Origin of the sequence: Streptomyces qinglanensis, from assembly GCF_900111245.1 — a bacterium.
Classification (GTDB): domain Bacteria; phylum Actinomycetota; class Actinomycetes; order Streptomycetales; family Streptomycetaceae; genus Streptomyces; species Streptomyces qinglanensis.
Genome location: NZ_FOGO01000011.1, coordinates 55,383 through 113,053 on the forward strand (window position 1 = coordinate 55,383; position 57,671 = coordinate 113,053).

The window sequence follows — 57,671 nt, forward strand, 5'->3', positions numbered from 1 at the left end:
CCTCGGCCGCCTGTTCGACCGCGGCCAGGGCGCGTTCCGCGGAGGCCAGGAAGGTGCGGCCGGCCGGGGTGAGGGAGAGCGCGCGGCCGTGCCGGGCGAACAGGGCGACGCCCAGGTCCTCCTCCAGCCGGGCCAGGGCGCGGCTGAGGGAGGACTGCGGAATGCCCAGCTCCTGCGCGGCACGGGTGACGTGTTCGTGCCGGGCCACCGCGGCGAACTGCGCCAGCCGCGGGGTGAGGGCGAGCGCCGAGGGCGGAGCGGCCTGGCGCGGCGCCGGGACCGGGGTGTCTTTCTTGTTGCGCGGCGGTGACACAGGGCGCTCCCGCTGTCGGCTAGCTGCGATGATGCGCGAGGGGATTGATTGTCGCACTTTCATGCATTGGACGGATGAAAGGCCGGGTCGTACGTTCGGGGCATGCCTGCTCTCGATACCGAGGCGTCCTCCGGCCCGGTGGACGCCTCCCCCGCCGGTCCCGCCTCTCCTGTCGCGGACTCCTCCTCCGCTCCCGCCGCCGCTCCCGTTGCCGCTCCCGCTCCCGTCGCCGCTCCCGCCGCGGACACCGCTCCGGTCCCAGGCGCCGGCCCGGCCACCGGCACCGTCCCTGTCACGGACACCTCCTCCGCCGCCGCGCCACCCGCCGAGCCCGCCGCCCCCGGCGAGCGCTCCGAGCGCTCCGAGCGCTCCGACGCGACCAAGCTGAGCCCCGGCGACCCCGGGCACGGACGGATGCGGCTCGCGCTCTTCGCCGCCGGGCTGTCCACCTTCGCGCTGCTCTACTCCACCCAGGCGCTCCTCCCCGAGATCTCGCAGGCGCTGCACGCCGCTCCCGAGCAGGCGAGTTGGACCGTCTCCGGTGCGACCGTCGGGCTCGCCGTCGCCGTCCTGCCGCTGGCGGCGCTCTCCGAGCGGTTCGGGCGCCGCCGGATGCTGACCGTCTCACTGGCGGTCGCGGTCGCCCTCGCCCTGGTGATCCCCTTCGCGCCCAGCCTTCCGATGCTGATCGCGCTGCGGACGCTCCAGGGCGCCGCGGTCGCCGGGGTGCCCGCCTCGGCCATGGCGTTCCTGTCGGACGAGGTGCGGGCGCGGCATCTGGTGGGCGCCGTCGGGCTGTTCGTCGCGGGCAACAGCGTCGGGGGGATGAGCGGGCGGATCCTCACCGGATGGGTCACCGAGGCGTGGGGCTGGCGCGCCGGGCTGGGCGCCGTCGCCGTCACCTCGCTGCTGTGCGCGGTCGCCTTCCGGCTCCTCGTCCCGCCCGCCCGGCACTTCACCCCCGCTCCGCTGCACCCGCGCCGGGTCGCGGCGACCGTGCGCGCGCACCTGGGCAATCCGCTGCTGCTGCGGCTGTACGCGATCGGGCTGCTGTTCATGGTGGTCTTCGGCGCGGTCTACACCGTCATCGGCTACCGGCTGGTGGCCGAACCGTTCGGGCTCTCGCAGGGACTGGTCGGCTCCGTCTTCGCCATCTACCTGGTGGGCACGGCCGCCTCCGCCACCGCCGGGCGGCTCAACGCGCGGCTCGGCCGGCGCGGCACCCTCTACCTGGGCATCGGTACCGCGTCCGCGGGGCTGCTGATCAGCCTCGCGGACAGCCTCGCTGCCGTCGTCGCGGGCCTCGTGCTGATCACCGCCGGGTTCTTCGCCGGGCATGCGGTGGCCTCCGGCTCGGTCAGCCGCACCGCGGCACACGGAGCCGCCCAGGCGTCCGCGCTGTACCAGATGAGCTACTACGTGGGCAGTTCCCTGGGCGGCGCACTGGGCGCCGTGGCGTTCGCCGCGGCCGGCTGGGCCGCCACGGTCGCCCTGGCCCTGGGCGCCATGGTCCTCGCGGCCGGCATCACGCTGTACGCGAGCCGCCGCGCGGCGGTTCCGGCCCGCGCCTGACCCGGTTCCGCCGCGCGCCGTACCGGTTCCGGACGGCACCCGCCGGAGAACGGCGCGGCGCGCGGCGGGGTACAGCACGGCGCGCGGCGGAGATCGAGCGCTGCGCGCTGCGGAGGGCGCCGCGAGTCGCCGAAGTGCGCCGGAGGAACGTCACCCGAACGGCCCTGCCCGGCGGCTGCCGCATCGTGTTCGAAACACCTGTCCCCGAAAGGTGCCCTCTCCCCTGTCCGTCTCGTTGTGCTCCCAGACGTGAGGCTGCGATCGGGAGTTGGTACGGATGGCCAGGTTCGACATCGGTGAGGGTCTGCCGTTGACGGCGGCGCAGTCGGGGATGTGGTTCACCCAGCAGCTCGCGCCGGACAGCCCCTGCCTCCGGCCCGCCGAGGTGATCGAGATCCGGGGCGCCGTCGACGTGGAGTTGCTGGAGCGGGCCCTGCGCCGCACCGTCGCGGAGACGGAGGCCCTGCGCGTCCGGTTCGTCCCCGAGGGGCCCGAAGGGGACAGCGGCGTCCGGCAGATCGTCGAGCCCTGCGAGGACTGGCCGCTGCACCGCCTCGATCTGCGGCACGAGGCCGACCCCTGGGCCGCGGCACACTCCTGGATGCGCGCGGATCTGGAGTCGCCGCTGGACATGCGCAGCGCCGGGCTGTTCTCGTTCGGACTGCTGCGCACGGGCGACGCCTGCTGTCTCCTCTACATCAGCAGCCACCACATCCTGATGGACGGCTACGCCACCAGCCTGTTCCTGCCGCGCGTCGCCGAGATCTACACCGCGCTGGAGAGCGGTGCCCCCGTACCGCCCACCCGGCTGGCACCGCTGCGCCAGGCGCTGGAGGAAGAGGCCGCCTACGCGGGCTCCGAGCGGATGCGGCGGGACCGCGACTACTGGTCCGGCGAGCTGGAGAGGTGCGCGGCCGCCACGCTCCAGGCCCCGGGCCGGCTGACCAGGCCGGCGCCCTCCTTCGTACGGGAGACCGGCCATCTGGACCCGGACACGGCCGGGAAGCTGCGCACGCTGGCCCGCAGCGCCCGCACCGGGCTCGCGACCGTGGCCATGGCGGCGCTGGCCCTCTACGTCCAGCGGCTCGCGGACGACCGGCGGGAGGACGCGGTCGTGGACGTGACCGTCGCGGCGCGCGGCCCGGCCAGCCGCGACGTCCCCTGCATGGTCGCCAACGTGCTGCCGCTGCGCGTCCCGCAGCCGTCCCGCGGAACCGTCGGCGAGCTGCTGCGCAAGACCGCCGCACAGGCCAAGACGCTGCTGCGGCACCAGCGCTACTCCTACGTCCATCTGGTGCGCGGCCCGCACGCACGGCGGCCGACGGCCGGAAGGATGGAGGACTGGGGCATCAACGTCATGCTGCACGACCCGCAGATCAGCTTCGGCCGCCACCCCGCCACGCTGCACAACCTCTCCAACGGCCCCGTCACCGGCATGGCCGTCAACGTCTACGACCGCCCCTCGGACGGCTCACTGCGGATCGACTTCCAGTCCGATCCGGAGATCTACCCCGCCGAGCGGATCGCCGCACACCACCGCCGCTTCCTCGCGCTGCTGCACACCCTCACCGGCGCCACCGAGGCGACACCGCTGGCGGACATCGAGCTGCTGACGCCGCAGGAGCGGACGCGCGTCCTGGAGTGGGGCCGCGGGCCCGAGGCGGACTTCGGCCAGGAGCTGCTGCACACGGCCTTCGAGGAGCGGGTGCGCGAGGAACCCGCGGCGACCGCGCTGGTGTGCGGGACGGGGACCGGCGCCGTCGCCCTCTCCCGCGGCGAACTCAACGCGCGCGCCAACCGGCTCGCCCACCTGCTGCTCGCCCGGGGTGCGGGCCCCGGCAGCACCGTCGCGATCGTGCTGCCCCGCACCGCCGACTACGCCGTGGCGCTGCTGGCCGTCCTCAAGTCCGGCTCCGCCTGCCTGACGCTGGACGCCGACCACCCGGCGGCCCGCACCCGGCAGATGCTCGCCGACACCGCACCCGTGTGCGTGCTGGCGGCCGGGGAGCCGCCCTGCGCCGACTCCCGTCCGCCGCACACGCTCCTCGACCTCGGCGCGGCGGCGACCGTACGGGCCCTGGAGCAGCAGCCCGCGACCGACCCCGGCGACCGCGACCGGCCCCGCGCGCTGCTGCCGGACGACGTGGCCTACCTCGCCTTCACCTCCGGCACGACGGGCCGCCCCAAGGGCGTACAGGTGGAGCACCGGCACCTGGCCAACCTGTACCACGACCACCGCACCGCGCTCCTGCCGGCCGCGGCGCCCGTGCCCGCGCCCTCGTCCGCACCCTCGTCCGCGCCCGCACCCTCGTCCGCCCCCGGACCCGGCCGTCGGCTGCGGGCCGCGCAGACCGCCTCGTTCTGCTTCGACGCCTCCTGGGAGGGGTGGCTGTGCCTGGCCGCCGGATACCGGCTCCACCTGGTCGAGGACGCCGTACGCCACGATCCGGCCGCGCTCGCCGCACAGGTCCGGGACCAGCGCATCGACCTGCTCGCCCTCACCCCGACCCACGTGCGCGCGCTGTTCGCCGCCGGACTCTTCGACTCCGCCGGGCACCGACCGGCGGCGCTGGTCGTCGGCGGGGAGGCACTGGACCCCGCCCTGTGGCAGCGGCTCCGCGCGCTCCCGGACACCACCGTGTACAACTGCTACGGCCCGGCCGAGTGCACGGTCGACGCCGTCTGGTGCCGCCTGGACGAACAGGGCCCGCACCCGGTCATCGGGCGCCCCGGCCACAACATGCGCGCCTACGTCCTCGACCGCCACGGGCACTTGGCCCCACCCGGCGTCGTCGGCGAACTCCACCTGGGCGGCGCCCAGGTCTCCCGCGGCTACCTGGACGCCTCCGGGCCGACGGCGGAGCGGTTCGGCCCGGACCCGCACGGCCCGGCGGGCGCCCGCCGGTACCGCACCGGAGACCTCGTGCGCTGGACGGAGGACGGCGTACTGGAGTACCTCGGCCGGACCGACACCCAACTGAAGGTGCACGGCGTACGCATCGAACCCCAGGAGATCGAGACGGTACTGGCCCGGCACCCGCACATCGCCCAGGTCGCCGTCGCCGCACAGCCCGCCGCCGAGGGCGCGACGACCGGCACCGTGCGGCTGGCCGCACACGTGGTGCCCGCACCCCGCGCGGGTCAGCGCCCTTCGGGCCCGGAGCCGGACCCGGACCCGGTCGGGGTTCCGGACCCGGACTCGGCCCCGGATCCGGCACGCGGCTCGGCCCCGGATCAGGCCCCGGCTCTCGATCCGGTCGAGTTGCGCGCCTGGGCCGCCTCCCGGCTGCCGTCCGCCATGGTGCCCGCCGCCTTCTACACCCATGAGGCGCTGCCCATGACACCGCAGGGCAAGCTGGACCGCGCCGCGCTGCACACGGCAGCGGCCCCGCTCCTCCCGGCCGCCCGCGCACCTCGCGAGCGGCAGGCGACCGGCCGGGAGCGAGTGCTGTGCGCCCTGTTCGCCGAAGTCCTCGACCTGCCGCCGAGGAACTCCGACGCACTGCCGCACGTCGGCCCCGACGACGACTTCTTCGCCCTGGGCGGCCACTCCCTCTCCGGCACCCGCCTGCTGGCCCGCGTCCGCACCGAACTGGGCGCGGAACTCTCCCTCGGCACCCTCTACGAGTCGCCCACCCCGGCCCAACTGGCCAAACGCCTGGACACCTCCGCCCAGCCGCACCCGTCCGGGGAAGGGGCCGACAGCGCCGACAGCGCCCCGGACGCCTACGAGATGCTGCTGCCCCTGCGCACACACGGCACGGAGGCGCCGCTGTTCTGCGTCCACCCGGCGGGCGGACTGGGCTGGTGCTACGCCACACTGCCCCCGCACCTGCCGCCGTCCGTGCCCGTCTACGCGTTGCAGGCGCAGGGGCTGCGCGCCGGGGACGCGTCCGCCGCCACCTTCCCCGAACTGATCTCGGCCTACACCGCCCGCATCCGCTCCGTACAGGAACACGGCCCCTACCGGCTGCTGGGCTGGTCACTGGGCGGCGCCCTGGCGCACGCCGTCGCCGCCCGGCTCCAGGACGAGGGCGAACACGTCGACGTCCTCGCCCTGCTGGACGCGGCACCGCTCGACCGCACCCCGCGCCTGGACCCGGACGCCGGACCAGCCGTGGTGCGGCGCCTGATCACCGAAGCCATGGGCCACGACCTGCCCGACGACACCCGGCTGACGGCCGTCACCCGCATGCTGGCGCACTACGCCTCGCTCCGCCCGACCTGGACCCCGGCCGTCCACCGGGGCGACGCCCACTACTTCCGCGCCACCGGCACCGCCCCGGACCTGGCACCCGCACCCGACGCCTGGCACCCCCACCTGACCGGCACCCTCACCGTCCACGACCTCCCCTGCACCCACAGCGCCATGGGCCAACCGGAAGCCATGGCCGAGGTGGGCCGCCTGCTGAGCCCCCTGCTGGCCCCACCGGAGTAGCGGCCCCGCGCGCGGAGAATCTCCACCCCGTCGGCAGCACGGATGCGCGAACATGTCTCCCGGCGTCCGCACGGTGACGCTGCGGAGGGGGAGAATCCGCGACGGGGCGGCAGGGGTGTTGCCAGCCGCGTCACCGCTCTCACCGCTCTCACTGAGGATTTCCCGGCATCCACGGAGGTGGTGGCGCACGGGCCAGGGCGAGGGCAGGAATGGCGACGCCGGCAACAGTCCTCGCGAGCGGGATCGCCTTAGTACCCTCCGGGAATGCGGATAGCCAACAGGCGGGGAGCATCTGCCTCCTGGGGCACAGCACAGCCGAGTTCGTATTGGATCTTCCGTAGCGCGTTCTGGTGGGCCTTTGCGGGGTCGCCGCGCTCGATCGCCTCCCGGTACCCGGTTATGTTGTCGAGTACGTCCGGCCGGATTCCGCTGTCGTACTGAGGAAGAAGGGGATCGAAAGAAGAGAGGATCTCCTCATCCTCTGCGTAGGATATCCAGGTGATTCCTGTTTCACTTTTCAGTGCGGAGAGAGCGACTGTACCCCGTGATACGGAGCGGATGATCTCCTGCTTGGCCAGGTAAGGCCCCTCCGACTCGATGACGAAGCACCAGTCATCGTGAGTACCGGCGCGCAACAACGGGCCGTCGGCGCAGATCATTCCGCTACTGCGCAGCTCATCGATATCCAGTTCAGGAACGTCCTCCTCTTCGAGATCCTCCCCAGCCATTTTGATGGCCTCGGCTTCCATTCGGTCCACAAGAGCGGCGCGATACCTGTCGCCCGATATCCGGGAGAGAGTGTCCGTGGGTGAAATCCTGCGCGCGAAGAGAGCACAGTATCCGGTGTCGTACAGCTCCGAGTTCGGCAAAAGTTTCATTTTCGCGATGCCGCCTCACTGGTCAGCTCATCACTGTGCGACCTGGTCCCCGGTCGGCGGACCAGGCCGTAGGGGAGCGGCGCTAGCCGTTTCCGGCACCGGCATCCACCCAGTAGGAATCATTCTCCAGCAGGCGCCACTGCACGGTCTTCCGGCCGAGGTCACCACCCACACCCGTATTCTGGCTCTTCGGCATGCTGGCGCGACCACACTTGGCGTCGGCGGGGGGATCGCCAACGTTGAACAGGATCAGGTACTCCTGACCGCCGATCACTCTGGCTTCGACCCAGTACTGCTGGCACTCAGCCCCAGTAGTGACCCCGAGCTGCCTACCACTCTCCTTCGAGCGCGCGAACGGGTATTCATCGCACGTCGGATCTGGGGTGTCCGGATCCGCTTTGAAGCTGCCGTCCTTGCAAATGACCCTGCGGTTCTCCTCCTCCTCGTCCGCGTCCGACTCGCGGTGCAGAGGCTGACCGTGTCCCTCCCACCCCGGATGTGTGGCCATGTTCTCCTGGACCGAGGCAATGAAATTGCGCGCTGCAGAGTACTTCTCGTTCACCACAAAGGTTGGGGTGAAATCCGGCTGGACACATCCCGCGTACGTGCCGACCTCGTTATCGCAGCGGACCCAGTACTGTCCGTCAGCTTGCTCCTCATCCCCACCCCATTCGGTGTTACCCCCAGTTGTACCCGAGATGTGAATGTACAGATCGTAGCTGAGTCGAAATTCCTTGTGACCCTGGTTTCCGGTCCAAGACCGTGTCCAAGTTCCGTCGATGGATCCGCCGACAGTGATCGGCCGAGGGTCGCCCCACGGTGATGAATCTTGGCGGCAACTGTTGTCGAGCGAGCAGGTTGCGTTCACGGATATGGTCATCGCGGAAGAGGTGATATCGGATTCCACGAGATGAAAATTCATGTACTCCGAGTATTCGACGGAGGTGTTCTTGGTGTCGATCTGTTGCTCTACCGTCGCGAGCGCCTCGCCCCAGATCGTACCATTCTGGGTATCGACCACGAGAATGACCAAATTGCGTCGCGAGCAAATGGAGTTCCGAGTCACGTAGACCCGATCCATTGGCACGCCAGCACACCATACGGTGCCTGGGACGGACGAAGATGACGAGCCTCTTCCGACTGCGCGCTCATCAGGCGCTCCCCACTTGAAGCACACGGCCCGCTTGTGGCCGGCCTTCCTCAGATTCGCCAAATTGCGTCGCATCTCAGCACAGTTGGACTGCGCCGAGCTCCCGCCCCGCAAGGGAAGGGACTGAAAGTCACGTGTGGGACTACTCCCTTTCTGGACAATGGTATTGCCGCTACGTGCCCTTACGGAAGCCGCTCCCGCTGACTCGTCGGAGCGTGCTGCGTCGGCTCTTGCGGCAACGGGAACAAATAAGGCAGTAATTGCTATTACGGCTACCGCTAGTGACCTTCGAGATCTGGTGCGCAAATGCGGTTCCCTCCCATACCCGTGCGGACACGGTCGTCCGTTTCGGCGACCGATACAATCACTGCCCAATCAGCCCGTCAACGATTATTTCCGGACAGCGATGGGGCATTCTCAGGGGGCGGTTCGCGAAGATTCGAGTGGCTCTGTCGTTGCCTGATGATGTGGGTGCAGGCGGAATCTTCCGGTCCGCAGCCAGCGGTCTGTTGGGGTGGCCGGTGAGTGAACGCAAGCCGTGCCCGAGCGACTTGGAGTCCTTGGAGAATGATCTTCGTTTGGCACGTGGGAGGGGCAGGTGATCTCATTCCTCGGGGGTGAGGGTGACCCGACCGAAGTCGTGGGAGGTCAGTGACGAGGTGTGGGCAGTGATCGAGCCGTTCCTGCCCAGGCGCGAACACCGCTTCCGGTACCCGAGCCGCAAGCGGATCGATGACCGCAAGACGCTGCAGCCGACGTGCGGCTCCTGCCCGTCGGATCACCTCGCCACCTGGCCGACGTACTGAACGGCACACTGAGCCAAGCGAAGCACCTGGTCTTCAGCTGCCATGGCGATGACCGGGGCATGATTCTGGACCGGCTTGCCCCCGAACTGGAGGGGCAGCAGCCCTTCAACGACGTACTCACCCCCGGCCTCGTGGCCGAGCTGGGTTGCTCGCCTCGGTCCACAGTTCTCAGCACCGGTTGCACGACCGGGACCGACGCCCTGGCACGCGCCTTCCTGGACGGAGGGTGCGCTGCCTACCTCGCGCCTCGGAGATCCCCAGGGGGGGGCAGCGGTTCTGGCCTTCGTCTCCGCTTTCTACTACCAGGTGCTGACTCTCGGTGCCTCGCTGGCCGACGCAGTCACCGGCGCCAGAGGGCTGGGCGGAGACACCGAACTGTTCCGCCTGTGGACCTGACGACCGGTCACGCCGGTCAGACGTGCCCGGGGGCGTCCACCTCCGCCCAGACCGTCTTGCCCGGACCCAGCCGTGCGCTCACGTCCCACCGGGAGGCCAGCGCGTCGACGAGCAGCAGACCGCGCCCCCAGTCCTGGTGCGTGGAGGGCGCCAGCGTTACGGGCAGTCCGGGGTAGGTATCGGAGACCTCGGCCCGTACCCGCCCGCTCTCCCGGTCGCGGAGGAGCCGCAGTTCGAAGTCACGGCCCGGAACGCGGCCGTGCAGCACCGCGTTGGAGCTGAGCTCCGCGACGATCAGCGTCACTGCCTCGGAGAGCGGGGCGCCGTACGGCACGCCCCACACATCGAGCTGCCACGCGGCCAGCCGGCGCGCGAGCCGCGCACCGCGCCGGGTCGCGGAGAACCGCTGTACGAACACATCGGTGGTGAGGGGCACTTCGGCCCGGGGAGCGTGCATGATCCTCAGCGTTCCGGGATGCCCCGGTCACTGACAGATACGGCGCCGGTACAGATGTCGCTGTACCAGTTCACGCACTGGACTGGGTGCACCACCGTCCGTGACCCTGAACAGGTTGAGCGGGGAACGGCACACGGCACGGAAGGCGCGCGACGATGACGTCGGACCAGGACGCGACTGCACCCAGCGAACCCGAAGTCTCGGACGGACTCAAGACCTTCGGCTCAGTACTGAAGGCCCTGCGCGACGAGGCGGGCCTGACCCAGGAGGAGTTCGCCCCGCGCATCCGCTACTCGACCCACTACGTCGCCAAGATCGAACAGGGCAAGCGGTTCCCTCCGGGAGACCTGCCGCAACGGTCCGAACCGGTACTGGGCCCCCTCGCGGCCAAGGTCCTCAAAGCCGCCGCCAAGAGCCTGCGGCGCAAGGCCGGACTGGCCTCCTGGTTCCAGCAGTGGGCGGGCATCGAAGAGGAAGCGATCACCCTGTACGCCTACGAGTGCCGGGCGATCCCGGGGCTGTTGCAGCCGGAGGCGTACATCAGGGGCCTGTCCGAACGCAGGCTGCCGCCCCTCACCCCGGAGCAGATCGACTGGCAGGTGGCGGCCCGGCTGGAGCGCCAGAACCTTCTGGCCGAGCGCCCCAACACCGCCTTCAGCTTCATCATCGAGCAGTACCTTCTCGAACGCGATCTGGGCGGCCCCGAGGTGACCGCCGCAGTGATCGACCACCTGCTGGAGATGGGACGCCGGATCAATGTCGAGATCCAGCTCATGCCGGTTCACCAGCCCGAGCACGTAGGTGCTGACGGCCAGATGTACCTGGCAGAAACGCAGACCAACGAGTGGGTCGGGTACGTGGAGGGGCACGAGAGCAGCGCTCTCCTCACCGACCCGAAAGCTGTCAGTGCAATGCTCCAGCGCTATGGCAAGATGCGCTCACAGGCCCTGAGCCACGAAGCCTCGGTGAGCCTGCTGAAGCAGATTCGAGGAGCGCTATGAGCACCGAACTGGACTGGCACAAGAGCAGCTACAGCGGCAGTAGTGGCGACAACTGCGTCGAGGTCGCTGTCGGGTCGGAGACGGTCCACGTCCGCGACTCGAAGGACACCGGGATCCGCCCGCTCGCCGTCTCGCCCACCGCATGGGCAGCCTTCACCACGCAGGCGGCGACCACCACCCCGTGAGCTGACCACCCGGCCACCGGCGGGGCGGAGCACCACCCCTCCGCCCCGCCACCGAGCGGCCACTCGCAGCCGGTACCAGTTCGCCCTGCTCGCCGGGGCCTTCATGCGCGGCTGAGCGGCCCGCCGCCCGCGCCCCTTCTTGGACCGGCCGCCACGCCATCAACTGGACTTCTGCGCACCCGTGCTGACGCAGCAACGCTTGGGGACAGCTCACTGACGGACAGTTCGTCCTGCCTCCGCACCGCCGGCACCGCCCGGGAACTGGCACCCGCACCCGACGCCTGGCACCCCCATCTGACCGACACCCTCACCGTCCACGACCTCCCCTGCACCCACGGCACCATGGGCCAACCGGAAGCCAGCCCAAGCAGGCAAGCTGCTGACCCCGCCGGAGTAACAGCCCCCGCGCCCGCGGAGAATCTCCGCCCCGCCTGCAGCACGGATGTGCGAACATATCTCCCGGTGTCCGTACGGTGACGCTGCGGGAGGGGAGAATCCGCAGCAGCTCGGCGAGGGCGGTCAGGGCCCCTCGCCCTCTTCTCTCCGCCCGGCTCCTCGTGCCGGAGGCGGCCGAGCTAGGCAGAAGCGTCTCGGACACGGCCGAACTCACGCGCGTCGGGCGGGGGGAAGGAAACGGGTATGTCAGGGGACGACAAGCCCCAGCACGGGCAGGACGGCCCGCAACCGGGTGACGGCTACGCGCTGGAGATCTCCTCGGTGCGCAAGGTCATGGAGCCGCTGCAGGAGTCCGTCCTCGCCGCCCACCGGATCAAGGACGACTGGAAGCCGATGGCTGCCGACATCCACCTCGCGGCCACCATCGAGATCGAGAAGCCCGCCAAGGAAGTGCTCTCCGAGTGGGGCTTCGGCATGGGCCGCCTCGCCGAGCACACGGAAGACATCCTCAAGACGCTGCAACAGGTCATCTCCGCCTACATCATGGCCGACCTGCTGCGAGTGAAGGACTTCTCCCCGACGGAAGACAACATGGCGAAACTTCCGACGGGCGACCACGGACTGCGGGCGTGGAATAACAAGGACCGGGGTGATTTCGACCCGGCACCGAAGAGTCTCCAGGAACAGTGGGAGGACGAGCCGCAGATGCCCTCGAAGCCCCGGGTCAAGGACGGCGAAGGTACCGGGAAGGGGTGGCTCGTCGACGGCGGGGGCCCCAAGGAGGAGGGGAAACCCAAGATCGCATGACCTCGAAGGACGCGACAGAGGGCAGCTCGCCGGGCAGCCCCACCGAGCGCATACCGCCGCACGCCAAGCCCGACGACGTCATACCCGGCGATCCGGACAAGGTCGATGATCTGGTCGTCAAGCTGCGTGCCTACGCGGGTGCGTTCAAGGACGGCAACGACAAACTGGCAGCCCTCTCTCGGATGGCATGGACCGGCGCGGCCTCCCAGAGTTTCACCGACGCCATCGAGGTCCTGCCGAAGGAACTGAAAAGGGCGCGCAAGCACTTCCTCTCGGCTGCTCACGCCCTCGACGCCTACGCGGACAAACTTCGCTCCGTCCACAAGCGGGTCAAGCCGATCATCACGGACGCGGACGCTGCTCGGGCGGCCTCCAAGAAGTACGTCACGCAGTCCCACGAGTACGACGCGGCCGTGGCCCGCAAGGACGAGGACCTGCCGGACAAGCCACCGGACGAAGATCCCGGCGTCTCCGCGCTCAGTGACTGCTACCGCCGCCTGGACATCCTGGAGAAGGAGCTTCAGGGCGTCGTCGACGTCTCGAAGCGAAAGCTGGAGCAGGCAGCGGAGAAGGCCCCCGATCCGCCCAAAGGCATGGCAGGCGTCCATGAGCGGGGCCAGGACTTCCTCAGCGGTGCGGCCGAGAGCATCCGCGGCATGTACAAGCAGGGCGAGTACTTCGTCGAGGACGGCTACGGCGGCGCCTCCATGCAGCTCGCCGGCATGGCGGACGGCGCGGCCTATGCGGCTCAGCATCCCAAGGAGTTCGCCAAGGCGGTCGTCAACTGGGAGGAGTGGCAGCGCAACCCCTCCCGCGCGGCGGGCCAGCTCACCCCGGACCTGCTGATGGGACTGGCGACCGGTGGGGTCGGCAGTGCCCTGCGCAAGGGCGGCTCGGCGGCCAAGAACGCCGCCCAGCGGCTGGTCAGCCGGGAGCGGGCGCTGCGCCGCGACGGCAGCGCGCGGGACCGGGCGGACGGGCCGGACCAGAGCGACGTGGGCAACGGCGAGCGGACCGGCGAGAGCGATCCGGTCGATGTGGTGAGCGGTGAGATGTTCACCTCCACGACGGATGTTGCTCTGCCTGGTGATCTGCCGTTGTTGCTGGAGCGGCATTATGTGTCGGGGCATCCGTGTGGGGGCTGGTTCGGGCCGACGTGGGCGGGGACGCTGGATCAGCGGGTGGAGCTGGATGAGCGGGGGATCGTCTTCGTCGCGGACGACGGGATGGTGCTGAGCTATCCGGTGCCCGAGGCGGAGGTGCCGGTGCTGCCGGTCAGTGGGCCGCGGTGGCCGCTGTGCTGGGACGGCAAGCCGGACGGCACGATGACGATCACCGCACCGGAGCGCAACCGCACCCTGCACTTCGCCCCGCTGCCCGCCGGTGGACGCGAGCTGGCGCTGCGGGCGATCAGCGACCGGGCGGGCAACCGCATCGACATCGCCTACGACCAGGCGGGCGCACCGCAGCGGGTGACCCACTCGGGCGGCTACCGGATCGCGGTGGACACCGATGCGGAGCTGATGCGGATCACCGCGCTGCGCATGCTGCACGGCCCGGACGAGGAGCGCAGCACCCTCCTGGTCTCCTACCGCTATGACCAGGCCGGGGACCTCGCCGAGATCGTCAACTCCACCGGGCAGCCGCTGCGCTATCGCTACGACGAGGCCCACCGCATCACCTCGTGGAAGGACCGCAACGGCACCGCCTTCGGCTACGTCTACGACCACCGCGGCCGCGTCCTGCGCACCATCGGACCCGACGGCACCTTCTCGGGCCGCTTCTTCTACGACGAGGCGGCCCGCACCACCCGCTACACCGACTCCCTGGGCCACCAGTCCGTCTACGTCTACAACGAGGCCCACCGCATCGTTGCCGAGACCGACACTCTCGGCCACACCACCCGCACCGAATGGGACGCGGCCAACCGCCACCCGGTGGCCGTCACCGACCCGCTGGGCCGCACCACCCGCTACACCTACGACGAGGCGGGCAACCTCACCCGCATCCAGCGCCCCGACGGCAGCACCACCACCGCCCTCTACGACGACGACTGCCTCCCGCTGGAGATCCGCGACCCCAACGACGGCCTGTGGCAGCACACCTACGACGACCAGGGCAACCGCACCTCCACCACCGACCCGGCCGGCAACACCACCCGCTACACCTACAACCAGGCCGGACACCTCACCTCCGTCACCGACCCCCTCGGCCACACCACCACGGTCACCCCCAACCCGGCCGGCCTCCCCACCACCCTCACCGACCCCCTCGGCAACACCACCCACATCCGCCGCGGCCCCCACGGCCGCATCACCACCCTCACCGACCCGATGGGCCACACCACCCGACACGGCTGGACCATCGAAGGCAAACCCGCCTGGCGGCAGGACCCGGACGGCAATATCGAGAAGTGGGACTGGGACGGGGAAGGGAATCTCGTCTCCCACACCGACGCCGCAGGCCACACCACGGAGTACACCCACACCCACTTCGACCTACCCGCCACCCGTACCGATCCGGACGGCGCGGAGTACGCCTTCGCGTACGACACCGAGCTGCGTCTGGTGGAGGTCACCAATCCCCAGGGCAGGACGTGGGGCTACGAGTACGACCCAGTGGGCCGCCTCGTCGCGGAGACCGACTTCAACGGGGCGACACAGACATACGAACTGGACGCGGCAGGCGGCCTCCTCGCGCAGACAAACGCGATGGGCGAGCGGCTGACCTATGTGCGGGACCAGCTCGGACGCCCCGTCGAACAGGCCGACGAGGCGACCGGCGAAGTGACGACGTACGCGTACGACACAGCAGGTGCGCTCGTTCGCACAGCGAACGCTGCGGCGGAGGTGACGCTGGAGCGGGACGCACTCGGCCGCGTCCTGTCGGAGACCGTCAACGGCCGCACGGTCTCGTACGCGTACGACGCGGCAGGCCGCCGCACCCGTCGCACGACGCCAGCCGGGCACATTTCCACCTGGACATACGACGCGGCGGACCGCCCGCTATCCCTCACGACCGACGGTGGCTCACTGTCCTTCACCCACAACGCGGCGGGCCGCGAAACACACCGCCAATTGACGGACACCGTGACACTGTCCCAGTGCTGGGACGCGACCGGCGCCCTCACTCGCCAAACGGTGGAGGCGGCACACGGAGAACTCCTCCAGCACCGCACGTACACCTACCGCCCCGACGGCTACGTCACCGAGATCCGCGAACTGACGTCCGGCACCCGTCGCTTCGACCTCGACAAGATGGGCCGCGTAACGAGTGTCCAAGCCCACGGCTGGACAGAGAAGTACGCCTACGACACGGCAGGCAACCAGTCCCACGCGGAAGCCCCCGCCCACCACTCCTCAGGCGAACGCAGCCACGACGGCACGCTGATCCGCCGTGCGGGTCGCACCACCTACGAACACGACGCCGCGGGCCGCCTCATCCGCAAGACCCGCAAACTCCTCAACGGCCAGACCCGCACCTGGACCTACACCTGGAACGCCGAGGACCGCCTCATATCGGCGACCAATCCCAGCGGGGAGGAGTGGCACTACACCTACGACCCGCTGGGCCGCCGCCTCACCAAAACCGGACCCGAAGAACGCTCCACCACCTTCACCTGGGACGGCACCCGGGTGGCGGAGCAGACAACCGAGGACAGCACGACCACCACCTGGGACTACGAACCGGGCACCCACCGCCCCCTGGCCCAGACCACCCGCGATCCCCTCGTGCAGGACCCCACATTCCATGCGATCGTCACGGACGTGGTGGGCACACCGACCGAGCTCCTCACCCCCGAGGGGGGCCTGGCATGGCAGTCCCGCACCACTCTCTGGGGCACCCCACTCCCCACCCCACCCGACGCCATCACCTGCCCCCTCCGCTTCCCCGGCCAGTACGCCGACCCCGAAACGGGCCTCAACTACAACTACTTCCGCTACTACGACCCCGAAACGGCGCGGTACCTGACACCCGACCCACTCGGCCTGGCGGCGGCATTTAACCAACACATCTATCTTGCCAACCCTCTCACTTGGGTGGATCCGCTCGGCCTGAAGGGTTGCCCAGTCAAAGCTAGCCACGTGGAACAACTAAAACGAGAAGGAGTCAAGTTCTCACCTGAGGACCTTGTGGCAACAGGCCGCGATGCATCCGGAAAGGTATTCTTCCTGGAGAAAGGCGGCCCGAAGGCAGGCTTGCAGCACATCACTGCAAAACACGGTGCGGAATTCGAAGAACACGGCATCTCCGCAGGGAATATTCCGGACATCGTAATGAAGGCCGTAACTGAAGGCAACGTTGTTGGACACCAAGGGAGAGGGACTGGACGCCCAATCTATGAAATCGAATTTGGAGGCGAGAAGCGGCGGGTCGCAGTAACATCCGGAAGCAACGGGTTCATCGTGGGAGCCAACCTCAGAAGCATTGAGTAGGAGCAGACTGTGACAAAGACCATCCGTTTGGCAGCAGAGTACGAATGCCACCCCTTGTGGACTTCCTCAGATTCTGGGGAGGAAAATTTTGCGCCATCAGACCTCCCCATTAGCGGGCAACTGTCCGAGGATATTGAACACTGGGCAGAAGACTACGAATCCACTTATGACAGGGATGACCCTGCACGATCAGGATTTTCCACCCCGGAGGCGGAAAAAGGGTTCACGGAAGAAGGTTTGAAACTTGCTCATCGCCTAAGTCGAGAATTGGCAGGTGAATGGGTAGTGAAGTATTTCAATCCGACAACTACGAGCTACGAAATCATTCATTCGAATACTGAAACCTAATCAAGGGAACCATGCAGATCCCCCCGGCCACGGCCTTCCTGGGCCTCCTCGCATGGCGCGTGGAACAAATGCGGGGCAGGAGTTCTCTGCGATCTGGAATCCGCAGAGACGGGCGGGCACGAAGGGATTGTCGAAAATGGCAAGACATCATTAGAATTCGCCTGCCGGACGAAAGAGGAGCGATATCCACCGCGGGAGGCAATTTTTCAGTTTTCCTGGGCTGATAGAGAGAGCACCTCATGCGAACAGTGAAGTTCGGCGACCCAGATATCGAAGTCATCAATTTTGATGATGTCACCTCAGGGGAGCGGGTTCTGGAATTCCATTACAGAGAACCCTCCACCCCACGAAACGCATTCGCCGCCATTATCATTCCGGACGGAGGAGACTGGTCACAGGCTCGCCTGAGCATCGACCCCAGCCTGAAAGAAGTTTCAGCAAATTTGGTGCGCGCCTTGATCAACTTCTCGGAAAATCTTGTATTGGAAGAGTCGGCCTTAGGCGAAACTAACGACATATACGACAATCCCCTGGATGGCACCCACTGACCATACGGACACTTCGAAAACCACGAACACCTGAGAGCGAGAAATCACGCGTGAACAATCACGCTCAACTCTCGGATTGACGAAAACCAGGAGCAGTCATGATCATACCCAACAGAGTGGGGAGAATTGCGTCGAGTGGCGATCAGGGAAAATTCGTCAAGGTCGAAGAAATTTCCGGCACTCCTATCAGCTATCTGATTTGCACTGCAACAGACCGTGATTTTCAGTTCGACGGGGGCGACGAGTGGGTGGAGGACTACGCTTCGCTTGAGAAGTTCTTCGAGGAAGCCCAGTGGGTGGTGGCATGGGAGGGCGATTCACCAACCTAACCCACCCAAGGCATCCGGGGAACGGAAGAAGGAATACCCTATCGCGCATTCTGGCGAGCAGGTGACAACTGGCACACGCACGTCGCGCGAGAGGCCGGCCGACGGTAGAGGACTCGCAGCTCGACTACGGAGATAGGCTGCATTTTCCCTTTTCGACAAGAGCAGTTAGCTCGCCCCGAAGATCATCGCAGAATCTCGCCGCACAATCCCGGGAGACGGGATCGGAAATCCTACGTTCCTCAATCTCATGTTCCCCGCCATGCCCCGAAGGGGAACAAGGTGCCGAACTGGGACTACGAGGTCGCCGAACAGAAGGGGATAGAGTGCGCGCCCGATTGTCAACTCCACAGAGGGCAAAATCCAAGACGCTTCAGGGTGTTGACGCCCTAAGGGAAGGGAAAGAATACACAGTACTCGAACTATTCGTCCCCCAGGGGAAAGACCCACTCTTCCGCGTTGAGTCTATCGGCGGGGAAGATCCGGCGCTTTTCGACAGCCGGGCTTTCACAGTGACGTCTCCCTCGTTGCCGTCAACATGGTGCTACTTCCCCTTCGACTCAGGGTCGTTCACTCTGCGCCCAGAGCCATGGAGTCGCCCGGGATTCTGGGAGGCGTACTATGACCGGTCCCCCTGGGCTGTCGAGGTGTATGAAGCTGAGAAGCGGAAGATCCTTGCGTCAGCCCACCGAGACTGAACTCGTGAGGCCGCAAGAGTTGACGGTCATCGTCTGTGCAGCCCCTGAGTATGGAGGCCGGGATTGCGGAGACCGAGAATCCGAGGCTCCGAGCAGCACCTGATTGTCAGGTCAGCATCGCCGCACGACGCTGCCTCTCCCAGACGGCGGGTCAGTATCGCCCGATACGCGGGGTCAGCGGGTCAGGGCGAAGCCCGCCAGGAGGACGGTGACGACCGAGGCGGCGAGGAAGAGCTGGTGGCGGGGTGGGGCCTTGAGGTGGTGGGTGGGTTCGCCTCGGCGCCAGCGGTCGAGGATCTCCCGGAACAGTGTGCGCTGCGGCAGCAGGCCGAGGGTCAGGCCGATGTGGGCGCAGGCGTACATGACGAGGGCTCCGCTCAGGCCGATGTCGTTCCACCGGCAGACGGCGACCAGGAGTGCGCCGCCCGCGGTCATGACCACCGGATAGGCGATGCGGAACTTTCGCAGCGGGATCCAGCTTCCCAGCAGCAGGCTCGACAGGGCGAGGGCCGCCGCGGCCAGCAGCCAGAGCCACCCCAGGGGTATGGACGTGAGCATGGGGCCGCCCTTCTGCTGCCGTTCCGCAGCACAGCGGGGAACCGGACCGGGCGGCGGGCTCGGGAACCGGTTCCCCGACTGATCGACTCGGTGCGGCCGAATCTAGCCGATGCGGCCCAGGATCAGCGGCGTCGGCTCGTGGGGGGTGCCGGGCGCCGCGATGTCCCAGGCGCCTTCCAGGGCGGCCTCCGCGTAGCCGAAGGCGTCCGGGGTGTCGGTGTGCAGGGTCAGCAGCGGGGCGCCGGCGGTGACGGTGTCGCCGGGGCGGGCGTGGAGTTCGATGCCGGCCCCGGCCTGGACGGGGTCCTCCTTGCGGGCGCGGCCCGCGCCCAGGCGCCAGGCGGAGAGGCCGACGGCGTAGGCGTCCAGCCGGGTCAGCACACCGGAGGCGGGGGCCGTGACGACGTGCTGCTCCCGCGCGCGCGGGAGTTCGGCGTCGGGATCGCCGCCCTGGGCGGCGACCATGCGGCGCCAGACGTCCATCGCGGAGCCGTCGGCGAGCGCCTTGGCCGGGTCGGCGTCCGGCAGTCCCGCCGCGTCGAGCATCTCGCGGGCCAGCGCGACGGTGAGTTCCACGACGTCGGCCGGGCCGCCGCCCGCCAGGACCTCGACGGACTCGCGGACCTCCAGCGCGTTCCCGGCGGTCAGGCCGAGCGGGGTGTTCATGTCGGTGAGCAGCGCGACGGTCCGCACGCCGTGGTCGGTGCCCAGTTCCACCATCGCGGTGGCCAGCTCGCGGGCGTCCTCGACGTTCTTCATGAACGCTCCGGACCCGGCCTTGACGTCCAGGACCAGTGCGCCGGTGCCCTCGGCGATCTTCTTGGACATGATGGACGACGCGATCAGCGGAAGGGACTCCACGGTCGCCGTCACGTCGCGCAGGGCGTAGAGGCGCTTGTCCGCGGGCGCGAGCCCGTCGCCCGCGGCGCAGATGACGGAGCCGACCTCGTCCAGTACCCGCATCATCTCGGGGTTGGTCAGCGACGCACGCCAGCCGGGGACGGACTCCAGCTTGTCCAGGGTGCCGCCGGTGTGCCCGAGACCGCGGCCCGAGAGCTGCGGGACGGCCGCGCCGCAGGCCGCCACCAGGGGCGCCAGCGGCAGGGTGATCTTGTCGCCCACGCCGCCGGTCGAGTGCTTGTCGGCGGTGGGGCGGGCCAGCGCGGCGAAGTCCATCCGCTCGCCGGAGGCGATCATCGCGGCGGTCCACCGGGAGATCTCGGCGCGGGTCATGCCGTTCAGGTACACGGCCATCGCCAGGGCCGACATCTGCTCGTCGGCCACCGCTCCGCGCGTGTAGGCGTCGATGACCCAGTCGATCTGCTCGCCGGTCAGCTCCTGGCGGTCGCGCTTGGCGCGGATGACGGAGATGGCGTCCATGCTGTGGTTCCTCTTTCGTTCCGACGGTTTCGTCCCGACGGGTTCGTTCCGACGGCCCGCGCACGGGCCCGGCTCAGCGGGCCAGTTGCTCGGGGCCGAATGCGTCGGCGAGCAGTTCCGAGAGGGGGCGGACCCCCGAGGGTGCCTCCACCAGGAGGGTGCCGCCGCCGTGTTCCCACAGCAGTTGGCGGCAGCGGCCGCAGGGGGCGATGACGTTCCCGTCGTCGCCGCCCACGCAGGTGAAGGCGAGGAGGCGGCCGCCGCCGGTGGCGCAGAGTTCGGAGACCAGTCCGCACTCGGCGCACAGTCCGATCCCGTAGGAGGCGTTCTCCACGTTGCAGCCGGTCACGGTGCGGCCGTCGTCCACCAGCGCCGCGGCGCCGACGGGGAAGCCGGAGTAGGGCGCGTAGGCCCGGGCCTTGGCGGCCCGGGCGCGGGCGCGCAGTTCCTGCCAGTCGATGTCGGTGCCGGGTGCGGTCGCGGCGGCCTCGTGCACGGCTATGTTCCCTCGCCTCGTCGGTACGACTTGCCGATCGCGCGTGGCGCACGGAGGCGTTGGGCCGCGAGGGAGAGCACCAGCAGCGTCGTGACGTACGGCGTCATCTCGACGAACTCCAGCGCCACGGTGTCGGTCAGCGCGTACCACAGCACGAGCAGCACGGCGATAACGAGGCTGACGGCGGCCTGGATACGGGCGCCCCGCAGGCCGGTGCGCAGCTTCCAGACGGCGAGTCCCACCAGCAGCACGGCCATCAGGAGCAGCATGGCGTGCACGGTGGTGCCGCCGCCGACGACGCGCAGGGCGTCCATGAAGCCGAACAGCCCCGCGCCCATGGCGACGCCGCCGGGCCGCCAGTTGCCGAAGATCATGGTGGCGAGGCCGATGTAGCCGCGGCCGCCGGTCTGGTTCTCCTGGTAGATGTGCACGCCCACGGCGAGGAACGCGCCGCCGAGCCCGGCCAGCGCGCCAGAGATGGTGAGCGCCGCGTACTTGTAGAAGTAGACGTTCACCCCCAGCGACTCGGCCGCCACCGGGTTCTCGCCGCAGGAGCGCAGCCGCAGTCCGAACGAGGAGCGCCACAGGACGAAGAAGCTGCCGACGAAGAGCAGCGCGGTGAGGACCGTGAGCCAGGAGACGTCGTCGACCAGGGCGCGCAGGATGCCCGCCAGGTCGGAGACGAAGAACCAGTGGTGCTTCTCGATGCTGCCCAGTCCGTCGGCGAGGCCGGGTACGGAGAAGGTGGACATGCTGTCCATGGGCGGCGACTGCTTGTCGTTGCCCCCGGCCTGGGCCGCGGCACTGCCGGTGGCACCGAACCACAGCTTGGCCAGGTAGCGGACCAGGCCCAGCGCGAGGATGTTGAGGGCGACACCGGAGACGATGTGGTCGACGCCGAAGGTGACGGTGGCCAGCGCGTGCAGCAGCCCGCCCAGCGCGCCGCCGATGATCCCGGCGAGGACGGCGGCCCACGGGCCGTACTGCCAGCCCATCCACCCGGCCGCGAAGGTGCCGAGCATCATCATGCCTTCGAGGCCGATGTTGATGACGCCGGCGCGTTCGGCCCACAGCCCGCCGAGACCGGCCAGTCCGATGGGGACGGCGGCGCCGAGCGCGGAGGAGAACTGCTGGCTGTTGCTGAGCTGCACGTCCCCGGTGATGACGCGGACGAGCGAGAGCAGCAGCAGCCCGCCGGCGACGAGCAGCAGGACGACCGGGTAGGAGAGCTTGCGCTTGGCGCGCGGGGGTGCGGACGCCGGGGCTTTCTTCGGCGCGGACGTGGTGGTGCTCATGCGGTGGTCCCCGCCTTCTCTGCCTGGGTGCTCTCCGTACTCGGGGCGTTCTGGGCGCTCAGCTCGGCACCCACCGCGCTCTGCTGCCTGCGCAGCACCACACGCCGGACGATCTCGTAGGCGATCACGACGCACAGCACGATGACGCCCTGCATGACGCCGACGATCTCCTGCTCATAACCCTCGAACTCCAGTTGGATGCCGGTGCGTTCGAGGAAGCCCCAGAGCAGTGCGGCCAGCGCCATGCCGATGGGGTGGTTGCGGCCCAGCAGGGCGATGGCGATGCCGGTGAAGCCGACGCCGGTGGGGAAGTCGGTGCCGTAGCTGAAGGACTTGTTCAGCAGCGTCGGCATACCGACCAGGCCCGCGACCGCACCGGAGAGCAGCATGCTGGTGACGACCATCCGGCGGACGCTGACCCCGCTGGCGGAGGCCGCCGATTCGCTGCGGCCCACGGCGCGCAGGTCGAAGCCGAAGCGGGTGCGGCCGAGCACGAACCAGTACGCCAGGCCGATGACGGCGGCGATGATCACCGTGCCGTAGATCGGGTCGGGCGAGGTCGGGAGGAGGAAGAACCGGCCCGAGTCGGGGATGGTCGGGGTGTGGAAGAGGTTGCCGTCCTTCACACCCAGCTTGTTCTCGGAGAGGAAGTAGCCGATCAGCGAACCCGCGATGGAGTTCAGCATGATCGTGGTGATGACCTCGCTGACCCCGCGGGTGGTCTTGAGCACGCCCGCGATGCCCGCCCACAGTGCGCCGACCGCCATCGCGGTGATGATGATCACCGGGATCTGCAGCACACCGGGCAGCGCCAGCGCCCCGCCGACGACCGCGGCGAAGAATGCCGCCACCCGGTACTGCCCGTCCACACCGATGTTGAACAGGTTCATCCGGAAGCCGATGGCCACGGCGGCCGCCGACAGGTAGTACGGGATCGCCTTGTTGATGATCCAGACCTGGCTGTCGCTCTTGAAGCCGAAGTCGACCATCACGTAGAAGGCGTGGAACGGGTCCTTGCCGGTCGCCATGATCACGGCGGAGGAGAGCGCGAACGCCGCGAGAAGCGCGAGTGCGGGCGCGGCCAGCGCCTGCAGCACGGCCTGGGCGCTGAATTTGTCCTTGAGGCGGCTCACTTGTCGCCTCCCCTCTCCGGGTCGTTCTCCGAGTCGTTCTGCGGGGCGTCGGCCGCGGCGTTCCGCGGGGCGTCCGCCGGAGCGCTCGCCGGCGCGTCCGCGGAGTCCGCGCCGCCGGTGTCCCGCGACGGACGGGCGTCCTCCGGCCCGCCTGCGGCGTCCTCCTGGTGTTCCAGGTGGCCGGTGGCCGCGCCGGTCATCGCCGAGCCCAGCTCCTCCGGGGTGACGGTCGCCGGATCGGCGTCCGCCACCAGGCGGCCCCGGTACATCACCCGCAGGCAGTCCGAGAGGCCGATCAGCTCGTCCAGGTCGGCGGAGATCAGCAGGACGGCGAGGCCCTCGCGGCGGGCCGTGCGTATCTGGTCCCAGATCTGCGCCTGGGCGCCGACGTCCACGCCCCGGGTGGGATGCGCGGCGATCAGCAGCTTGGGGTCGTGGCTCATCTCGCGGCCGACGATGAACTTCTGCTGGTTGCCGCCCGAGAGGCTGGCGGCGGTCACCTCGATACCGGGCGTCCGCACGTCGTACTCGCCGACGATCCGCTCGGCGTCGGCCCGCGCCTGGCCCAGGGCCAGCAGCTGGGGCGCGCCGGGGATACCGAGGGCCGGTCCCTTGGAGTTGGGCTTCTCGGTGACGTGCCCGAGGATGCGGTTCTCCCACAGCGGGGCTTCCAGCAGCAGCCCGTGCCGGTGGCGGTCCTCGGGAATGTAGCCGATCCCGCTCTCCCGGCGGTGCCGGGTGGGGGCGTGCGAGATGTCCTGGCCGTCCAGGGTGATCAGCCCGTCGTCCGGGTCGCACATGCCCATGATGGCCTCGACCAGTTCGGCCTGGCCGTTGCCCTCCACTCCGGCGACGCCGAGCACTTCGCCCTTGTGGATGGTGAAGCCGATGCCGTCCAGCACGGTACGCCGGCCGCCGTCGGGGTCCGCGGCAGACAGGTGGAGCCCCTCCACGTGCAGCATCGGCGTGTCGGTGACGGTCGACTCGCGGGTCTCGGCCGACGGCAGTTCGCTGCCCACCATCAGCTCCGCGAGCTGCTTGGGCGTCGTCTCCTCGGGCCGCACGGACGCGACCGTCGTCCCGCGCCGGATGACCGTGATCGCGTCGGCGACGGAGAGCACCTCGCCCAGCTTGTGCGAGATGAACAGCACGGTCAGGCCCTCGGCCTTGAGCTCGCGCAGGTTGGCGAAGAGCGCGTCGACCTCCTGCGGGACCAGGACGGCGGTCGGCTCGTCGAGGATGAGGATGCGGGCGCCGCGGTAGAGGGCCTTGAGGATCTCCACGCGCTGCCGGTCGGCCACGCCCAGGTCCTCGACGAGGACGTCGGGGCGGATGCCGAGCTGGTAGGCGTCCGACAGCTCCTTGATCTTCTTGCGGGCGCGGGAGCCGATGCCGTACAGCCGCTCGGCCCCCAGCACCGTGTTCTCCAGCACCGTGAGGTTGTCGGCCAGCATGAAGTGCTGGTGCACCATCCCGATACCGCGGGCGATGGCGTCCGCCGGGCTGTGCAGGGCGACCTCGTCGCCGTCGATGCTGATGGTGCCCTCGTCCGGCCGCTGCATGCCGTAGAGGATCTTCATCAGGGTGGACTTGCCGGCGCCGTTCTCACCCACGAGGGCGTGCACGGTGCCCCGGTCGACCCGGATGTCGATGTCGCGGTTGGCGACGACTCCCGGGAACCGCTTGGTGATGCCGCGCAGTTCGACGGCCGCCGCGGGCTCCTGACCCGCCTCGGACGGCTCGCCGCTGCTGCCGCTGGACTCGCTGGACACTTGACTGACGCGCTCCCTTGCTGGCGCTGGGGCCGGCCGCTCCGCGGGCCGGCGGCTGCCGGCTCCGGGGCGCTTGCGCGCGCCGGGCCGGACGGCATGGTTCCGCCGTGCGGGCACGACGGCTCATGATGCGGGGACGAGTGCCGGGGGGCACTGCCTACGGGGACGAGCGCCGGAGGCACCGCGCACGGAGACGGGTGCCCGGGGCACTGCGGACGGGACGCCTCGACGAGGCGGACGGGGGCGGCACCGTACGCGCCGCGGCTGTGCCGGGCTGCGTACGGTGCCGCCTCCACCGGGTCACGGGCGGGTCGGAACCTTGACCTCGCCGGAGGTGATCTTCTCGGTGGCCTTGTCGATGTCGTCCTTGATGTCGTCGATGAAGCCACCGGAGGTGGCGACCGAGACACCCTTCTCCTTGAGCGAGAAGGTCTGGTTGCCGGTGAGCGGCTTACCGTCCTTGACGCTCTTGATCAGCTCGAAGACGGCCACGTCGACGTTCTTGACCGAGGAGGTCAGGATCGCGTCCTTGTACTTGCCCAGGCCCTTCTGCCGGTACTGGTCGGAGTCGACCCCGATGGCCCAGGCGCCCTTCTTCTTGCTGATCTCCTCGATGGAGCCGGCGCCGGACTGGCCCGCCGCCGTGTAGATCACGTCGTTGCCGCGGGAGAGCATGCCCTTGGCCATGCTCTTGGCCCGCGCGGGGTCGTTGAAGCCCTTGTCGGACTCCTTGTACAGGTAGTCGACCTCGACCTTGATCTTCGGGTCGGTGTCCTTGACGCCCTTGACGTAGCCCGCCTCGAACTTCTGGATCAGCGCGTTGTCCACGCCGCCGATGAAGGAGACCTTGTCCGTCTTGGTCTTCTTGGCAGCGGCCACGCCGACCAGGTAGGACGCCTCGTTCTCGGCGAAGGTCATCCCGACGACGTTCTTGGCGTGGGACTGCTCGTCCACCACGCCGAAGGTGGTGTCGGGGAAGTCCTTGGCCACCTTGTTGACCGACTTGCCGTAGTTGAAGCCGACGCCGATGACCGGGTTGTAGCCGGCCTTCGCGAGCGAGGTGAGCCGCTGCTCGCGGGTCTCCTCCGTCTCGTTGTTGCCGGCGGTCATCTCCTTGGTCTTGACACCGAGTTCCTTCTCGGCCTTGTCCGTGCCGCGGGCCGCCGCCTCGTTGAACGAGTGGTCGTCCCGACCGCCGACGTCGAAAGCGAGTCCGACGCCCTTGTTCTTCTTGCCACCCGACTCCGTAGAGCTCTCACCGCACGCGGTGGCCGTCAGTGCGAGAGCTGCGGTGGCCGTGACCGCCGCAGCAAGCTTTGTTACCCGACGCAACAGGGTCCCCTTCGAATCGTGGAGCACCGGTTCCGGCCCCGCAGTTCGGGTTCCGGCCCTTGAGACGGCCACAGATTAACGCGCGTAGATTTCCAGCAGAAGAAGACGGGAACCGCTGTTATCGGATCGTCGCGAACGCCGCCCTGATGTACGTTTTTGCCCCTTTTGTTGCGGTGCGGAATTTCCCCTGTCCCGGGGCAAGGGCGAAATGTGCGGCACCGCGTAGGGCAGCGCCCCGAGTCCCTTTCCGGGCCACCACCGGAGCGGCTCCCCGAACCCCTGCCGCCGGGCAGCGCGGGGCGCTCCGCGGGGCTGCGGGTCGGGGACGCGCATGCGGGCTCGGGAGGGTGCGTGGGCCCCGGGTAGTGGCGCGGGTAGCGCCGGGGGCAGCCGGGCCGTCGGCGCGGGTCGCGCGGGATCGGGCGGGCTGTCGGCGCGGGTAGCGCCGGGAGCCGGCGGGCCGCACGGGTGGTGCGGGGTCGGCCAGGCTGCGCGGAGGGCGCCGGGGGCGGCCGGGCGGTGCGGAGGGCGCGGGTGGCGCGGAGTCCGCCGGGCCCGTCCCGGCCCGCGGGTCCGCCTGTCCGGGAGGCCGGGTCGCGGCCCCCGGGTGGAGCGGGACTACGAACGGTGCAGCAGCGCGGCGGCGGTGAACAGTTCGACGCCGGTGGTGATCGCGGACTCGTCCGCGTCGAAATCGCCCTGGTGCAGATCGCGGCTGCGGCGGTCGCCGACAGGCCGCACCCCGAGCCGGGCCATCGCACCGGGAACGTGCTCCAGATACCAGGAGAAGTCCTCCCCGCCCAGGCTCTGCTCCGTGGTCTCCACGGACGCGGCACCCGAGCGCGCCGCCATCGCCTCCCGCAGCAGCGCCGTCGCGGACGGTTCGTTGACCACCGGCGGCACCCCGCGCACATAGGTCAGCTCGCACTTGGCCCGGTGCAGCGTCGCCACCTCGTCGACGGCCTCGTGCACCAGGTCCGGAGCCTCCCGCCAGGTCGGCAGATTCAGGCAGCGCAGCGTGCCGGAGAGCTCCGCACGCTGCGGGATCACATTCGGCGCGTGCCCGGACTCGATCCGGCCCCAGGTCAACGAGAGGCCGGAGCGCGCGTCCGCCCGCCGGGCCAGCAGCGCCGGCACCTCGGTGGCCAGTTTCGCCGCCGCCGTCACCAGGTCGGTGGTCAGATGCGGCCGCGCGGTGTGGCCGCCGGCGCCACTGAGCACCACCTCAAGCCGGTCGCAGGCCGAGGTGATCGGCCCGGCACGCAGCCCGATCCGGCCCGCGTCGACCCGCGGATCGCAGTGCACGGCGAGGATCGAGCCGACGCCGTCCAGCACCCCGCAGTCCACCGCGTCGGCGGCACCGCCGGGCAGCACCTCCTCGGCCGGCTGGAACAGCAGCCGCACCGGACGGGGCAGGGCACCGGCCTTGGCCAGCTCCGCCAGCACCAGGCCGGTGCCGAGCACGACGGTGGTGTGCACGTCGTGCCCGCAGGCGTGGGCCCGGCCGGGCACTGTCGAGCGGTAGGGCACCTCCTTGGTGTCCGGGATCGGCAGCGCATCGATGTCGGCGCGCAGCGCCAGCATGGGCGGGGCCGCGTGCGCGGGACCCGCCGCCTGCGGCACCGCGGCGCTCTTCCCGGCGGCCTGCTGGTCGACGGCCTGCTGGTCGGCTCCTGGGCCGGGCTCGGGGTGGATGTCGCAGATCAGGCCGGTGCCCATGGCCAGCACCCGGGGGCGCAGCCCGGCGCGCTCCAGCCGGGTCTTGATCGCCGTGGTCGTGCGGAACTCCTGGTTCCCCAGCTCTGGGTGCATATGGAGATCGCGACGGAAGGCGATGAGCTCGTGGCGGAGGGGATCGGTCAGCCGGCCGGGCAGCTCGGGAAGTACGCCGGCGGCCCCGCGTGCGTCTACCTCCGGTGCTGCAGGGGACAGGAGTTCGTTCATGGTCCGAAGAGTAGGCCCCTTGACACCGCAACTGACTAGAGATCCAGCAAAGTTCAACCTCTCAGGGGAAGAAAATCTAGGCTGGGCGGCGGTTATGTCCCTATGCGGTTGGGTATACCTGCGAAATTTTCCGGTGCCGCCTCCCCGGCAGGCCGGGAGGGAGACCAGCGGCACGGGCAGGGGCGCGCGGCGGTGCCACCGTGGGCTGCGCGGCGGTGCCACCGCTGGGCTGCGCGGCGGCCACCGCGCAGCCCAGCGGTGCCGCCGCGGAGTCATGCGCTCCGGCCCGGTGGAGCGGGCAGGGCCGAGGGGAGCCTGCGCACCCCCCGGGCCGTCCCCGTGACACCCGCGAGAAAGCCCTGGGCCCGCGGCGAAGCAGTGCGGGTGAGCCAGGCCGGGTCGACGTCGCACACCGCCACGGTCACCGCCGTGCCCGCGAGCGCCAGCGGAAGGGTGTGGACGACGGTGGAGGGGAAACTCAGGATGGTCCTGCCGACGGGCCCGCGGCGGGCGACCAGTTCGAGCGGCAGGTCCGGGCGGACGATCTCCAACCCGGTGGCGGCCGTCACCTGCTGAAGCTTCTCGCTGCTCTCCCGGCGGTGAGCGAAGTACCGGGTGGCACCGTAGGCACGGGCCAGCGAGGCGACCGCCTCCAGATACCGCTCGGTGTCCACCACCCCGGTCTCCACGAGCGAGGTGCCCACCAGATCGGCGCCCCGGGTCAGACGCGGCGGACCGAACCGGGCGCGGGTCCAGGCGAACTCGTTCGCCGTCACGGTCACGTTCTCGGGCGGCTCCACCGGCATCGAGCTGAACACCTCGACCGGGCGGGAGCCGTCCCGCCGCGGAGTGAGGCGGCGACGCGCCCGGCGCGAGACCGGCGCGAACAGCAGTCCGCGCACCCCTCCCCGCACCCCGCGCCGATGCCACCGTACGAGGCGCTCCCCCCGCGCCAACTGGGAGACGAACTCCATGGTGGCCGTACCGTCGTCCACCACCGTGATCCGACGCTCGGCGCGCGCGGGCGTCAGGGCGAGCAGCAACTGCACGTACCGCGAGAAGGGGTCACCGATCACCAGCGTCCGGGCCCGGCGCACCCTGCGGGCCAGCGCGAGCAGACTGCTGAGCGCGCCGCCCACACCGTCCCTGGCCTCCTGCCAACTCACCGCGATTCCCTCGTCGCGGGCCAGCTCTGCCATCCGGCGCAACTGCCCACGGGTCATCGGGTCGTGCGGGGGCAGCACGACGAGAGCGAGCGGATTCACGGCGCCCGGCGCCGGATGGTTGTGCGCCCACTCCAGCACGTTGAGGAGTTGGACGGGGCTCTCGACGAAAGCGAGAGCCCCGTCCCGCTTCCCGGGGGTGGCTCCGCCCCCGGGGTCGGTAGCGGCCCGGACCGCCGGACCTGCTCCCCGGCCGGAAGCACGGTCCGGGGCGCGGTCGGTGGCTGTGCGGGCCGCGGAGGCCCCGTGCTCGGGGCCGTACTCGCTGCCGTGCTCGCTGGCGTACTCACTGCCGTGCTCGGTGCCGTGCTCGGTGCCGTGCTCGGTGGGTCCGTCCACCGGGGCTCCCGGATCGGAGCCGTCGATGCAGCGGGCCGCGACGGGTGCTGCGGGGCCGGAGTGGCTCATCGCTCCTGATGCGGAGCGGCTACGGGACATGTGCGCATACGCTCCGTTCCGCTGTGCGGGGTCGGGGGGTGGGTGCGGGGCCGCGACCCCGGGGGGGGTGCGGGTCTGGGCTGGGCTGGGCTTGGGCTGGGCTTTGGCTGGCCTGGGCTTTGGCCGGGCCGGGCTGGGCCTGTACGGGCCGGTGCCCGTACAGGCGGTGCCCGTACGGCCTCGACCCGCCTCAGACCGTGACCGGCTCGCGGGCCCCCGTCTCCTCGGCGGCCTCCGCACCCTCGGCCACGACGCCCTTGACGCGGCGCAGCTTGCGCATGGGCGCCAGCTCGCTGTCGTACACCTTCTTCACGCCGTCACCGAGGGACTCCTCGATGGTGCGGATGTCCCGCACCAGACGCTGGAGGCCCTGCGGCTCCACGGAAGCCGCCTGGTCAGAACCCCACATGGCACGGTCGAGGGTGATGTGCCGCTCGACGAAGACGGCACCGAGGGCGACCGCCGCCAGCGTGGTCTGCAGACCCGTCTCGTGGCCGCTGTAGCCGATCGGGACGTTCGGGTAGGCGTCCTGCAGGCTGTGGATGACCCGCAGGTTCAGCTCCTCGGCCTTGGCGGGGTAGGTGGAGGTCGCGTGGCAGAGCACGATGTTCTCGCTGCCCAGCACCTCCACCGCGTGCCGGATCTGCTGGGGCGTCGACATGCCGGTGGAGAGGATGACCGTCCGCCCGGTGGCACGCAGCGCGCGCAGCAGATCGTCGTCGGTGAGGGAGGCGGAGGCCACCTTGTGCGCGGGTACGTCGAACTTCTCCAGGAAGGCGACGGCCTCCTCGTCCCACGGAGAAGCGAACCAGTCGATGCCGCGCTCGGCGCAGTGCTCGCTGATGGCGCGGTAGTCGTCCTCGCCGAACTCGACGCGGTGCCGGTAGTCGATGTACGTCATCCGGCCCCACGGGGTGTCCCGCTCCAGGTCCCACTGGTCACGCGGGGTGCAGATCTCCGGAGTCCGCTTCTGGAACTTGACCGCGTCGCAGCCCGCCTCCGCGGCGGCGTCGATGAGGGCGAAGGCGTTGTCGAGGTCGCCGTTGTGGTTGATGCCGATCTCACCGGTGACGTAGACGGGGTGGCCGGGGCCCACCGTCCGGGCGCCGAGGGTGCGGATGCGGGAGGCGCCGTGGAGGTCGCGGCGGGCGTCGGTGTGCTGGGCGTTGCTGATCATGTTCACCATTTCCGGGAGTTTCTTTCTCGGGTGTGTGCAAAAGGTCGACAGGCGGTTCACGGGGGGCTGGGTGCGCTGGTCCGGGTAGGGTTTGCGCTGGTCAGGAGGCGGCGGGCGGGGGGCGTCGCGGCTCCGGCGGGCTTCCTTTGTGGGTGGGCCCAACCAAGGCGACGAGCCTGCGCCCGAACCCCACCCCCACCCCCCTCACAGCTCGGCCCTCACAGCTCGGCCCCCACCAACCACCCCGCGATCTCGCGGACCGCTCCCGCTCCCCCGCCGCGGGTCGTGACGGCACGGGCGGCGGCCCGCACCACGTCGTGGGCGTCCGCGACGGCGACGGGCCATCCGGCGAGCGCGAAGCACGGCAGGTCGTTCGCGTCGTTGCCCGCGTACAGCACCCGCTCGGGCGCGATCCCCCGCTCCTCGCACCACTGCTTGAGCGCCAGGTCCTTGCGGTCGATGCCGTGCAGTACCGGCAGCCGCAGCTTGGCGGCGCGGGCCGCCACGACCGGGTTGGTCTCGGTGGAGAGGATCAGCACCTCCAGGCCCGCGCGGCGCAGCGCGGCGATGCCGAGCCCGTCTCCGCGGTGGACGGCGACGGTCTCCCGCCCTTCGGTGTCGATGTAGACGCGGTCGTCGGTCTGCGTGCCGTCGAAGTCCAGTACGACGGCGTCCACGTCCTCCCGCGTCGGCAGGGTGCCCGGACCGGCGCGGTGCGCGTCCAGCAGCGGCGCCAGCAGGCGGGCCCGGGCGAGGTCGTGCGGGTCGTCGACCTCCAGGACGCGGGCCGGGTCGGTGCGGACGACGGCCGTCCGCCCGAAGAACCGGTGGCCGGACTCCCGGAACCCCATGGCGTCCATGGCATAGGCGGCGCCGGTCTCCAGCAGGTCCTCGGGCCGGTCCTGGCGCCGGGGGCGTACGGAGCGGTCGTGGTTGACGCCGTAGGCGCTGCCGCTCGTGCCCGGAGCCTCCGCAGCGCCGGAAGCGGCCGCCGGGGTGTCGCCGTCGCGCCAGACGAAGCCGTGGAACGGCGCCACGGTCAGGGCGCTGTCCGCGCCCTCCTCGATGACGGCCGCCGCCACCCGCTCGACGTCTTCGCGTACCAGGAAGGGGCTGGTGCACTGCACGAGCAGCACGGTCTGCAGCGGTCGGTGATGCCGCTCCTCGTAGACGTCCATGGCGTGCAGGACGGCCGTCTCGCTGCTGGCCAGGTCGCCGGCCAGGTCGGCGGGCCGGTCGACGACCTCGGCTCCGGCGGAGCGGGCCGCCTCGGCGATGGCGGGGTCGTCGGTGGAGACGACGACGTCGGTGACGTTCCGCGCGGCCAGGCACTCGCGTGCCGCGCGGGCGACGAGCGGAACGCCCGCGACCGGTGCGAGGTTCTTGGCGGCCACGCCCTTCGACCCGCCCCGGGCGGGTATCACCGCGAGCACGGCGGGGGTTGGGGACATGCTGGCTCCTGGATGAGGCGAGGATGCGGACAGAGCGGCGCTGCCGGGTGCATGCGACGGCACGGACGACGAGGACGACGGCACGGGAGCACCGGAAGACAGCGCGGACGCCGAGGGCGGCACAGGAGCACCGGACGACGACGCGGGACGGGCACCGGGCGAGGCGGCGTCGCGAGGCGGCACGGTCACAGTTCGCCCGCCTTCCGGATCAGCGGGGCGACGCGCTGGACCCCGTGCCGGTAGGCGCCCCGGGCCGCCTCGCGGACGACGCGCCGTACGGCACCGCGACCGGCGGCGCCGAGGCCGTCGGAAGCCTCGGCGGGGCTTCCGGCGCCCGGTGATCCGTCCTGTTCGAGCCCGTAGCGCCGCAGGATGCCGGGCAGGTAGCCGGGGGCAGTGCGGAGGGTGTAGTAGGGCGCGAGCGGCGGCAGCCCGCCGCCGGCCGCGCGGCCGACCAGGCGGGCGACCCGGTCGCGGGCCGCGGCGAAGCCGTCGCCGCCGCGCACGCCCTGCCGCAGCGTCCACTTCTCGTCGGCTTCCGGGAGCAGGCCGTCGTCGAGTTCGTCCCAGGAGGCGAGGCAGCCGGAGCCGGTGAAGTAGTGGTTGCCCAGGGCTTCGCGGACGCCGAGGTCGGTGAGGACGGCGGTGGGTACGCCGCGGTGCAGGGATTCGAGCGCCGCGGTCGAGCTGACCGTCACCAGCAGGCCGCCGGTGTGCCGCGCCCGGTCCAGGATCTCCCCCATGTTCCCGTAGACGAGGCGGCAGTTGGGCGGCAGTCCGCCGTCGGCGCCGTCGCGTCCGCCGGGCAGCTTGCGGACGAGCTTCTGGTACGGGAGCTCCTCGATGTGCGTGGTGTGCTCGCCGGGCTTGCTGCGCAGTTTGATCAGCACCTGCCGCTCGGGGTGGCGCAGCGCGTGGTGCACGGCCCGGCGGAGCAGGTAGGCGCGGTCGGCGCGGCCCGCCGGGACGGAGGGCTGCACCGCGAAGACCACGGTGAACGGCCCGTCGGCGGCCTCGCCCGCGGAGGGTGCCGCCGTACCTTCCAGGAACGGCAGCGCGCACTCGGCCACGCTTCCGGCGTCGGCGCCCACGCCCTCGTACACCGCGCGGAACCGGTCGGTGTCGAAGGGCGAGTTGGCGAGGACGAGGTCGGCACCGTGCCGCAGCAGCAGTCCGTCGGTGAGCTTCTCGTAGACGACGCCGACGTAGCCGGTGACCACCACGGGGCGCCGCTGCCGGAGCAGTTCGCCGTCCGGCCCGCTGTCCGCCGCGGCTGCGGAGGCGGCAGCGGCCCTCGCGGAAGCGGCAGCGGCCCTCGCGGAAGCGGCTTCGCCGGAGGCGGCACCCCCGGAAGCAGCGCCGTCGGCCGCGGCCCGCCGCAGCCCGTGCAGCATGGCCTGCACGGCGCCGCCGACGCACGCGAGGACGACCAGGTCGTAGGCGCCGGGCGCAGTGGCGGCGCGGAGGAATTCGGCGGTCGTGACCTCACGGAGGGAGTCGACGCCGACGCCGACCTCGGCGAGCTGGCGCGGTGTGGGTGTGGCGCGGCCGCGCAGCAGCAGGCCGTCGACGGCGGCCTCGGGGGCCAGCCTGCGGGCGGTCAGGACACCCCATTTCCAGCGGGTGTCGGAATCCGCGAGGACGACCACCCGGCGGGGCGCCGTCCGCTCGCCGGAGGCGGTTCCGGTCGGCGCGGCCGGGTCGTTCGCTGCGGAGGGGATTTCTCGTGAGGGCACGTCTTCGACGCTAGGAAGGGATTCCGGAAGGCGGCCCAACGCGGCGGCAACAGCCGGTTAACAGCACACCGACGAATGCCCAACGCGGCGACGGGGAAAGCCCGTTCACCATCCCGCCACGCGCCGTTCACTCACGGGTCCGCCGCAGGTCAAGACGGGGCGGGACGTGAACCCTAGGGTCCTTCGGGTGGTCAAGCTCTCCGTCATCGTGCCGTTCTACAACGTGCAGTCATACGCCCCGGAAACGCTCCGGAGTCTCCGGGCGAACGCCCGCCGGGATTTCGAGTTCGTTCTGGTCGACGACGCTTCCCAGGACGGAACGCCGGAAATTCTGGAGCGGGCCGAAAAAGATCTCCGGGACGTGGCGCAGGTGGTCCGGGTCCGGCATGCGCGCAACGCCGGTCTGGCGACGGCCCGCAATTCGGGACTGGACCGGGCGGGAGGCGAGTTCGTCACGTTCCTGGACGGGGACGACTGGCTGGCGCCCGGCCACTATCCGCGGCTTGTGGCCACCATCGAGCGGCTGGGCTGCGACTTCGTCCGCACCGACCACGTCCGGTGCACGGGGCGCTCGCGCACCCTGGCCCGGGTGCCGCACGGCCGGCGTGGCGTGGTGGAGGACCCGCGTGCGGCGATCCTGCCCGCCACCCGCAGCACCTCCGTGGACTACGCCTACGCGTGGGCGGGGATCTACCACCGCAGGCTGCTGGACGAAGGGCTGCTGCACTTCACCGACGGGCTGCGCACGGCCGAGGACCGGCCGTGGATCTGGCGGCTGCACCGCGAGGCGCGCTCGTTCGCCGCGGTCGGGCTGCTGGGCGTCTTCTACCGGCGCGGGGTCGCCTCCTCGCTGACCCGGATCGGGGACGTGCGGCAGCTCGACTTCCTCCGCGCCTTCGACCAGGTGGTCGAGGAGACCGCGCGGGACCGGGACGCCGAGCTGCTGCTGCCCAAGGCGGTGCGCACCTACTGCGCGCTCGTCTCGCACCATCTGACGAGCGACGCGTTCGAACCCGCGGTGGCGCGCACGCTGCGGACGAAGAGCGCGGCGGCACTCAAGCGGCTGCCCGCCGAGCTGCTGTCGGACGCGCTGGACTCGATGGACAGCGAGCGGTCCGTCCGGTTGCGGCGGCTCCTCAGGCGTCCGGCCCGCCCCGGACGCGCGGCGGGGGCGGCGGGCGACGCCCCGGAAGCGGTCGACCCTGGCGCGCACACCGCAGAAGCGGCCGTCCCCGGTGCGCCCGCCACGACACAACCGGACCCGCACGGCGCGCCCGGCCCGAGCCCACACGGCACGGCGGCCACCGAGTCCGGCAGCCGCGGCACGGAAGCGGCCGATCCCGGCACGCACGACACGGGAGCGGTGGCCTGATGCGGACACAGATGTTCCTCGCCAGCACTCTGCACGGCGCCGCCACCCTGGCGGCGGCGCTCGACGCGGGCTGCTTCGAACCGGCCGAGCAGCGGCTGCTGCTGGTCAGCAACAACGCCGCGACTCCCGAGACGGCGCCGCCGCTGGAGACCGCGCCGGGCTTCGCGCGGCTGCGCGGCCGCTTCGACCGGGTGTTGTCGTGGAACGAGACGATCCGGCCGCTGCACCCGGCGGGCTGGTCACCGCGCGCGGACGACGCCCCGCTGTGGGAGCGGCACCTGCGCCGGATGTGGGACCTGGGGGACGGCCCCGAGGACGAGATCACGCTCGTTCTGGACGCGCTCCAGGACGAGCCCGCCGCGGCGGTGGCGCGGCTGTTCGCGGACGCGCCGATCGAGGCGTACGCGGGCGGGCTGACGAGCTACGGCCCCACCGGCGGCAAGCTGGATCCGCTGGTGGGCACCCGGGTGCGCCGGCTGCTCCACCTGGATCTGGTGCCCGGTCTGGCGCCGCTGCTGCTGTCGGAGTTCGGCGTACGGCCCGAGCCTGTCCCGGCCGGGGCGTTCCGTGCGGTACTGGCCGAGCTCGCGGGGGAAGCGCCGCCTTCGGCGGCCACCGCGCCCCGGGGTGCCGCGCTGCTGCTGGGCCCGTCGCCGTCCGCGCCGGAGCTGCTCTCCCCGGACGAGGAGGAGCGGCTCCAGGTGCGGATGCTGCGCGGGGCCGCGGCGCGCGGTCACCGCGAGATGGTCCTCAAGCCGCACCCGGCCGCGCCCGCGGACGTGCCGCGCGCCGTGGAGAAGGAGGCGGGCGAACTCGGTGTCGCGCTGACGGTGGTGGATCCGCGGACACCGGCGGAGGCGCTGTACGAGCGGACGCGCCCGGCCCTGGTGGTGGGCTGCTGCTCGACGGCGCTGTTGACGGCGTCGGCGCTCTACGGGCTGCCGGTGGCACGTACCGGTACGGGTCCGCTGCTGGAGCGGATCGCGCCCTACGAGAGCGCCGAGCGGGTGCCGGTGACGCTGGTGGACGCGCTGCTGCCCGATCTGGAGGACGGGGAGCAGGACGGCCGCGCCCCGCTTCCGCGCGGCGAGTCGGCGGCGCTGGTCCGCGCTGTCGGGTTCTGCATGCAGCCGCGGGTCCTCCCGGCGCTGCGTCCGGAGGCGGAGCGGTATCTGGCCGAGCGGTTGTCCCCGGCGACGCGCCGCTACTTCACGCGCCGCCGACTGACCGCGCTGGCGTTGCCCGGCGCGGTGCCCCGCCAGTTCGCGTTCGTCCCCCGCAACCGTGCGGTGCGCCGCGTCGCCCGCCGGGCGCGGGCGCTCAAGCGCGCGGCCCTGGGCTGAGTCCGGGCCGCGGGACACGGGGCGGCGCGGCGCGGGGCCGGACCGCGCCGGGCGGGGGGGCTCACCCGCCCGCCGAGCACGCCCGCACCGGGCCCCCGCACCCGGCCCCGCACCGCAGGCCCCACGGCGGGCCCCACGACGGGCACAGCAGGTCAGGCCGTGGCGACGTAGGTGCCGAAGGACCACAGGTTGCCCTCCGGGTCCCTGGCGGCGTACTCGCGCGAGCCGTAGTCCTGGTCGGTGGGCGGCAGCACGATCTCCGCGCCCGCCTCCACCGCGCGGGCGTGGTGCGCGTCCGGATCCTGTACCGAGACGTAGACCGCGCCGGGGCCCAGCCCCGCCATCAGACCGCTGTCGCGGGCGGTGCCGAGCAGCACGAGGCCGTCTCCGAACCGCAGCTCGGCGTGGACCACCGAACCGTCGTCGCCCTCGTGCACGCGGACGGGTTCGAAGCCGAACGCGGCCTGCAGGAAGTCGAGGGCGGCGCGGGGGTCGCGGTAGGTGAGCGCGGGGTTGAGCGGCATGCCGGCCCTCCTCGTGCGTCGCGCGCCTCTCCGGGCCGCCGGACCCCTCCGGGCTCTCCGGGCCTCCCCGGTGCGGCGCGCCTGCCGGGTACTGCTCCCACCCTGGCAGACACCCGCGGCATCGGCCTGCCGAGCACACCCGCCGCGCCGGGGAGAGCCCGGGCGGCGGCCCGGCGGGGAGGCGCACCCGGCGGGTGCCACCCACGCCGCGGAGGGCCGTTCACCACGCGCCGCGGCCGCTCACACCGCCGGGGGGCGCCGTTCGTACCAGCGCTGGTCGGCCTCCAACTGGGCGGCGAGGGAGACCAGCAGGGGCTCGCTGTCGGCGGGGCCCAGGAGCTGGGCTCCCAGCGGCAGCCGGTCCGGCTCGGTCACGGCGGCCGGGACGTTGACGCCGGGCCAGCCGAGGACGTTCCACGGCCAGGCGTACGGACAGTGGGCGATCATCCTGCGGTCGGTCTGCCAGTTGGACAGCCGCGCCAGATCGCCGATCCGGGGCGGCGGGGTGGCCGTGGTGGGGGCGAGGACGACGTCGTAGCGGTGGAAGATCCGGCCCACGTGGCGGCGCAGCGGCTCCTCGGCGGCCCGGGCCGCGCGCAGCAGCGGGCCGCCCAGCAGCCGCCCGGTGCGGGCCGCGGCGCGGGTGCGCGGGTCCAGCAGCGCGGGGTCGGGAGTGCGCTGCGCCCAGGTGCGGATGCCCGCGGTGGCGCGGGGGAGGAACGTCAGCCCGATCGGACCGTAGTGCGGGTCGGCCTCCTCCACCTCGTGTCCGAGTACGGCGAGCCGCTCGGCGAGGGCGCGCACGGCGGTGTCGACGCGGGGATCCAGCCGCTTCGGGGTGGCGGTGAACGCCCACCGGGTGGAGAGCGCGATCCGCAGCCGTCCGGGATCGCGGCCGAGCGCTCCGCGCACGTCCACGGGCGGCGGCCGGTGCAGATCGCCCTCCCGGTTCCCCGCGGCGGCGTCCAGCAGCAGCGCGGCGTCCTCGACTGTGCGCGCCAGCGGCCCGAGGACGGTGATGCCGTTGAACGCCTCCGGGTCCGGCCAGGTCGAGATGCGCCCCCGCTGGGGCTTGATGCCGACCAGATGCGTCCAGGCCGCGGGGATCCGGATCGACCCGGCGCCGTCGGAGCCCAGTGCCGCGGGCACCAGCCCGGCGGCGACGGCGGCTGCCGCACCGCCCGAGGAACCGCCGGGCGTGTGGGCCGGGTTCCAGGGGTTGCGGGTGTCGCCGAAGGCGCGGCCCTCGGTGAACGGCCACTGCCCCAGCTCGGGGCTGTTGGTCTTGCCGACGACGACCGCTCCGGCGGCCCGCAGCCTGCGCACCGCCTCCGCGTCGGCGGTCTTGACGGGGAAGTCCCCGGCGCAGCCGAACGCGGTGGGCTCCCCGCACACGTCGGTGTCGTCCTTGACCGCGACCGGGACGCCCAGCAGCGGCCGGTCGCGGCCCTGCTCGCGGGCCCGGTCGGCGGCGTCGGCCTCGGCCAGCGCCGCCTCCGCGCGCACCCTGCGGAAGGCGTTCAGCGTGGGCTGCGTGGCCTCGATCCGGGCGAGCGCCCGCTCGGTGAGCGCCCGGGAGGTGGTCTCCCCCGCTGCGAGGGCGGCGGCGGCACGGGCGAGTCCGGGCAGCGGCTCCGGCTCGCCGCCACCGGTTCCGGGGGCGGGCGGGGGCTGCTGGGGCCGGGGCTGCGGCTGTTCGGCGGACCCCGTCCCGGTTCCTGTCGACATGGACACCTCGCGGCCTGCTCGTCGGTCGTCGGTCACGCCTGCGCCTACTGTCCCCGATCCGCACCCGTTTTTAAACCCGCCAGTAACAAAACCGGGCGCGGCACCCGCCGCGGCGATCGGCAGCGGCGACTGCGGGTTCACGGGGCGGCACGCTGGGCAGTGATGGACCCGTACACCTGTCGAACCTCCGGGGGTGGGGATGCGCGGGAGGGGAGCAACGGCCGTGCGCGGTGCGGCGGTCTCGGCCGCGGTGCTGCTGACGGCGGGCGCGCTCGCCGCATGCGAGGTGAAGGATGGAGCGAGCGGCCCGTCCGTGCGGATCTCCACGGCCCCGCAGAAGGCGGCGGGGAAGCCGCCGCCCGCCCCGGTACCCCTGCAGACGAAGCGCTCGGCACCGGCCCGGCCCGCGCAGCCCACCCGGCCGCAGCAGCCGAAGGCCGCGCAACCGGCCGCGCAGGCGGTACGGATGGCGCCCGGAGCGCGCGGCGCGAACGTACGCGAACTCCAGGCGCGGCTGCGGCAACTGGGCCACTTCGACCGCAACCCGACCGGCTACTACGGCCCGGTGACGGCCGGTTCGGTCTCCGCGTTCCAGCAGCGGCGCGGCATGGCCCGCACCGGCAAGGTCACCGACGCGGTGCTGAGCGCGCTGCGGGCCCGCACGCACCAGCCCACCCGCACCGAACTGCACCCGCCCACCAGCCGCCCGCCGGCTGCTCCGGACCCGCGCTGCACCACGGGGCGCGCGCTGTGCATCAGCAAGACGAGCCGCACCGCGGTGTGGATGGTCGACGGCACGGTGCGCACGGCGATGGACGTGCGGTTCGGCTCGGCCTACACACCGACCCGCGAGGGCCAGTTCAAGGTCGACTTCAAGAGCCGGCACCACCGCTCGACCCTCTACGACAGCCCGATGCCCTACGCGATGTTCTTCAGCCGGGGCCAGGCGGTGCACTACTCCTCCGACTTCGCCGCCCGCGGGTACGCGGGCGCCTCGCACGGGTGCGTGAACGTGCGGGACAAGAAGAAGATCGCGAAGGTCTTCGCGGAGATCCGCCCGGGCGACAAGGTCGTGGTCTACAAGTGACCGCGCTCCGCCCGGCAGAACGCCCCGCCCGCGCACCGGGCCGCCGTGCGAACAGCCGGGGAGGAGCGAGGGAGTGAGGGGGCGCGGGCGGGACCGGGGGAACGTGTCCCGCCCGCGCCATCGCGCGAACCCAGAGGTACGGGGGGAACCTCGGGCTTACCGCGCCGCCGATGACCAGTCGGCTCACTCTCTTCAGCGCCGTGCCCGGCGAAAGTGTCACACCGTCGGCCGGGTGAACCGTGTGGCGCCTGTCACTGCCGCGTCGGTGCGGCCGTCCCCGCCGTCGTGCTCGGTGCGGGGTCCGAGGGCTCGGACGGCACGCCGCCCCCGCTCGCACCCGAACCGCCGGTGTCCGCGCCGCCGGAACCGCCGGTGTCCCCACCGCCGTCGCCGCCGCCGGCGCTCTCCCCCGAGCCGCCGCCGGAGCCGGTGCTCTGCCCGCCGCCACCGCCGGCGCTCTCTCCGCCGCCTCCGCCGGAGCTGTCGCTCTCCCCGTGCCGGGCGCAGAACCTCCGCACCACGGCCCGGCCGCCCGCGGCGCGTTCCAGCTTGCGGCGGTCGTCGGTCTCCAGCTTGTCCGCCGCGTACGCCTTGCACAGCGCCTCGGCGATGGCTTCCTTCCGGGAGCCGCCGTGGCCGCCGTGGTGCCCGCCCGCGCCGGGGAAGGTGCCGCCGGGTCTGTCCCTCCACGAGCCGTTGCCGCCCAGGTCGCCACCGGTGCCACCGTCGGCGAGGTCCCGGGAGGAGCCGTCCTGCCCGCTCCCCTTGCCGCCGTCGGCGCCCCCGCCGTCTCCGTCCTCACCGCCGCCCCCGCCGGGCCGGGTGGACCGGTCGCGGCCGCCGTGCCGCTCGCCCGCGCTGTCCCGGCCGGGCGTCCCGGCACCGCTTCCGCCGCCCTCCTCCGGGCTCTCGGAACCGGAACTGGCGGCCGGAGAGGCGGTGGCGGCGGGTGCGTCGCCGCTCGAGAAGGGGGTCGGCAGCACTCCCGCTCCGGCCGCGACCGCGACCCCGCCGAGCGCGCAGCCCGCCAGCGCGACAGCGAATCCGGCCCGCAGGGGTCGGCCCGTGAGGATGTGCCGGGTACGGCTGCGGGCACCGCCCAGCGCACCGCCGCCGCCGAGCGCGTCGGCCGCCGCGGCCGTGGTGGTGCCGCCGTGCCCGGCCGCGACCCGGGCAGCACGGAAGGCGTCCAGCGCCGCGGCCTCGCCGGGGAGTTCGACCGGAGTGGTGCCGGGTGCGGTGGGAAGGGGTGCGCTGTGGGCGGTGGACAGCTCGTCCAGCGCTGCGGCGAGCCGGGCCGCCGTACGGCGGTCGGCCTCGCGGAACCAGTCGGGTGAGGGCACGTCGAGACGGCCCCCGGCTCTTCGCCCCGATCGTCCGGTGCCGGCCGCGGAGTCCGCCCGTGCCGACTGGCCGGCCGCGGGGTCCGCGTGCTCCTGGGCGGATTCCCGCCGTCCGGCCGGAGATCCGCGCTCCGCGGAGGAGCCGCCCTCCGGGCCGTCGTCCCGTGCCTCGGCGGCCGGGCCGGAACCGGAGTCCGGTCTGCCGTTTTCACCGGCTTCGACCGGCAGGCCGCGCAGCAAGCGCTCCGCAGTCTCTTCGTCCAGCCAACTGTACCGGTCGTCCGCCATCACGTTTCCCTCAGCGTTCGGGTGGCTTTATGCGTCACACCGCGCGCCATGCCGCGAGTCCTGCCCTTCGCCGTGCCACCGCCCGGCCTGGACCCGGAGCCCGGACCGCCGGGGCCACCGGCCGGGCCGTCGGCCACCGCCCCGCCCGCGCCGTCGACCGCGTCGCCGGAAGGGCCCAGGGCCCGCTCCTCCAGCAGCTCCGCCAGCCTGCGCAGTCCGCGGTGCGCGGCCGTCCGCACCGCGCCGGAGCGTTTGCCCAGCACCTGCGCTGCGCTCTTGGCGTCCAGTCCGACCACCACCCGCAGCACGACCGCCTCGGCCTGGTCGCGCGGGAGTTGCGATATGAGCGCCATCGTGCTGCTGGTCCCCAGCGCCTCCAGCGCCTCGTCCGCCGTGTCGGTGCCGGCCGGCAGGACGGTCAGTTCGCTCTCGTCACCGCCGACGGCGGGGCGGCGGCCGCGCATCCGCAGATGGTCCAGGCCCCGGTTGCGGGCGATCCGTGCCGCCCAGCCGCGGAACCGGTCCGCGTCGCCGTGGAAGCGGGGCAGGTCGCGGGCGATCTGCAGCCACGCCTCGGAGGCCACGTCCTCGGCGTCGGCGTCCGGCACCAGCGTGCGCACGTAGCCGAGCAGGCGCGGGTGCACCGAGCGGTAGACGGTGCGGAAGGCGGACTCGTCCCCCTCCTGCGCCGCTTGCACCGCAGCGGTCAGCTCCGCGTCGTCCCCCTGCACGCCCGTCTCTCGCCCCACTCCGCGAAGGTGTCTGTGCTGTGCGCCGTTGCCGGGAGTCAGCATCCCGGCCGCCGGATTTTCGCGTCCCGGCTGCCGGGTTCGGTCCACCCGGCGCGGCGCGAGCAGCACGCTAAGGCCAAGTGTGCACGCTCGTCCATGCCGAAGGGAGAGGCGGGGCGGCAGCGCGCTGTGCGTAAGGAGGCGGTAGCCCACCGTCAGCATCCGGACTCCGCGGTGAGCACGGAACGGCGGCCCGCGAACGGTTGCGGCGTGGCGCGTAACACATTGCGAGGCGGTGGCGCTGAGGAGAGTACGGGCAAGCCGCTGGCGTAGTGAGCCCGTGTCCGACGGCGGCCGGGGTCTCTCCTGTGGGGGGTGGCGACCCCGGTCGCCCTCGGCTTTCTCCGCCGGTCCGGCACCCGTTTCCTCTCCTCGGCCGCCCGCGGTGCGCCCCGCCGCCGCCCCTGGCGCCGCCGGCCGGAGCCGCCCGTGCCACGATGCGGCCGCATGAACGGCACCACGCCCTCTCCGTCCTCCGGACTCTCCACGCCGGCTGCGCACTTCGCGCTGCCCGGCACCGGACCGGGCACGACACCGCCCTCGCCCCCCGCGCCCGTTCCGGTGGACTGGCCGGCCGTGGAGTCCTGGCTGGGCCTGCGGCTGCCCCGGGACTACAAGGAACTGGTCACCGCCTACGGGCCGCTCGACCTCGGCGCATACGTCTGGGTGCACGCGCCGTGTGTCCAAGAGGGCAGGTTCGACTACGCGGGCTGGCTGCACGACACCCACCGGCAGACCCGGATCAGCGCCCGGGGCGCCGGTACCGAGGGGCCGCCGCTCTTCCACCCCGCGGCCGGTGGGCTGCTGGCGTGGGGCGAGACGCGGGGCGGCGGGGTACTCCTGTGGGACACCTCCGCCTCCGAGGACCCGGACGCGTGGCCCGTCGTCCTCTTCGACTGGAACGTCTACCCCAGCCCGGACCCGGACGCCACCTCGGAGAGCCGCCCCTGGTACCGCCTCGGCGGCACCGCCACCGAAACCCTCAGCGCCCTGCTGACCACCGGCATCCCCATGGACGGCGGCGGCCGGTTCGGACCGCTGCCCGGAACCGCACAGCGCACCGCCTACCTTCCCGAGGCCGCCCGCTGGACCCCGCCGCCGCCCGCGGCGGAGCACGACCCCGCGCGGCGGGCCGCGTTGAGCGAGGGCAGCGGGCTCGCGGCGCTGACCGCGCTCGTCCCGCCGCCGGAGCAGCCGTACCTGGGCGATGCGGCGGGCGAGGGCTGGGAGCCCCTTTTTGCCGAGCTGGGCACCAGGCTGCCGCACGAGTACGTCACCCTGCTCGAGACCTACGGTGCGGGCTGCTGGTCGGAGTGGCTGCGCTTCCACACCCCGCTGCGCCGTGCGGGGGCGGCTGCCGATCCGGAGGCGGGCGGCGGATTCGGCTGGCACGTGCAGCAGGTCAACGACGCCTATCGAACGCTGAAGGGCAACTGGCCCGAGGAGTATCCGCTGGCGAGCCGGCCGGAGCCGGGCGGCTTCCTGCCGTTCGCCAACTCCATCGACGGCGACGCACTGGGCTGGCTGACCGAGGGCGCGGATCCGGACCGCTGGCCGCTGCTCGTCTGGCCGCGGCACGCCCGTCAGGGACCCGCGCTGGAGGGTTCCCTGACCGACGTCCTGCTCTCGTGGCTGCGTGGCGCATTCGCCACGCCGGGCTTCGCCGAACTCGACGAGGACGACGACCCGCTGGACTTCGCCAAGTTCGAGCCGTGGCCGGCGGACGCCTACTGGTGAGACGGCGTCCGCCGGCCCGGCGGCGGGCCGGTCCCGGTCAGTCCACCTTGTCGACGAGCTTCACGAAGTCGTCCCAGGAGCGTTCGGGCCGCTGCGGGTCCCACAGCTTCTGGGCCGTCGCGGCGAGCGGCAGCCGGATCCCGCGGGCGACCTGTCCGGTGGTCTGCGCGTCGGCGAGGTCGCCCCAGACGGCGAACCGGCCGCCGAGGATGCGGTCCCGTCCGGCCCACTTGTCCGGCACCGGGTCGGTGCCGCGCACCACGGCGGGGGTCCACTCCTCGTAGATGCGCCGGCCGGTCGGATAGGTGAAGTTGTTGGGCTGGCCGAGGACGTAGTACAGGTACTCGTCGTTGAGGTTGACGATCTTCCAGCCCTCCTTCAGGTACTCGGACGGCTGCCGCTCCCCCGCTTCCCGTCCGGTCCAGTAGGCGACCTCGCGCGGCTTGTTCGGCTTGACGACGCCGCCGCGGTGCATGCCGTCGTTCCACACCTGCGGGATCTTGCCCTGCTTGTCCAGGGTCGAGGCGCGGTCGTTGAGCCAGGCGGTCGCCAGGTCCTGGACGGTGGCCTTGTCCCCGAACTCCTCCCGCGCCTTCTTCGCGAGCCCGGGATAGGTCTGCTCCGGGTTCTCCGTCATCAGTGCCTGGTACTCGTCGCCGCCCGCGTGCGCCCACTTGCCGGGGAACAGGTCGGCGAACTCGACCAGCAGCTCGTCGACGAGCTTGGCGGCGGCGGGCTTGCTGATGTCGATCGCGCCGCGCGGGGTGGCGCCCGAGGCGCTGCGCAGTTGCAGTTCGGGGTGGGCCTTCAGGACGGCGCCGAGATGGCCGGGCGAGTCGATCTCGGGGATGACGGTGATGTGCCGGGAGGCGGCGAGGCCGACGATGTCGCGGACCTGCGCCTTGGTCAGATGGGGGTCGGAGACGATCTCGGGGTGGGTCTCGCTCTCGACACGGAACGCCTGGTCGTCGGAGAGGTGGAGCTGGAGCTGGTTGAGCTTGAGGTCGCCCATCTCGCGGATCCGGGCCTTGATCCAGTCGGCGCTGAAGTTCTTGCGCGCGATGTCCAGGGAGAAGCCGCGCTGCGGGCGGTCGGGGGCGTCGGCGACGGTGCCCTCGGCGAAGCGGCCCTGGGCCCGCCAGGTCTGGAGGAGGGTGCGGGTGCCGTAGAAGACCCCGGCGTCGCCGCCTCCGGTGATGGTGATCTTGCCGTCGCTGCTGACCAGCCGGTAGCTCTCGGGGCCGCCGTTCACCTTGCCGCCGGGGGACTTCCCGCCGTCCTCGCCGCGCTTGAGCTCGATGTCGCCGGTGCGGGACGGGCCCTTGGCGACCGGCACCTTCAGCTCGTCGGCGAGCAGCTTCGCCTCGTCGCGGAGCGAGTCGGAACCGGGGACGACGCGGGTGCGGTCCGTACGCTGCCAGCCCGGACCCCGTACGGCCTTCCACTGGCGCACCGAGGGCACGGCCGAGGGTGCGGGGCCGAGCCGGTCGGGCCCCTGGGGCGGCTGCTCCGATCCGCTCCCGGAGGCGGAGGGGGAATCGCTGCCCCCGTCGCCGTCACCGCCGCAGGCGGTCAGGCCGAGCAGGCTGACGGCGAGGGTGAGTGCCAGCGGTGCGCCGGAGCGGCGCACCGCCCCGACGGCAGTCCGTCTCGACTTCTTCGACCAGTTTCGTCCCATACGGATACGGTATTTCCCCTTCCCAACCCTTCCCCGTCAGCTATGCGTCCCCACGCGTTCCCTTACGGGTGAAAAGCACGACTCGGACGGCCGATCTTGCCTGGTCGCCACTACCGTGGCGCATCCGGGTCCACATCCGGATCCTTCGGACTTACGGAGCGCATGACCCTTCCCACCCCTCCCCGCCACGGAACGCGGACACCCCTGGACCGGCTGAACAGCGCCGCCCTCGCGACGGTCGAGCCGCTGCTGCTGCGCTGCTGCGGCAGCCGCCGCTGGGCCCGCCGTCTCGTGACGCACCGGCCCTACCCGGATGTGGAGGCCCTGCTGGCGGCGGCCGACGAGGCGAGCTACGACCTGACCCCGGCGGATCTGCGGGAGGCACTGGTCTGCGAGACGGCCGCACACCCGCTGGAGGGGGAGCCGCAGCCGGGCGTACTCGCCGCGCACACGGCCCTGCGGGCAGCCCACGCCGCGTACGAGCGGAAATTCGGACACGCGTTCCTGTACTGCCTGGACGGGTTCGCCGCCGAGGAGCGGCTGGGCCAGGTACTGGCGGGGATCAGGTTGCGGTTGGAGAACGATGCCGACGAGGAGTGGGCAGTCACCGCGGAGGAGCTGCGGCGGCTGGCGCGCGGGCGGCTCGGGCGGCTGGCGGCGCCCGGACCGGCGGACTGAGCCCCGCCGCACGCGGGCAGCGGTGTGTCCCCGCTCACACCGCGGATAGGCCGTCCGTGCCTGATTGATCACACCTGCACACCCCTGGGCGAACGTGCCGACAACCCGTCGCTACGATGACCGAGGCCGGTGGACCGTACCCGGCCGGGCCCGCCCGACCTACCGAAGCCGGCAGGCCCCAATATCCGCTCCCGGAGGGTTTATCCGTGCCGGCTGGAACGCTGTACCGCGGCCGGGAAGGAATGTGGTCCTGGGTGGCTCACCGAGTCACCGGCGTCCTCATCTTCTTCTTCCTGTTCGTGCACGTCCTCGACACCGCGCTCGTCCGCGTCTCGCCCGAGGCGTACGACGACACTGTCGCGATCTACAAGACTCCGCTCGTCAACCTGATGGAGTACGGCCTGGTGGCCGCCATCCTCTTCCACGCGCTGAACGGCCTGCGGGTCATCGCCGTGGACTTCTGGTCGAAGGGCGCGAGGTACCAGAAGCAGATGCTGTGGACCGTGCTGGGCGTGTGGATCGTCCTCATGGCCGGTGCCTTCTACCCGGTCCTGCAGCACACGCTGCGCGAGCTGTTCGGGAGCTGATCCGTGATGTCGACGACCGAGACGACCGAGGCCGCCAAGAACGACGGCGCGGGCGAGCCCACCGACAGCGTCACGCTGTACGACGTGGACCACCCGGCCCCCGTCATCGAACCGCCGCGCAAGCGGACCGCGAAGACGCCCAAGGCGTCCCGCGGCAATTTCGAGATGCAGACATGGCTGTTCATGCGGCTGTCGGGCATCGTGCTGGTGGTGCTCGTCCTGGGCCACCTGCTGATCCAGCTCGTGCTGGACGGCGGCGTCAGCAAGATCGGCTTCGCGTTCGTCGCGGGCCGCTGGGCCTCGCCGTTCTGGCAGGTGTGGGACCTGGCGATGCTGTGGCTGGCGATGCTGCACGGCGCCAACGGGCTGCGCACGGTGATCAACGACTACGCCGAGCGCGACAACACCCGCTTCTGGCTGAAGATGCTGCTCTACACGGCCACCGTCTTCACCGTCCTGCTGGGCACGCTGGTGATCTTCACCTTCGACCCGAACATCCGCTGACGTACCGGGGCTGAAGGCTGAGGTTTTCCCGATGAACAACGTCAAGATCCACAAGTACGACACCGTCATCGTCGGCGCGGGCGGCGCCGGTATGCGCGCGGCCATCGAGTCCACCAAGCGCAGCCGCACCGCGGTGCTGACCAAGCTCTACCCCACCCGCTCCCACACCGGCGCGGCGCAGGGCGGCATGGCCGCGGCCCTCGCCAACGTCGAGGAGGACAACTGGGAGTGGCACACCTTCGACACGATCAAGGGCGGCGACTACCTGGTCGACCAGGACGCCGCCGAGATCCTGGCGAAGGAGGCCATCGACTCCGTCCTCGACCTGGAGAAGATGGGCCTGCCCTTCAACCGCACCCCGGACGGCACCATCGACCAGCGGCGGTTCGGCGGCCACTCGCGCAACCACGGCGAAGCCCCGGTGCGCCGCTCCTGCTACGCGGCCGACCGCACCGGCCACATGATCCTCCAGACGCTGTACCAGAACTGCGTCAAGGAGGGCGTGGAGTTCTTCAACGAGTTCTACGTCCTGGACCTGCTCCTCAACGAGGTCGACGGCGTCCGCAGGACCGCCGGAGTCGTCGCCTACGAGCTGGCCACCGGCGACGTGCACGTCTTCCGCGCCAAGTCCGTCGTCTTCGCCTCCGGCGGCAACGGCAAGTTCTTCAAGGTCACCTCCAACGCGCACACCCTGACCGGCGACGGCCAGGCCGCCGCGTTCCGGCGCGGGCTGCCGCTGGAGGACATGGAGTTCTTCCAGTTCCACCCGACCGGCATCTGGAAGATGGGCATCCTGCTCACCGAGGGCGCCCGCGGCGAGGGCGGCATCCTGCGGAACAAGGACGGCGAGCGCTTCATGGAGAAGTACGCGCCCGTCATGAAGGACCTCGCCTCGCGTGACGTCGTCTCCCGCGCGATCTACACCGAGATCCGCGAGGGCCGCGGCTGCGGCGCCGACAAGGACCACGTCTACCTGGACCTCACGCACCTGCCGCCGGAGCAGCTCGACGCCAAGCTGCCCGACATCACCGAGTTCGCGCGCACCTACCTGGGCATCGAGCCCTACACCGACCCGGTGCCGATCCAGCCGACCGCGCACTACGCGATGGGCGGCATCCCGACCAACGTGCAGGGCGAGGTGCTGGGGGACAACAGCACCCCCATCCCCGGCCTGTACGCGGCCGGCGAGGTCGCCTGCGTCTCGGTGCACGGCGCCAACCGGCTGGGCACCAACTCGCTGCTGGACATCAACGTCTTCGGCCGCCGGGCCGGCATCGCCGCCGCCGAGTACGCGGCCACCGCCGACCACATCGACCTGCCCGAGGACCCGGCCACCTTCGTCCTCGACGAGATCGAGAACCTGCGCGACGCCACCGGCAACGAGCGCGTGGTCGACATCCGCAAGGCGCTGCAGGCCACCATGGACAAGAACGTCATGGTCTTCCGCACCGAGCAGACGCTGAAGGAGGCCGTCGAGGAGATCGGCGCCCTGCGCAAGCGCTTCCGCGACATCAGCGTCCAGGACAAGGGCAAGCGCTTCAACACCGACCTGCTGGAGGCCCTGGAGCTGGGCAACCTGCTCGACCTGGCCGAGGTCACGGCGGTCTCCGCGCTCGCCCGCAAGGAGTCGCGCGGCGGTCACTACCGCGAGGACTTCCCCAACCGCGACGACGTCAACTTCATGCGGCACACCATGGCGTACCGCGAGGTGGGCGACGACGGCACCGAGTCGATCCGGCTGGACTACAAGCCGGTCGTGCAGACCCGCTACCAGCCGATGGAGCGTAAGTACTGATGAGCACCGCAACGCTGGACAAGAACGACTCCGCCGGGCCCGTCGACTCGGCCGAGAACAGCGCCTCGCACCTGATCACCCTCACGCTGCGGATCCGCCGGTTCAACCCGGAGGTCTCCGAGGACGCGCAGTGGCAGGACTTCACGCTGAAGATCGACCCGAAGGACCGCGTCCTCGACGCGCTCCACCAGATCAAGTGGGAGCAGGACGGCACCCTCACCTTCCGCCGCTCCTGCGCCCACGGCATCTGCGGCTCGGACGCCATGCGGATCAACGGGCGCAACCGGCTCGCGTGCAAGACGCTGCTGAAGGACATCAACCCCGAGAAGCCGATCACGGTCGAGCCGATCAAGGGGCTCACGGTCCTCAAGGACCTGGTCGTCGACATGGAGCCGTTCTTCCAGGCGTACCGCGACGTGATGCCCTTCCTCATCACCAACGGCAACGAGCCCACCCGTGAGCGCTACCAGTCCGCCGCGGACCGGGAGCGGTTCGACGACACCACCAAGTGCATCCTGTGCGCCGCGTGCACCTCGTCCTGCCCGGTCTTCTGGAACGACGGCCAGTACTTCGGGCCCGCGGCCATCGTCAACGCGCACCGGTTCATCTTCGACTCGCGCGACGAGGGCGGCGAGCAGCGGCTGGAGATCCTCAACGACCGGGACGGAGTGTGGCGCTGCCGCACCACGTTCAACTGCACGGACGCCTGTCCGCGGGGTATCGAGGTCACCAAGGCCATCCAAGAGGTCAAGCGGGCCCTGATCACCCGCCGCTTCTGACCCTCCCCGGAACGCCCCCCCTTCGCGGGGGGCGTTTACGCGGGGTCAGTCCCCTCCGCGGGTGACCTGGCTCCGTGGGGGCACGCCCCCGTCGTCCTTCGGCTGCCGCCGAGCGGTCGTGTCGGGGGGCGCTGCCCCCCAACGGCCCCCCGCTAAGGGGGCTCCGCCCCCTTAGAAACCCCCAGGCACCAACACTTCTCCCTCCCCCTCCCGCATCCGGCAACCGCCGGAGGACTCTCGACTGCGGGAGCGCTCTTGTGCTGTGACGGACGGCATCAGGACACTTCCCGCACCCAACGGACCAAAGAAAAGACCCGGAGCAAGGTCCGCAAGGGGCTCACATGGATGCGGCTGGGGGTCCTAGGGGGCGAAGCCCACTAGCGGGGGGCTGTTGGGGGGCGGAGCCGCCCCAACGCCCGTCCGGCGAGGACAACGGGGGCTCGGGGGCGAAGCCCCCGACAACGAAGCCGCACCCGGCGAACAACAGACGGGGAAACGCACCCCGCGAAGGGCAACGCACTCCGCAAGGGAAACGCACCCCGCGAAGGGGACCGCACCCCGCGAAGGGGACCGCGCCCCCGCAAGGGGCCGCCGGGGAAGAGTGCGTATGGTGCGGACGATGGGACGCATGCGGATCGTACCGACGGCAACGGCAGTGGCCATGGCCCTCGCCACGACGGCCTGCGGGGCCAGCGACCCCGCAGAGCCGCACCCGGAGGCGAAGCCGACCGCGCACTTCACGGCGGACCATCCGGTCGCCCGCGCGGACGAGCAGGTGCATGTACGGCTCGAAGGGCTCGCCCCGGGCACGAAGGTCAGGATCACCGCCGGGGCGGAGGACCGGCACGACCAGCGGTGGGCCGCGGCGGTACGGCGGACGGCCGACGAGGACGGCGCCGTCGACCTGGGCAGCCGCGGCACGGCGGGCCTGCTGGAGCGCATGCTGCCGACCGGCGGCCGGGCGAAGAAGCTGATCGGCAGCGGTAAGACGTTCTCGTACCACCCGGGCCCGCCCGGCCGGCAGCGCGCCTACTCGGTGCGGCTCAGCGCCACCGCGCTGTCCGGGAAGGACAAGGGCGAGCGGGTGGCACGCCGCGATCTGGTCCGGCAGTGGCTGACCAAGGGCACCACGCACCGTGAGCTGACCGTCGCCAGGGACAAGGTGGCGGGCGATCTCTACCTGCCGCCCGAAGGACGGGGCGGCGACAGCGCGAAAGCCCCCGTGCTGGTGTTCGGCGGCTCGGAGGGCGGCAACTCCGGTACGTACACGGCGGCGCTGCTCGCCTCGCACGGGCACCCGGCGATGTCGGTGTGCTACTTCCGGTGCGGGAAGGATTCCGGGCGCCCGAACGGCATCGACAGCATCGATCTGGACTACTTCACGCGGGCCGGGCGACTGCTCCGGAAGCAGCAGGGCGCCGCCCCGGAGAAGCTGGCCGTGATGGGCAACTCGCGCGGCAGCGAGGCCGCGCAGTTGCTCGGGCAGCGCCGCCCCGACGTGTTCCACGACGTGATCGCGTACGCGCCGTCGGCGAAGGTCAACGGCCCCTATCTGAGCGGCACCACCGCCTGGACCGACCATGGGGAGCCGGTGCCGACCGGGCCGATCCCGCTGGACCGGGTGCGCGGCACGGTGCTCGCCGTCGCGGGCGGCAACGACAGGATGTGGGGCTCGGCCGCCTCCGCCGCCGCCATGGCCCGGCAGGGTGCGAAGAAGCTGGTGTATCCGGACGCCGGACACCATGTGAACTGGTTTCCGCTCGGCCAGCCGGGCCAGGAGGGCGGCCGGAACGGCGCCGTCGCCGCCACCGCGGAGGCGGACCAGGCCGCACGCAGCAGCTCCTGGCCGCGGGCTCTCGACCTGCTGGACAGCTGAGCGACGGCCCGCACAGCGGACGGGCGACGGCCCACGCAGCAGGCGAGCCGCGGCCCGCACAACGCACCCCGCGCTATGCCGTCTTCGCGGCGAGGGTGACGACGGTGATGTCCGAGTCGGCGCCGACGCGGACCGGCGGGCCCCAGGCACCCGCGCCGCGGGTGACGTAGAGCTGGGTGTCGCCGTAGCGTTCGAGTCCGGCGACGGTCGGGTTGGCGAGCGCCGCGAGATGGTTGCCGGGCCACAGCTGGCCGCCGTGGGTGTGGCCGGAGAGCTGGAGGTCGACGCCGTGGTCCACGGCCTCGTGGACCTGCACCGGCTGGTGCGCCATGAGCACGCAGGCCCGTTCGGCGTCCCGGTCGCGGAGTGCCCGGTCGAAGTCGGGTCCCTCGCCCTGGTCCTCGCCGGCGAGGTCGTTGACCCCGGCGAGGTCGAAGCCGGGCAGTTCGCGGCGGGCGTTCTCCAGCGGGTGGACGTTCAGTTCCCGCAGGTGGTCGATCCATGCGCGGGCGTCGCCGAAGTACTCGTGGTTGCCCGTCACGAAGAACGTCCCGTGCCGGGAGCGCAGCTCGCGCAGCGGCTCGGCGGCGGGGCCGAGGTGCGCGACGCTGCCGTCGACCAGGTCGCCGACGATCGTCACCAGGTCGGGCTGGGTGCCGTTGATGGTGTCGACGATCCGCCGCGTGTGGCCGCGGCCCAGGATCGGCCCGAGGTGGATGTCGCTGACGACGGCGACGCGGTAGCCGTGGGTGCGGCGGCCGAGCTTGGCCAGCGGGACGGTGACGTGCTTGAGGGTCGGCCCGTTCAGCACGCTGTAGGCCCCTGCGCCGGTGGTGCCCAGCCCGGCGGCGCCCGCTGTGACGGCGAGCGTACGGGCGAGGAAGACGCGGCGGGAGGGTACGGGCGCGGCGAGGGGCACGGTGTGCGCCCCGTCGCCGGACGGCCCGGCGACGGCGGATCCGGTCGCACCGGCTTCCGCGGGGGCAGGGCCGGCTTCCCCTGCGACAGGGCCGGTTTCCGCGGCGGCGGGACCGGCGTCCGCCGAGACGGCCGCCCCGGTGGACGGGGACGGGCCGCCCGCAGGGGTGACCGGCTCCGCGACGCGCGCCGACTCCTGCACAACCGGGGCCGGCTCCGCGGCCGGGGCCTGGACCGACCGTGCCCTTCCCCACGGAGTGCGCCGCAGGACGAACCGCACCAGCTCTCCGGCGAGCAGCGCCAGGGTCAGGTAGAGCAGGCAGGCCAGCCAGAGGAAGCCCGGCCAGGCGAGTATCTGCTCCATCAGGAAGGGGGCGCCGGCCCGGCCGGAGACGAGCGCGCCGAGGGTGGTGACCGGCAGCAGTACCGCTAGCACGGTGCCAAGGCGGCGCCACACGCTGCCGGGCGCGGACACGTCGCGTACGAAGCGCCGCCACAGGTACAGGTGCGTACCGGCCAGCAGGCCCAGCACGACGAGCCCGATCAGTACGAACACAGCCGCCATGTCAGTCGTCCTCCCCCTCGTCTCCCCCGCTCACCGGATTCCGCGCCCGCCTCAGGTGCGCCGGGCCGCCCGCAGTCCGCGCAGTCCGAGCACGCCGATGGCCGTTCCCAGCAGGAACGAGGTGATCGCCAGCAGCAGGTGGACCCAGAAGTAGCCCGTGGGCGCTCCGGCGTCGTCGAAGGCCAGTCCGCTGCTGTCCTTCCAGAGATTCTTGACGAAGGTGATCCACACGAACCAGGACCAGACGCCGAAGGCGAGCAGGAACCAGGAGACGCGCCGGGAGAGCACCAGCCCGGTGCGCCGCCGGGCCGGGGGCTCCGGCACCGGGCCGGGGTCCGCGGTGGGCGGGGTGGTGGAGGCGTCGCGCATGATGTCCAGTATGGCCAGTGTGCCGCCGGTGGCCGCCGGGCGCCCCCCTGGAAGGCCCGCGGGATGGTCCGCGGAGGTCCGGTGCGCTGCCCCCCACCCCCCCATTGGCCTACGGCACTGGGCGAGTTGGGCTACTTGGATCCGTGGTTGGCGGGCCTCGGCGTCCCCGGCGCGCCGATGGGCCTGTACGTTCGCAGGGTGCCCATTTCTTCGCATTATTCAGCTCCCGCCGCGCGCACGCGGCGTGCGGCCGCGCGCGGTGGCCTCGCATCCGCCGCCCTGGCCCTCTGTCTGCTGGCCGCCGCGGGTGCCCAGCCCTCCTATGCAGACGAGAACGAGCCGGGCGGCAAGCCTGCCGAGCCGAAGCCTCCCGCGCAGATGTCGACCATCGGCGGCGAGCAGCTCGGCCGGCCGGGCACCCAGGTGAACCTGAAGAAGGGGGCACCCGAGCTGCCCGAGAAGCTCTCGGGGCGTTCGTGGATCGTCTCGGACGCGGAGTCGGGCAAGGTGCTGGCCGCGCACAACGCGCACTGGCGGCTGCCTCCGGCCAGCACCCTGAAGATGCTCTTCGCCGACACGGTGCTGCCCAAGCTGCCCAAGGACCGCAACCACAAGGTGGTCTCGTCGGACCTGGAGGGGATGGGCGAGGGCAGCAGTCTCGTCGGGGTGAAGGAGGGCGAGTCGTACACGGTGCACGACCTGTGGCTCGGCGTCTTCCTGCGCTCGGGCAACGACGCGGTGCACGTGCTCTCGGCGATGAACGGCGGCGTGCCGAAGACGGTGCGGGAGATGAACGAGAAGGCCCGCGCGCTGCATGCCGACGACACCGAGGTGCTCAGCCCGGACGGCTACGACCACAAGGGCCAGGTCTCCTCCGCCTACGATCTGACGCTGTTCGCGCGCTCCGGGCTGCAGAACGAGGAGTTCCGCGAGTACGCGGCCACCGCCACCGCGAAGTTCCCCGGCGAGACGAAGAAGGACAAGAAGACCGGGAAGACCAAGCGCGGGAGCTTCCAGATCCAGAACACCAACCGGCTGCTGACCGGTGACGTCGGTGTCGACCCCTACCCGGGGATCGCGGGCGTCAAGAACGGCTTCACGACGAACGCGGGCAACACCTTCACCGGCGTCGCGCAGCGCGGCGACCGGGTACTGCTGGTGACGGTGATGCACCCGGACGCGAAGGAGGCGCACAGCGTCTACAAGGAGGCCGCCAAGCTGCTGGACTGGGGTTTCGACGCGGACGGCAAGGTCGAGCCGGTCGGTCTCCTCGCGGCACCGGGCAGCGCGACGAACGGCGGGGGCGCACCGGCGGGCAAGGACGGCGAGGCGGGCGGCTCGGGGTCCCGGGCCGCCGCGCACGCCGCCGACAAGCCCTCGGGCGGTGCCGGTACCGCGCTGGGGATCATGGCCGGTGTTCTGGTCGTCCTGGCTCTGGTGGCGTACGGGGTGCACCGCCGCTGGCCGCTTCCGGAGCTGGCCCGCCGCCGTCGCGGGTGACGGCGGTGCCACCGGTGGTCCCCTGGCCGCCGGTGGCGTCCGGACCGGTACTGCCGTCGCCGGCGGTGTCCTGCCCCTCTTCGCCGGTGGCGTCCGGGTCGTCCTGGCCGGTGTCCGGACCGGCGGGAGACTCCTCCTCGCCGGTGGCCGTGCCACTGCCGGGGGTGGCCTGGCTGCCCTCGGCGACCTCGCCGCCGCGGCTCGTCTCGCCTTCCGGCGCCGTGTCGTCCTCGTGGGCGGCATCACCGCCCCCGGCGGCCTCGCCCCCGGCGGCCTCCTCGTCGGCGGCCTCCTCGTCGGGTGAGTCCTCGCCGCTCGCGGCCAGGTCCCTGATCGGCTGCCGGTCCTCGGGGCCTCCGTCGGGCGCCGGTGCCGTGGCCGTCCAGGCCGCGCAGTAGAGCAGCAGCTTGGTCATGAAGCTGATCCACAGCAGCAGCGCGATGGGGACGCCGAAGGCGCCGTAGAGGTTCTTGGCGGCCACCTGCTGCAGGTAGCCGCCGAGCAGCAGCTTCAGCAGTTCGAAGCCCACCGCGCCCTGCAGGGCTGCGGCCACCGTCGCGCGGCGCGGCGGTCGCACCCGGGGCAGCAGGGTGAGCACATACCACAACAGCAGGAAGTCGGCGGCGACGGCCGCCGCGTAGGCGGCCGTGCGCAGCAGTACCGTGCCCACTCCGCCCTCGGCCAGCGCCAGGCGCTCGGCGACCCGGGTGACGGCGGTCACGGCGAAGGCGGAGCCGCCGAAGGAGACCAGCCCGACGACGCCGAGGCCCAGCAGGATGCCGACGTCGACCGCGCGACGCACGACGAGGTTGCCGGGGTCCTCCTCCAGGTCCCACATGGCCCGCAGGCTCTCGCGCAGCACGCCGACCCAGCGGCCGCCGGTGAGCAGCAGCAGTCCGCCCGCGATGCCGCCGACGGTGCCCGCGTTGTCCACCAGCGACTGGAGTTCCAGTTGGTCGGAGATGCCGGGCACCTGCTCGGTCAGGGTGTTCTGGAGCCGGGTCATCTGGCCGTGCGAGAGCAGCGCGGCCGCCACGGCCGCGCCCACGGCGAGCATCGGGAACAGCGCGAGGAAGCTGTTGAAGGTGATGGCGGCGGCGAGCCGGGTCCACTTCCGGGTGTCCAGGTGCTCGTAGATCCGCCAGAGGCGGGTGGTGCGGAGCCGGGCGAGGGACGAGCCCACGATCGGCAGCTTCGTCAGTCTTTCCACACCAGCCACCTGCCCAGCCCTGCGCGCTCCAGCCGTCACCGGACGGTATCGCGTACCGCATGCCGGGAGCGGCCTGCCCTCGTCGGCGTTCCCCGTCCGGGGGAGGCGCTCAGAGTGTGGCGGGCGGGCGCGCCGCCGAGCGCCGCTGGTACGGCGGGCGGCAGGTCCCGGACGGGAGGGTGACCTCGAAGGCCGGCGCGGCCTCCACCCCGGGGCCCTGCGGATGGCCGGGCCCGGCCGCCGGGCCCGGGCCGGCGCTCGGGTGCTGTGCGAACGGGAACTCGCGCTTGAGCCGCCACACCTGGTCGG

The 57,671-nt window shown here is 71.5% G+C and carries 43 protein-coding genes and 3 pseudogenes (2 of these 46 cut by a window edge); 21 read left to right on the forward strand and 25 right to left on the reverse strand.

What is annotated here, in order from left to right:
• A protein-coding gene (locus BMX65_RS21920) for a LysR family transcriptional regulator (RefSeq protein ID WP_075002075.1) crosses the window boundary here: on the reverse strand, nt 1-313 show its start. Its footprint begins 704 nt before the window's first position; 313 of the gene's 1,017 nt are visible here — the first part of the coding sequence; its start codon is at nt 311-313; its stop codon lies beyond the left edge, outside the window.
• Between the two features lie 102 nt (nt 314-415).
• Between BMX65_RS21920 and BMX65_RS21925 the strand changes: the two genes are divergently transcribed.
• The gene (locus BMX65_RS21925; RefSeq protein WP_075002076.1) at nt 416-1,885 is read left to right on the forward strand and encodes an MFS transporter; all 1,470 of its coding nucleotides are present in this window, start codon (nt 416-418) and stop codon (nt 1,883-1,885) included.
• Nucleotides 1,886-2,162: 277 nt separating this feature from the next.
• Nucleotides 2,163-6,323 carry a non-ribosomal peptide synthetase gene (locus tag BMX65_RS21930; RefSeq protein ID WP_075002077.1) on the forward strand — a complete coding sequence of 1,387 codons (4,161 nt, stop codon included), beginning with the start codon at nt 2,163-2,165 and terminating at the stop codon, nt 6,321-6,323.
• Between the two features lie 248 nt (nt 6,324-6,571).
• On the opposite strand, the gene BMX65_RS21935 is transcribed toward BMX65_RS21930, so the two are convergent.
• Together BMX65_RS21935 and BMX65_RS32535 are read right to left on the reverse strand one after the other, a co-directional pair.
• Complete coding sequence (locus BMX65_RS21935) at nt 6,572-7,201, reverse strand: DUF6461 domain-containing protein (protein ID WP_075002078.1); 630 nt, start codon at nt 7,199-7,201, stop codon at nt 6,572-6,574.
• Nucleotides 7,202-7,283: 82 nt separating this feature from the next.
• Entirely contained in the window at nt 7,284-8,222 is a 939-nt protein-coding gene (locus tag BMX65_RS32535; RefSeq protein ID WP_143081875.1) for a hypothetical protein, read from the reverse strand.
• A gap of 752 nt (nt 8,223-8,974) precedes the next feature.
• Between BMX65_RS32535 and BMX65_RS21945 the strand changes: the two are divergent.
• A pseudogene (locus BMX65_RS21945) lies at nt 8,975-9,103 on the forward strand (IS5/IS1182 family transposase); the annotation flags it as partial.
• Nucleotides 9,104-9,569: 466 nt separating this feature from the next.
• On the opposite strand, the gene BMX65_RS21950 reads toward BMX65_RS21945, so the two are convergent.
• Nucleotides 9,570-10,010, reverse strand: coding sequence for an ATP-binding protein (locus tag BMX65_RS21950; RefSeq protein WP_177214323.1), 441 nt, complete (start codon nt 10,008-10,010; stop codon nt 9,570-9,572).
• Nucleotides 10,011-10,165: 155 nt separating this feature from the next.
• Here BMX65_RS21950 and BMX65_RS21955 point away from each other — a divergent pair, with 155 nt between their 5' ends.
• From BMX65_RS21955 to BMX65_RS21980, 7 genes are all read left to right on the forward strand, one after another.
• The gene (locus BMX65_RS21955; RefSeq protein ID WP_075002080.1) at nt 10,166-11,011 is read left to right on the forward strand and encodes a helix-turn-helix domain-containing protein; all 846 of its coding nucleotides are present in this window, start codon (nt 10,166-10,168) and stop codon (nt 11,009-11,011) included.
• Nucleotides 11,008-11,196, forward strand: a complete 189-nt coding sequence (locus BMX65_RS21960; protein ID WP_075002081.1) for a DUF397 domain-containing protein — start codon at nt 11,008-11,010, stop codon at nt 11,194-11,196. Before BMX65_RS21955 ends, BMX65_RS21960 begins: the two co-directional genes overlap by 4 nt.
• Nucleotides 11,197-11,835: 639 nt before the next feature.
• Entirely contained in the window at nt 11,836-12,399 is a 564-nt protein-coding gene (locus tag BMX65_RS21965; RefSeq protein ID WP_075002082.1) for a hypothetical protein, read from the forward strand.
• Nucleotides 12,396-16,835 carry an RHS repeat-associated core domain-containing protein gene (locus tag BMX65_RS21970; RefSeq protein ID WP_239502091.1) on the forward strand — a complete coding sequence of 1,480 codons (4,440 nt, stop codon included), beginning with the start codon at nt 12,396-12,398 and terminating at the stop codon, nt 16,833-16,835. The genes BMX65_RS21965 and BMX65_RS21970 overlap by 4 nt, the downstream gene beginning before the upstream one ends.
• Nucleotides 16,836-16,844: 9 nt before the next feature.
• Nucleotides 16,845-17,183, forward strand: a complete 339-nt coding sequence (locus tag BMX65_RS32540; protein WP_075002083.1) for a hypothetical protein — start codon at nt 16,845-16,847, stop codon at nt 17,181-17,183.
• A 239-nt stretch (nt 17,184-17,422) separates the two neighbouring features.
• Nucleotides 17,423-17,731, forward strand: a complete 309-nt coding sequence (locus tag BMX65_RS32545) for a hypothetical protein (protein ID WP_143081876.1) — start codon at nt 17,423-17,425, stop codon at nt 17,729-17,731.
• Between the two features lie 98 nt (nt 17,732-17,829).
• On the forward strand, nt 17,830-18,060 hold the full coding sequence (locus BMX65_RS21980; RefSeq protein WP_075002084.1) for a hypothetical protein: 231 nt from the start codon (nt 17,830-17,832) through the stop codon (nt 18,058-18,060).
• An 869-nt stretch (nt 18,061-18,929) separates the two neighbouring features.
• On the opposite strand, the gene BMX65_RS21985 is transcribed toward BMX65_RS21980, so the two are convergent.
• The 12 genes from BMX65_RS21985 to BMX65_RS22040 all read right to left on the reverse strand — a co-directional run bounded on the left by BMX65_RS21985 (nt 18,930) and on the right by BMX65_RS22040 (nt 34,603).
• Entirely contained in the window at nt 18,930-19,313 is a 384-nt protein-coding gene (locus BMX65_RS21985; RefSeq protein ID WP_075002085.1) for a hypothetical protein, read from the reverse strand.
• A 102-nt stretch (nt 19,314-19,415) separates the two neighbouring features.
• Nucleotides 19,416-20,693, reverse strand: a complete 1,278-nt coding sequence (locus tag BMX65_RS21990; protein WP_075002086.1) for a thymidine phosphorylase — start codon at nt 20,691-20,693, stop codon at nt 19,416-19,418.
• Nucleotides 20,694-20,766: 73 nt separating this feature from the next.
• Nucleotides 20,767-21,189: a cytidine deaminase gene (locus BMX65_RS21995; RefSeq protein WP_075002087.1), complete on the reverse strand. Its 423-nt coding sequence runs from the start codon at nt 21,187-21,189 to the stop codon at nt 20,767-20,769.
• Nucleotides 21,190-21,191: 2 nt separating this feature from the next.
• Nucleotides 21,192-22,484, reverse strand: coding sequence for an ABC transporter permease (locus BMX65_RS22000; RefSeq protein WP_075002088.1), 1,293 nt, complete (start codon nt 22,482-22,484; stop codon nt 21,192-21,194).
• Entirely contained in the window at nt 22,481-23,617 is a 1,137-nt protein-coding gene (locus BMX65_RS22005) for an ABC transporter permease (protein ID WP_075002089.1), read from the reverse strand. Before BMX65_RS22005 ends, BMX65_RS22000 begins: the two co-directional genes overlap by 4 nt.
• Complete coding sequence (locus BMX65_RS22010) at nt 23,614-25,389, reverse strand: ABC transporter ATP-binding protein (RefSeq protein WP_075002090.1); 1,776 nt, start codon at nt 25,387-25,389, stop codon at nt 23,614-23,616. The genes BMX65_RS22005 and BMX65_RS22010 overlap by 4 nt, the downstream gene beginning before the upstream one ends.
• A 300-nt stretch (nt 25,390-25,689) precedes the next feature.
• On the reverse strand, nt 25,690-26,721 hold the full coding sequence (locus BMX65_RS22015; protein ID WP_075002217.1) for a BMP family lipoprotein: 1,032 nt from the start codon (nt 26,719-26,721) through the stop codon (nt 25,690-25,692).
• A 618-nt stretch (nt 26,722-27,339) separates the two neighbouring features.
• Nucleotides 27,340-28,665, reverse strand: a complete 1,326-nt coding sequence (locus tag BMX65_RS22020) for an amidohydrolase (protein WP_075002091.1) — start codon at nt 28,663-28,665, stop codon at nt 27,340-27,342.
• Nucleotides 28,666-28,937: 272 nt separating this feature from the next.
• A complete protein-coding gene (locus BMX65_RS22025) occupies nt 28,938-30,296 on the reverse strand; it encodes a hypothetical protein (RefSeq protein WP_239502090.1) in 1,359 nt (452 codons plus the stop codon).
• 220 nt (nt 30,297-30,516) lie between these two features.
• The gene (locus BMX65_RS22030; RefSeq protein WP_075002218.1) at nt 30,517-31,503 is read right to left on the reverse strand and encodes an N-acetylneuraminate synthase family protein; all 987 of its coding nucleotides are present in this window, start codon (nt 31,501-31,503) and stop codon (nt 30,517-30,519) included.
• 218 nt (nt 31,504-31,721) lie between these two features.
• On the reverse strand, nt 31,722-32,954 hold the full coding sequence (locus BMX65_RS22035) for an acylneuraminate cytidylyltransferase (protein WP_075002092.1): 1,233 nt from the start codon (nt 32,952-32,954) through the stop codon (nt 31,722-31,724).
• A 185-nt stretch (nt 32,955-33,139) separates the two neighbouring features.
• Nucleotides 33,140-34,603, reverse strand: coding sequence for a DUF6716 putative glycosyltransferase (locus BMX65_RS22040; RefSeq protein WP_075002093.1), 1,464 nt, complete (start codon nt 34,601-34,603; stop codon nt 33,140-33,142).
• A gap of 274 nt (nt 34,604-34,877) precedes the next feature.
• On the opposite strand from BMX65_RS22040, the pseudogene BMX65_RS22045 reads away from it, so the two are divergent.
• Nucleotides 34,878-35,858: pseudogene (locus BMX65_RS22045) on the forward strand (glycosyltransferase family 2 protein); the annotation flags it as partial.
• Nucleotides 35,859-36,061: 203 nt separating this feature from the next.
• Entirely contained in the window at nt 36,062-37,405 is a 1,344-nt protein-coding gene (locus tag BMX65_RS22050) for a polysialyltransferase family glycosyltransferase (protein ID WP_075002094.1), read from the forward strand.
• A gap of 152 nt (nt 37,406-37,557) precedes the next feature.
• Here the strand turns inward: BMX65_RS22050 and BMX65_RS22055 are convergent, their stop codons facing one another.
• Both BMX65_RS22055 and BMX65_RS22060 read right to left on the reverse strand, forming a co-directional pair.
• The gene (locus tag BMX65_RS22055; RefSeq protein WP_075002095.1) at nt 37,558-37,929 is read right to left on the reverse strand and encodes a VOC family protein; all 372 of its coding nucleotides are present in this window, start codon (nt 37,927-37,929) and stop codon (nt 37,558-37,560) included.
• 240 nt (nt 37,930-38,169) lie between these two features.
• Nucleotides 38,170-39,657, reverse strand: coding sequence for an amidase (locus BMX65_RS22060; RefSeq protein WP_079172026.1), 1,488 nt, complete (start codon nt 39,655-39,657; stop codon nt 38,170-38,172).
• A 199-nt stretch (nt 39,658-39,856) separates the two neighbouring features.
• On the opposite strand from BMX65_RS22060, the gene BMX65_RS22065 reads away from it, so the two are divergent.
• On the forward strand, nt 39,857-40,744 hold the full coding sequence (locus BMX65_RS22065; protein WP_075002096.1) for a L,D-transpeptidase family protein: 888 nt from the start codon (nt 39,857-39,859) through the stop codon (nt 40,742-40,744).
• Nucleotides 40,745-40,995: 251 nt separating this feature from the next.
• On the opposite strand, the gene BMX65_RS22070 is transcribed toward BMX65_RS22065, so the two are convergent.
• Nucleotides 40,996-42,375 carry a hypothetical protein gene (locus tag BMX65_RS22070; protein ID WP_075002097.1) on the reverse strand — a complete coding sequence of 460 codons (1,380 nt, stop codon included), beginning with the start codon at nt 42,373-42,375 and terminating at the stop codon, nt 40,996-40,998.
• A complete protein-coding gene (locus tag BMX65_RS22075) occupies nt 42,375-43,106 on the reverse strand; it encodes an RNA polymerase sigma factor (RefSeq protein WP_075002098.1) in 732 nt (243 codons plus the stop codon). The genes BMX65_RS22070 and BMX65_RS22075 overlap by 1 nt, the downstream gene beginning before the upstream one ends.
• Nucleotides 43,107-43,613: 507 nt before the next feature.
• Between BMX65_RS22075 and BMX65_RS22080 the strand changes: the two genes are divergently transcribed.
• Nucleotides 43,614-44,903: an SMI1/KNR4 family protein gene (locus BMX65_RS22080; protein WP_239502087.1), complete on the forward strand. Its 1,290-nt coding sequence runs from the start codon at nt 43,614-43,616 to the stop codon at nt 44,901-44,903.
• 37 nt (nt 44,904-44,940) lie between these two features.
• On the opposite strand, the gene BMX65_RS22085 is transcribed toward BMX65_RS22080, so the two are convergent.
• The gene (locus tag BMX65_RS22085) at nt 44,941-46,581 is read right to left on the reverse strand and encodes a beta-N-acetylhexosaminidase (protein WP_075002099.1); all 1,641 of its coding nucleotides are present in this window, start codon (nt 46,579-46,581) and stop codon (nt 44,941-44,943) included.
• Nucleotides 46,582-46,743: 162 nt separating this feature from the next.
• On the opposite strand from BMX65_RS22085, the gene BMX65_RS22090 reads away from it, so the two are divergent.
• The 6 genes from BMX65_RS22090 (at nt 46,744) to BMX65_RS22115 (ending at nt 52,800) form a co-directional block, all read left to right on the forward strand.
• Entirely contained in the window at nt 46,744-47,259 is a 516-nt protein-coding gene (locus tag BMX65_RS22090; RefSeq protein ID WP_075002100.1) for a 2-oxo-4-hydroxy-4-carboxy-5-ureidoimidazoline decarboxylase, read from the forward strand.
• A 206-nt stretch (nt 47,260-47,465) separates the two neighbouring features.
• Complete coding sequence (gene sdhC, locus BMX65_RS22095; protein ID WP_037706945.1) at nt 47,466-47,846, forward strand: succinate dehydrogenase, cytochrome b556 subunit; 381 nt, start codon at nt 47,466-47,468, stop codon at nt 47,844-47,846.
• Nucleotides 47,847-47,852: 6 nt separating this feature from the next.
• Nucleotides 47,853-48,350: a succinate dehydrogenase hydrophobic membrane anchor subunit gene (locus tag BMX65_RS22100; RefSeq protein ID WP_075002101.1), complete on the forward strand. Its 498-nt coding sequence runs from the start codon at nt 47,853-47,855 to the stop codon at nt 48,348-48,350.
• Between the two features lie 31 nt (nt 48,351-48,381).
• On the forward strand, nt 48,382-50,145 hold the full coding sequence (gene sdhA / locus BMX65_RS22105) for a succinate dehydrogenase flavoprotein subunit (protein ID WP_075002102.1): 1,764 nt from the start codon (nt 48,382-48,384) through the stop codon (nt 50,143-50,145).
• Nucleotides 50,145-50,924, forward strand: coding sequence for a succinate dehydrogenase iron-sulfur subunit (locus BMX65_RS22110; protein WP_075002103.1), 780 nt, complete (start codon nt 50,145-50,147; stop codon nt 50,922-50,924). Before sdhA ends, BMX65_RS22110 begins: the two co-directional genes overlap by 1 nt.
• Nucleotides 50,925-51,552: 628 nt before the next feature.
• Nucleotides 51,553-52,800, forward strand: a complete 1,248-nt coding sequence (locus tag BMX65_RS22115) for an acyl-CoA thioesterase/bile acid-CoA:amino acid N-acyltransferase family protein (protein ID WP_239502086.1) — start codon at nt 51,553-51,555, stop codon at nt 52,798-52,800.
• A gap of 73 nt (nt 52,801-52,873) precedes the next feature.
• On the opposite strand, the gene BMX65_RS22120 is transcribed toward BMX65_RS22115, so the two are convergent.
• Entirely contained in the window at nt 52,874-54,283 is a 1,410-nt protein-coding gene (locus BMX65_RS22120) for a metallophosphoesterase (protein WP_075002104.1), read from the reverse strand.
• 51 nt (nt 54,284-54,334) lie between these two features.
• Nucleotides 54,335-54,574, reverse strand: coding sequence for an SCO4848 family membrane protein (locus BMX65_RS22125; RefSeq protein WP_026004335.1), 240 nt, complete (start codon nt 54,572-54,574; stop codon nt 54,335-54,337).
• 255 nt (nt 54,575-54,829) lie between these two features.
• On the opposite strand from BMX65_RS22125, the gene BMX65_RS22130 reads away from it, so the two are divergent.
• Nucleotides 54,830-56,152, forward strand: coding sequence for a D-alanyl-D-alanine carboxypeptidase family protein (locus BMX65_RS22130; protein ID WP_398762988.1), 1,323 nt, complete (start codon nt 54,830-54,832; stop codon nt 56,150-56,152).
• A 253-nt stretch (nt 56,153-56,405) separates the two neighbouring features.
• On the opposite strand, the pseudogene BMX65_RS22135 reads toward BMX65_RS22130, so the two are convergent.
• Together BMX65_RS22135 and BMX65_RS22140 are read right to left on the reverse strand one after the other, a co-directional pair.
• Nucleotides 56,406-57,362 (reverse strand): annotated as a pseudogene (locus BMX65_RS22135) (YhjD/YihY/BrkB family envelope integrity protein); the annotation flags it as partial.
• 109 nt (nt 57,363-57,471) lie between these two features.
• Nucleotides 57,472-57,671: the end of a 2'-5' RNA ligase family protein gene (locus tag BMX65_RS22140; protein ID WP_075002107.1), read on the reverse strand. 487 nt of this gene lie beyond the right edge of the window; the window shows 200 of its 687 coding nt (coding positions 488-687); the start codon falls outside the window, past its right edge; its stop codon occupies nt 57,472-57,474.

Bases quoted from the DNA above. Each gene is read 5' to 3' on its own strand.
- BMX65_RS22035 (WP_075002092.1), bottom strand. From the start codon at position 32,954: ATGTCCCCAACCCCCGCCGTGCTCGCGGTGATACCCGCCCGGGGCGGG.
- BMX65_RS32545 (WP_143081876.1), top strand. From the start codon at position 17,423: ATGCGAACAGTGAAGTTCGGCGACCCAGATATCGAAGTCATCAATTTT.
- BMX65_RS22090 (WP_075002100.1), top strand. From the start codon at position 46,744: ATGACCCTTCCCACCCCTCCCCGCCACGGAACGCGGACACCCCTGGAC.
- BMX65_RS22055 (WP_075002095.1), bottom strand. From the start codon at position 37,929: ATGCCGCTCAACCCCGCGCTCACCTACCGCGACCCCCGCGCCGCCCTC.
- BMX65_RS21985 (WP_075002085.1), bottom strand. From the start codon at position 19,313: ATGCTCACGTCCATACCCCTGGGGTGGCTCTGGCTGCTGGCCGCGGCG.
- BMX65_RS21970 (WP_239502091.1), top strand. From the start codon at position 12,396: ATGACCTCGAAGGACGCGACAGAGGGCAGCTCGCCGGGCAGCCCCACC.
- BMX65_RS21930 (WP_075002077.1), top strand. From the start codon at position 2,163: ATGGCCAGGTTCGACATCGGTGAGGGTCTGCCGTTGACGGCGGCGCAG.
- BMX65_RS21935 (WP_075002078.1), bottom strand. From the start codon at position 7,201: ATGAAACTTTTGCCGAACTCGGAGCTGTACGACACCGGATACTGTGCT.
- BMX65_RS21960 (WP_075002081.1), top strand. From the start codon at position 11,008: ATGAGCACCGAACTGGACTGGCACAAGAGCAGCTACAGCGGCAGTAGT.
- sdhA (WP_075002102.1), top strand. From the start codon at position 48,382: ATGAACAACGTCAAGATCCACAAGTACGACACCGTCATCGTCGGCGCG.
- BMX65_RS21925 (WP_075002076.1), top strand. From the start codon at position 416: ATGCCTGCTCTCGATACCGAGGCGTCCTCCGGCCCGGTGGACGCCTCC.
- BMX65_RS21955 (WP_075002080.1), top strand. From the start codon at position 10,166: ATGACGTCGGACCAGGACGCGACTGCACCCAGCGAACCCGAAGTCTCG.
- BMX65_RS21965 (WP_075002082.1), top strand. From the start codon at position 11,836: ATGTCAGGGGACGACAAGCCCCAGCACGGGCAGGACGGCCCGCAACCG.
- BMX65_RS22070 (WP_075002097.1), bottom strand. From the start codon at position 42,375: ATGGCGGACGACCGGTACAGTTGGCTGGACGAAGAGACTGCGGAGCGC.
- BMX65_RS22060 (WP_079172026.1), bottom strand. From the start codon at position 39,657: ATGTCGACAGGAACCGGGACGGGGTCCGCCGAACAGCCGCAGCCCCGG.
- BMX65_RS22110 (WP_075002103.1), top strand. From the start codon at position 50,145: ATGAGCACCGCAACGCTGGACAAGAACGACTCCGCCGGGCCCGTCGAC.
- BMX65_RS22030 (WP_075002218.1), bottom strand. From the start codon at position 31,503: ATGATCAGCAACGCCCAGCACACCGACGCCCGCCGCGACCTCCACGGC.
- BMX65_RS22020 (WP_075002091.1), bottom strand. From the start codon at position 28,665: ATGAACGAACTCCTGTCCCCTGCAGCACCGGAGGTAGACGCACGCGGG.
- BMX65_RS22050 (WP_075002094.1), top strand. From the start codon at position 36,062: ATGCGGACACAGATGTTCCTCGCCAGCACTCTGCACGGCGCCGCCACC.
- BMX65_RS22000 (WP_075002088.1), bottom strand. From the start codon at position 22,484: ATGAGCACCACCACGTCCGCGCCGAAGAAAGCCCCGGCGTCCGCACCC.
- BMX65_RS21980 (WP_075002084.1), top strand. From the start codon at position 17,830: ATGATCATACCCAACAGAGTGGGGAGAATTGCGTCGAGTGGCGATCAG.
- BMX65_RS22100 (WP_075002101.1), top strand. From the start codon at position 47,853: ATGTCGACGACCGAGACGACCGAGGCCGCCAAGAACGACGGCGCGGGC.
- BMX65_RS22130 (WP_398762988.1), top strand. From the start codon at position 54,830: ATGGGCCTGTACGTTCGCAGGGTGCCCATTTCTTCGCATTATTCAGCT.
- BMX65_RS22065 (WP_075002096.1), top strand. From the start codon at position 39,857: ATGCGCGGGAGGGGAGCAACGGCCGTGCGCGGTGCGGCGGTCTCGGCC.
- BMX65_RS22115 (WP_239502086.1), top strand. From the start codon at position 51,553: ATGCGGATCGTACCGACGGCAACGGCAGTGGCCATGGCCCTCGCCACG.
- BMX65_RS22025 (WP_239502090.1), bottom strand. From the start codon at position 30,296: ATGAGCCACTCCGGCCCCGCAGCACCCGTCGCGGCCCGCTGCATCGAC.
- BMX65_RS21990 (WP_075002086.1), bottom strand. From the start codon at position 20,693: ATGGACGCCATCTCCGTCATCCGCGCCAAGCGCGACCGCCAGGAGCTG.
- BMX65_RS21950 (WP_177214323.1), bottom strand. From the start codon at position 10,010: ATGCACGCTCCCCGGGCCGAAGTGCCCCTCACCACCGATGTGTTCGTA.
- BMX65_RS22085 (WP_075002099.1), bottom strand. From the start codon at position 46,581: ATGGGACGAAACTGGTCGAAGAAGTCGAGACGGACTGCCGTCGGGGCG.
- BMX65_RS22120 (WP_075002104.1), bottom strand. From the start codon at position 54,283: ATGGCGGCTGTGTTCGTACTGATCGGGCTCGTCGTGCTGGGCCTGCTG.
- BMX65_RS22080 (WP_239502087.1), top strand. From the start codon at position 43,614: ATGAACGGCACCACGCCCTCTCCGTCCTCCGGACTCTCCACGCCGGCT.